The sequence below is a fragment of the Domibacillus indicus genome (assembly GCF_023715895.1).
GTDB lineage: Bacteria > Bacillota > Bacilli > Bacillales > Domibacillaceae > Domibacillus > Domibacillus indicus_A.
This window is the reverse complement of record NZ_JAMBOO010000014.1, coordinates 1-57671: the sequence shown is the minus strand read 5'-3', so window position 1 is coordinate 57671 and position 57671 is coordinate 1. Positions and strand designations below refer to the sequence as shown.

Genomic DNA, 57671 nt, shown 5'->3' with positions numbered 1-57671 from the left:
ATTATATGCGGAATGATACAGAAAAGAGGTGAAACAATGAATGCTTCAGCAAGAAAGCTTGGGGTTCAATCAGTGAACCGCAATACTCTTTCAAAACAGGTAGTAGAACGGATTGTACAGCTGCTCGTCAGCGGACAATTGAAAGCCGGTGACAAGCTTCCTCCTGAAATGGAACTCATGGAAGAACTGGAAGTGAGCAGGTCGGTATTGCGGGAAGCCCTTAGTGCCCTTGAAACGCTCGGTGTTATTACACGGAAAACACGCGAAGGAACTTTTTTTAATAATAAAATCGGTACCCACCCCTTCTCTGTTATGCTGGCCCTGGCAACCGATAACTTACCCGCTATCATTGAAGCGCGTATGGCACTGGAGTTAGGGCTTGTGACTATAGCAGCTGAGAAGATAACAGACGAACAGCTTGCAAGATTAAAAGCAACAATCGATGCGATTGCCAACAGTAATGATGATGACTATGGCAATGCGGACAAAGAATTTCATTTGATTATTGCCCTAAGCGCTAACAATCCAGTTCTTGAAGGAATGATTGACTCTCTTTTAATCACCCATAATAGAATTAATAGTTTAATTCAAATTAGAGAGCGTGAACGGACTTTAGAGTACCATAAAGCGATTTATGCGGCCCTTGAGGCGCGGAACCCTCAAGAAGCCTTTATCCATATGTATCAGCATCTTGATTTTGTCCGTAATAAAGTACTTCAGTACTCTCTTACACAAGAATAAAGCTTTTCATGATATCGACAGGCAAAAGGATGATTGAGGAAATGATATACCATTACTTTTTCTAATATGCAATCCAATATATAAGACTGTTAGAAAATGAGTTGATGCAAATGAAGCAAGGGATGTCTATCTTTTTAGCTCTTAGCTATATAATCATGACCTTTTCCCAACCCGTTTGGTTTCAATGGCTGGTCTCTTTCACGGTATTTACCTTTATTCTTATTTCGATCCCTTCATTAAAAGGAATGACAGCTAAATTAATGGGGGGACTCGCTGCATTGACCATTTTACTGCTCATTGGCCAGGAAAAATGGATAAATATAATCATAAGCGGCGCTCTTGTCAATTTAACTATTGTTGCAATCTTTGTTCTTACCCCTATCCTTGGGATTCCGTTCCGTACAGGGGGTTACATTGAGTCCTTACGATCCATCTTATATAAGAAAAGAAACAGTGCCTCGTTTTTCTATATAAGTATCGCTCTTTTAACCCACCTTCTTGGTGCCGTTATTAATGTAGGTGCAATTTCAATCAACTATTATTTATCAAGCGCCTCTAATGTAAAATCAAATCGACTGATTGCGAATGCGCTGAACAGGGGCTTTGCCGGAGCGGTTGCCTGGTCACCATATTTTGCGGCTATGGCACTTGTCATTAGCCAGCTGCATATAAAGTGGACTTCAATTGCTTTATATGCAATTGGGTTTTCTCTTCTTTCCTTTCTTGTCGGCTTTTTGCTGGAAGGAAAAGTGATAAAACGTGAAGAAGAGCGCTTAAGCGAGATAGAGACGGGAGAAGAAGCTGTTCCCATTCTTCCTGGAACGCGGCGTATATTGTTTGAACTTATCTCACTGCTGTTTGTGACAACCGGCACCGTTTTACTTATTGAACATTTTACGTTTGTTAACATGATTGTTTCGATCGGCTTTACCGCGTTGTTTTTCCCTGCGATTTGGTGTTGTTTCAAAGGAACCATCCCTCTTTACAAAGAGGAAGTAAAAAAACATATTATGATCACTTTGCCGAACTTAAATCAGGAAATTTCCTTATTTTTGCTGGCTGGCCTATTCAGTTCCGCTTTTGTTGCCTCAGAGTGGAGCGGAATGCTGGTTGGAGCGTTCAGCAGTATGTTCGGTCATTCTCCTGTCATGATGACAATCATACTGTCTATTATTATTGTTGGAACAGCGATGGGCGGCCTTCATCCAATTGTTGTCGTTACCATATTAATTACAAGTATTAAACCAAGTGATTTGAATTTTTCTATCCATTATTTTGCGATTGCCCTTCTCGGCAGCTGGAGCATTTCAAATGTTTTATCACCAGCGACCGCTGTTAATAATTTAATTGCTTACTCTTTAAGGGAAAAACTGATAAACATTGCAATCAGGTGGAATTGGATATACGGATTCATTATGGTGATTTTACTTCCGTTCTACTTATATCTCGCCGGGTTATGAAAATAAAGTGGAATACTTTTTTCTAGGAATATGCGTATTACCTTATGAACAGAGTGATAGATTAGCTAATTATAAAAGTGCTTACACGGAGGCGATTCTGATGAACACAAAAAGCATGCAAGCTGTTGAACCACTTTATATCAAAGTTAATGAAATAGACAATGTGGCCATTATTGTGAATACAGGAGGACTGGACAAAGGAACCCATTTTCCAAACGGCCTTGAATTGAAAGACAGAGTTCCTCAGGGGCACAAAGTAGCTTTAGCAGATATAAGTGAGAATGAACCTATTATTCGCTATGGTGAAGTGATCGGGCATGCGCTAAAACCAATCGAAAAAGGCAGCTGGGTTGAGGAATCATTAGTCAAAATGCCTCAATCTCCAAATCTCAGTGAATTACCGTTAGCAACGAACATACCGGAAACCCTGCCCCCTCTTGAAGGGTATACGTTTCAAGGATTTCGCAATGAAGATGGCAGTGTAGGAACGAAGAATATCTTAGGCATTACAACAAGTGTTCAATGTGTAGTAGGTGTGCTGGATTTTGTGGTAAATCGCATTAAAAAAGAGCTTCTCCCGAAGTATCCTAATGTTGATGATGTTGTTGCCCTAAACCACAATTATGGCTGCGGAGTGGCGATCAATGCCCCTGAAGCAGTTATTCCTATTCGCACGATTCAAAACCTGGCGAAACACCCGAATTTCGGGGGCGAAGCCTTGGTCGTGGGCCTGGGCTGCGAGAAACTTTCGCCAATGAGAATCAACCCAAACGGGAAAGAATCTGATATTATTTCCCTTCAGGATCAGCCAGGATTTGCGGGCATGGTTCAGTCCATTATGGAAATGGCTGAGGAACGATTGATAAAATTAAACCAAAGGCAGCGTGAAACATGTTCGGTTTCTGAACTGGTTATCGGCACGCAATGCGGGGGAAGTGATGCCTTCTCGGGTGTAACGGCTAATCCGGCAGTCGGCTATGCTGCGGATTTATTAGTTAGAGCAGGAGCAACGGTGTTATTTTCAGAAGTTACAGAAGTGCGCGATGCTATTCATCTGTTAACGCCGCGTGCTATCAATGAAGAAGTCGGGCAGGCTTTAATAAAAGAAATGGACTGGTATGATCAATATCTTGCTTTGGGTGATGCTGACCGAAGCGCCAATCCCTCTCCCGGAAACAAAAAAGGCGGACTCGCCAATGTTGTAGAAAAATCCCTAGGTTCTATTGCTAAATCAGGAAGAAGCTCTATATCAGGCGTACTGGCTCCTGGTGAAAAAGCGACAGAAAAAGGACTGATTTTTGCAGCTACACCCGCTAGTGACTTTGTTTGTGGAACGTTACAGCTGGCTTCGGGCATGCATCTTCAAGTGTTTACCACAGGAAGAGGAACACCTTATAGTCTGGCTATGGCCCCCGTCATCAAAGTATCTACACGAAATTCTTTAACTGAACAATGGAAAGATCTTATTGATATCAATGCTGGAACGATCGCTACCGGAGAAGCGACCATTGAAGAAGTTGGGTGGGAAATTTTCCGATTCATTTTAGATGTTGCAAGTGGACACAAGAAAACCTGGGCAGAGCATTGGGGTTTGCATAATGATTTAGCCCTATTCAACCCAGCTCCTATTACGTAATGATGCTAACTTTTAAAAAAACAAAACCCGCTGATATTTCAAGCATCAGTGGGTTTTGTTGTAAAAAAATAAAACACGGTTAAATATAATAAATATTTCGTTATAATTTTTTGTTCGGCGGTCTGCAGTATTGGCAGCCCGCTTTTTTCTAAAAAGAAGCAGCACTATGGCTCTTTGCTAAATTAGTTATTTTTCCCAATAAGCACTTGTATTTTTTTGATTTGTTCTATATTATATATCTAAATGATATATATCTTTTAGATAGGGTGAGTAATTTGAAAAGTTACAGTGATACTACTTACGCCATTTTAGGAATATTAACGACAGACTGTAAATCTGGTTATGCCATTAAGCAGTTTATTGATCAAAGCTTGAATCATTTCTGGAAAATTAGTTATGGCCAGATATATCCAACATTAAAATCCATTGTCGAAGAGGGATTTGCAGAAGTTCGGATTTCATCCACCCCGGGAAAGCCAGATAAAAATGAGTACTACCTCACTTCAAAAGGAAAAGAAACTTTAAAGAGCTGGTTAGAGAAGCCCATCCAACAATTGCCTGTTGAACGAAATGAACTATTACTTAAATTATTTTTTAGCCGCCATCAGCCTAAAGAAAGAACTCTATTGCTGCTGGAGAGTTATAAACGGGATTTAGAAACTCGTTATCAAACGTATGCAGCGATTGAACAGGCCATTGCCAATCATAAAGAGAAATCCGAGGATGCAATGTATTGGCTGTTTACATTAGACTATGGAAAAAGGATAGCGGAAGCTGCTGTTGCCTGGTGTGAAGATACTCTTAACAAGCTGTTAAATGAGGGGGGTTCCTGATGGGCAAGCATATTTATCCTGGTCGTTATACAACGGAGAATACAGAAGATATTGTCGTTTTTATCATTGGCATGCGAATTAACAAGCCCATCGCATTAAATAAGTGGCTGCCGGTATTTAACGCGATGCCTGGAATGATTCGGGAGCTTTATACAAACAAGGATGAATTGGGCTTCCTATCAATGGAAAGCTATTTTGGGCTTAGAACCACTTGTATGATTCAATATTGGCGTTCAATGGATGACTTACTCGCTTATGCTAAAAATGAAAAGCATTTAACAGCATGGGCCAACTTTAATAAAAAGGTCGGTAACAACCCCGCTGTGGGAATTTATCATGAAACCTATCAAGTAAAAAATGGAGATTATGAATCGATCTATGGAAATATGCCTCACTATGGTTTAGGAAAAGCATTAAATCATATGCCGATTACGACAAAACAAAACTCTGCCAGAAAACGGCTGAATTCCTACAAAATGCAGTAGTTCCTATAATGAATAGTAAAGAGCACCAACAGTAGTGTTAAGGTGCTCTTATGTTTCCTAAAATATAAAAATGAATCCTAGTATCCTGGAACTTTGCTTTTACACTTAGTACCTGATGCTGCATACTAACCGTTTTTTAAATATCGCTATTGCACTTTACTAAAGCTTTCCGTATATTCTTCATTCTCTAGGATCATATGTGCTGTTTCGTTTGGATGACTCAGTGGAAAATGATATGTATGGAACAAAATTGTTCCTTCGAAACTAGATAATCTCTGTAAAGTAACGGCATACCGATAAAAAAGCTTTTGCTCTTAAGAGCAAAAGCGACGTCTGCTGTTGTGCCTTATTCAAAAGAAACGCCTTACCAGCCAGCAGCTAGCTCTGAAAAAGCCTGCGCCATTTTGGTCAGCTCCTTATAGGATTCCTCGGTTTGAAGCTTCGCAGGATTCACAAGGGCGCTGCCCAGCCCGGCTGCTGCTGCGCCGGCTTTAAAGTAGTCCGCTATATTATCGAGAGTGATGCCGCCTGTTGGCATAAGCGGGATATGCGGCAGCGGCCCTTTTAAATCTTTAAAGTATCCGGCTCCCATTGCACCGGCTGGAAAAACTTTGATCAAATCAGCCCCATGTTCATACGCTGTTAAAATTTCAGTTGGCGTCAGTGCGCCTGGAATGCTGATTACACCGTAGCGCTTCGCCATTTTAATCGTTTCCACATTAACGGTCGGAGAGAAAATAAATTCCGCTCCCGCCATAATGACGGCACGGGCGGTTTCCGGGTCCAGCACCGTGCCGGCTCCAACAATGATATTGTCCCCAAATGTTTCTTTTACTCCTTCGATCACAGAACACACTTTAGGCGTATCGGCTGTGATTTCAAGCGAGACAATCCCGCCTTCTTGCAGCGCCTGTGCAATTGGTATCACTTGTTCCGGCTGGGCGCCACGAATCACTGCGACCAGCTTACCTTCTTTTAATCGTTCAAGCTGATTCATGTATGTTTCTCCTTTCTATCTCGTTACATCATCCGATCCGCCATTCATAAAAGAAAACAGGTCCGCTCGGTTAGGCAGCCCTTCGACATCTCCATTTACCATGGTCACCATCGCACCCATTGCATTGCCTCGCCTGGCCGCTTCCTCAACGGACAGTCCATCCAATAAAGCCGATAAAACGCCAGCGGCGAACGCGTCACCTGCACCGATCGGATCGATCACTCTCTCCACATAAAAGCCGGAAACATGCTCCACTGCTTTTCCTCTTTGTGATACAAGACATCCTTCTTTTCCGACTTTCATCAGGACAATGTCTGCACCGAGATCATGAAATGCTTCTACATAAGCGAATCTATCTTTTTTGCCAAATAAAAATTCGGCCTCCGCTTCACCTGGCAATACAATGTCGCTTTCTGCTATATACCGTTTGATCAGCCGGCGTGCTTCTTCTTCACTTTTCCAGATTTTCAGACGCACATTTGGATCAAACACAATCTTTACCCCGTTCGCTTTCGCCAGCCGAATCGCTTTGTCCATGACAGACTGGCACGATTCACCGAGAGCCGGTGTAATACCGGTTATATGCAGATAAGCGGCTCCTTTAATGGCTTCTGCCTTAATATGATCCGCCGTCAGCTGGCTGGCAGCGGAATCTTTCCGATAGTAATAAACGCGCGTATCATTCGGACGGCGGAATTCTTTAAAAAATACACCGGTTGGCGCCCGCTCATCGCGTGTAACATACGATACGTCCACACCTTCTCCACGAATAAAAATCTCCATTGCATCACCAAATTCGTCCTCACCTAATCGGCTGATCCAGCGCGCTTTATGGCCAAGACGGCTTAATCCGATGGCAACATTGGATTCCGCACCAGCAAACTTCATAGAAAAAGAATGAGCATGGCGCAGCTGGCCGTGCTCATTTGGTGAAAATAAGGTCATCGTTTCGCCCACGGTTACAACATCCATGTTCATCCTCTTCTTTCTCGTTTATGATCTTCCACGTACATGATTGGACAGCGTACCAATTTTTTCGATTGTTACGTCCATTTGGTCCCCGTCCTTCAGCCACACTTTCGGGCTGCGGCCCATTCCGACGCCCGGCGGTGTTCCAGTCGCGATTAAGTCTCCCGGCTTCAACGTCATAGATTGCGATAAAAAGGAAACGATTTGTGGAACCGTAAAAATCAAATTGCTCGTATTGGAATCCTGCATCGTTTCGCCATTCAATGTCAGTGAAATAGCTAGATCGTGTGGATTGCCGATTTCGTCACGCGTCACGACATACGGGCCCGTTGGCGCAAAGGTGTCCGCTGTTTTGCCGCGTGACCACTGTCCATCCGCAAACTGCAGGTCCCTGGCACTTATATCATTCATGATCGTATAGCCAAAAACGAATTCTTCTGCTTCTTCCTCTGAGACATGTTTTGCTTCTTTGCCGATTACGATAGCCAGCTCCGCTTCGAAATCTACTTCATTTGAATTAACGGGTATTTCTACAGCGGTATGATGGCCGGTTAACGCGTTTGCGTATTTCGAAAAAATAACCGGTGATTTCGGCGGTTCCATGCCTGTTTCATGGCAATGATCAATATAGTTCAAGCCGACACAAATGATTTTTTCCGGTGAGGCGATGGGGACGTCAATGTTAATATCCTCTAAAGAAAACGACGGCTGTCCTTCAAGGGAAGGAACTGTGCTCCCCCGCTGGATAAATGTTTTAATGCAGGGTGGATACGTTTCAGGATCGATCGCCGTTAAGCTGACGATGTGATCACCCCGGACAACGCCGAGGTGATGCTTTTCTTCTGCTGAAAACAGGGCTAATTTCATTTTTCCATTCCGCCTTTCTTACGTAAGCGCATAAGGCGTTTGTTCGCCTTTTAAAACTTGCACAATATTTTTCGCTGCTTTTTGGCGCAGTTCAATCATGGCTTCTTCTGAATACCAGGCACTGTGCGGTGTAATGATAACGTTATTCATTTGAAGGAGCGGACTTGTTTTACTGACCGGCTCTTCTTCTGTAACATCCAGCGCAGCGCCGGCGATGATGCCCTGCTCTAGCGCGTCAGCCAGGGCTTTTTCATCAATAATCGGGCCCCGGGCTGTATTGATAACCACAGCATTTTTCTTCATCTGGCTGAATCGTTCAGCGTTTAATAGATGATGTGTTTCTTTAATAAGCGGAACGTGAACAGACAAGTAATCTGACTCTTTGATGATTTCATCCAGTTCCATTTTTTGAACGCCCGCCGCTGCCATCTCTTCGGCTGACACAAACGGATCATAGGCAGCTGTTTGGAACCCGAGCGGCTTTACCTTTTCAATAAAGCGGCGCGGAATTCGGCCGAAACCGAGTACGCCAACGGTCTGTTTATCAAAACGGTGGATTGGCACACACGCTTTAAAATCCCAGTTTCCCTGCTTGACCTCATTGTTTAATAGGGTCACTTTTCGAGCCCATGACAGCAGCAAGGCGAGCGCATGATTCGATACCTCTTCCATTCCGTAATCCGGCACATTGGCTACGGTAATGTTTTTTGCCTGAGCAGCGTCGATATCGATTGTGTTGACGCCGACACCATACCGGGAAATGACTTTTGTTCGTTCAAGAGAATCGATCACACGTTTTGAAATAGGCGCGTATTGATTTAAAAGAGCATCTGCTTCTTTCGCGTGCTCAATCACGTCTTCTTCTGTTTTGCATTGTTTTTTGATAAATTCAATGTCGAGACCGCTTTCATTGAAAACCTGCTCTTCGTACTCAAGATGGGCAAATTCATAATCTGTCAACAATACTTTAAAAGTCATGTTATTCCGCTCCTTTTCTTAATTCATGGGTGCTTCTTTTACGATTTTGGCGATGCCAAGCCCCTCGGCTCCGAGCTTTGACGTTTTGGCATCTGGGCAGTACCGTTCAATCATTTGGATGCCGATTGATGCGCGGCGTACACGCTCCTGGGTAAGAGAAATATTCGTGCTTTCCCACTGCTTTCCTGACGGATACACGTCGGGATGGTTGCGCAAGCCGAATTTAATGTAAACCGGCGCGAGCACTCGGATGATTTCCGGAATTTCATAGTAGCGGAGGAATCCGCCGAAATTGTCCGGCACTTCCACATATAAATCAATAGGAATGTCAATAGCCTGGCGGATCGCTGCGAGCTTTGACAGCGTTAACCCGGTCGGCACGTTGTATGTATCTGCTCCGATGTCCTGCATTAGCCGCACTGACACAGGGTTAGCCGATCCCATTTGAACCGACACTTTCACCACAAAATCCTCCGGCAGCTGCCCTTGCTTTTTCATTTCTTTCGTCAGGAGCAAAAGCCCTTCATCGGCAACAAGCGCTCCACGAAGGCCGAGTGCCGCACCGCGCTTTAAGTCTTCCATCGCGTATACAAGCTGGTTTGCTCCTTCATGACGAAGTGCCTGCGCTTTTCCGGCGGCAGTAAGCGGCCCTGCACTAATATCCCATGTTCCGCGCGGACCGACAAACAGGCTTAATTCAATGCCGCGTTCCGCTGTCAGCTCGCACATTTCCTTGATTTCTTCATCGGTCTGCAGCATAATGCCGCTTCCCTGTGAAATGCGGTGAATGGTCAGGCCAAGACGGTCAATTTCCGCCAGCGTCGCTTTTAATGCTTCAGGCCCTTCCACACTTGGAAGCTCAATTCGATATTGTGCACCGTCCGGAAAAGTTTTGGTCGATGTCGGCAGCTCACCTGGATCAGACGAAGGATAACCTAAGCTCTCTAAAAATTCACGCGTTTCTTTCATAATTGAACCCCTTCTTTCTCATTTATTGTATTTAAAATAGCGGCTGTTTTTTCTGTTAAATCTGCTGGATACACATCAAACGGAGCGCGGTGTCCGGCCGGCTGATCAAACCAGCGCTGATGAACGGCTTCTTTCATGGCCGTAAAAAACGTCGGACAGACGGCATAGATGTCCATTAATTGAGACAGATGCTGATGCTGGCGCTCTGCTTCATGCAGCTCCCCCTGCTGATAAGCATTATATAAATCAACAGAGATCTCCGGCATAAAAACAGCGCTTCCATTAATGCTTCCATCTGCGCCGATCATTTGGCCTGGAAGCAGGTGATCATCAAAAGCGGTAAAAACGAGAAAATCAGGCCTAATTTTTTTCACAGAAGCAATGACCTGCCGGATATGACCAAAATCGCTGATCGTTTCTTTGATGCCGGCAATGTTTGGGTACGCTGCCGCAAGCTTTTGAATAAGCTCGATGGATAACGTTTGGCCGGTCAGCATCGGAATATTGTAAAGGAACACCGGCAGGCTCGTTTCAGATGCTAAAGCAGAGAAAAAGCGATACAGCTGCTCTTCCGACAGCTTCCAATAATACGGGCTGACCGCAAGCACACCGTCTGCTCCCTGCTCTTCGGCATAATGGGTCAGCTCAATCACTTCTTTTAATGCTGAGTGGCCGACACCGACCATGACCGGCACGCGTCCGTTAATGTGCTTGATCATTTCGCGCACATACAGCTTTCTCTCTTCAATCGTCAGAGAAGAAAACTCTCCAGAGCTTCCCATCAAAAGAAGTCCATCTACATTCCGTGACAAAAGCTCGTCCAAATAACGCTTATTCAAAGAAATATCTAAATTTCCCGCTTCATCAAACAGCGTGACAACCGGCGGTATAATGCCATGAAAAGTCATTTTGCTCCTCCTTTACCATTCCGCTATGCTGCCATCTTCATGGCGCCAGATCGGATTTTTCCAGTCGTGGCCGATTTTTGCCGCTTCTTTTACTTTTTCTTCATTAATATGAATGCCAAGACCCGGTTCATCTGAGATGCTCACATATCCGTCTTCATAATGAAAAACGTCCGGATTGGTTATATAGTCTAAGATGTCCATGCCCTCGTTGTAATGAATACCGAGGCTTTGCTCTTGAATAATAAAATTCGGCGTCGATGCGTCCAAATGAATAGAAGAGGCCAGTGTCATTGGACCAAGCGGACAATGCGGCGCAACCGCCACATCGTATGCTTCTGCCATCGCCGCAATTTTTTTACCTTCTAAAATACCGCCTGTATGGGATAAATCGGGCTGAATAATATCGACATACCCGTCCTGGAGCAGCTGCTTAAAGCCCCATCTCGTGTACATGCGCTCACCTGTCGCAATTGGGCATGTGGTATGAAGCGCAATGTCGCGAAGCGCTTCATTGTTTTCCGGCAGCACCGGCTCCTCAATAAACATAGGACGGTACGGCTCCAGCTCTTTCACAAGGGTTTTCGCCATTGTTTTATGAATACGGCCGTGAAAATCAACACCGATGCCAAAGTCTTTGCCAAGCGCTTCGCGAATTGACGCGACCCGCTCGATCACTTTTTCCACCTTAGAAAAACTGTCGATGTAATTCATTTCTTCGGAAGCATTCATTTTCACAGCCTGGAACCCTTGCTTTTGCTTTTCGATCGCCGCTGCCGCAACGTCTGCCGGCCGGTCGCCGCCAATCCATGAATAAACTTTAATTTTCTGACGGGCTTTTCCGCCCAGCATTTCATACACAGGGATGTTGTAATACTTCCCTTTAATATCCCAAAGCGCCTGCTCAATACCTGAGATCGCGCTCATTAAGATGGGGCCGCCCCGGTAAAAACCGCCCCGGTACATCGTCTGCCACAAATCTTCAATGTCATTCGGATTGCGGCCGACGAGCAGGCTGGAGAGTTCCTCCACCGCTGCTCTGACTGTTTCCGCACGTCCTTCTACGACAGGCTCACCCCAGCCTGAGATGCCTTCATCGGTTTCGATTTTTAAAAACAGCCATCTCGGCGGGACTTTGTATAATGAAAGCTTAGTAATTTTCATTGTGCACCTCATCCAACAGTAAATTGAAATGCTGTTTTCTTAAGAGCCTTTAATAAATACGGTTTTAATCGCGGTAAAGAATTCTTTGGCCGCTTCACCCTGCTCGCGTGACCCTGAGCTTGAAGCTTTCATGCCGCCGAACGGCGCCTGCAGCTCCACACCAGCGCTTTCTGCATTGATACGCACGAGGCCTGCCTCAATTTCATCAATAAATTCAAGGAGAGAGCTGATATTTGATGTGAAAATAGAAGCGCTCAATCCGTATTTCGTATCGTTCGCCATTTCAATGGCTTCTTCAAGATCAGCTGCTTTAATAAGGGCAATGACTGGTCCGAAGATCTCTTCCTGCGCAATCGTCATGTCTGATGTAACATTTTCAAAAATCGCCGGTGTTACGAAAAATCCATTATCATACTCACTACCGGTCAGCACTTCACCGCCGTGAATCAATGTAGCTCCTTCCTGCCGGCCTTTTTCAATGCTTTCTGTTACTGTATTAAACTGGCTTTCACTTGCGCACGGTCCCATCCAGATTCCTTCTTGCAGGCCGTTTCCAACGGTAATTTTTTCAGTGGCTGCCACAAGCTTTTCTTTGAACTCCTCATAGACCGCTTCTTCTACAATCACCCGGCTTGACGCTGTGCATTTCTGGCCGGAAGAACGGAACCCGCCGCTGATCACAGCTTCTACTGCCTGATCGATGTTCGCATCCTTCGTAATGATAACTGGGTTTTTTCCGCCCATTTCAAGCTGGAATTTAATACCGCGGGCAGCAGCTGATTTTGCCACGTTCTGGCCAACGTTTTCTGAACCTGTAAACGTGATGGCATTTAAAAGAGGATGGTCAATCAGCCCCTGCCCAATTACTGAACCCGAACCGGTAATAAAATTAAAAACACCTTCCGGCAATCCTGCCTCCATAAAGCACTCGGCAACTTTCGCTGCTGTTACGGCGCCTTCTGTCGCCGGCTTCCAGACAATTGTGTTTCCATAAACAAGAGCCGGGGCAAATTTCCAAATCGGAATGGCGACTGGGAAGTTCCAAGGTGTAATTACTCCAACCACACCGAGCGGCATACGCTTTGTAAACATAAGCGCATCTTTATCTGATGATGGAATAACATCTCCTTCTTTTCTCATTCCTTCGCCCGCATAATAACGCAAAATAGCTATACCGCGCGCTGTTTCTCCTTTTGCTTCTGGAAGGGTTTTGCCCATTTCACGTGTCATTGTTTCCGCAATATGATCCAGGTTTTCTTCTAAAATATTGGCAGCTTTAAATAAAAACTGTCCGCGTGCTGCCTGGCCGATCCGCCGCCATGCTTTTTTCGCCTGGTGTGCTGCTTCAACCGCTTTATTCAAATCCTCTTCTGTTGACTTTTGCACGAGTCCTACAACTTCTTTTGTTGCCGGATTTATGCTTTCAATCGTTTCATCAGAAGAACTGGCTGTCCATTCATTATTAATAAAGTTTTGATAGGTTTTCGTTTCAAATGTAGTGAGTGTCATCGTTTCGCTCTCCTTTAAGTTAAAATGTTGGTCCAATGCGCCAAATACCGAAATCATGCTGCTTCAGGATTTCTGACTTTGTCAGCTTTCCATTTGATACAGCTTGAATTTCATCCATAATCCGTGTCCCCACCTGGGCGACAGTTTCTTGTCCATCTACAATCGTGCCGGCATTTAAATCCATATTTTCATTCATTCGCTCAAACATAGGAGTATTGGTTGAAATTTTAATAACCGGAGCAATGGGCGAGCCGGTTGGGGTTCCGCGCCCGCTCGTAAACAAAACAATTTGGGCGCCGCCTGCTACCATCCCGGTCAGCTGCTCGATATCATGGCCCGGTGTATCCATCCAGACAAGCCCTTTTTTCGTTGGCTGCTCCGCATAGTCAATGACTTCCTCCAGCCTGGTGGTGCCTGACTTTGTTGAGGCACCCAGTGACTTTTCTTCTAAAGAGCTCAGGCCCCCTTCAATGTTGCCGGGACTTGGATTTCCTGTTCGAATGTCTACGCCCATCTCAATGGAGCGGTTTTCCATCATTTTAATGACGGCATACGCTTTTTTCGCTACCTGATCATTCGCTGCCCGTTTTGCAAGCAAGTGCTCCGCACCGATTAATTCTGTTGTCTCCGCGAGGATGGCCGTGCCGCCCTGCTCTACAATCATATCGCTCGTGCGCCCGACAGCCGGGTTCGCTGAAAGACCCGAGCATGCATCTGAGCCTCCGCATTCCGTTCCGATTATCAGCTCACTAAAATCGCACAGTTCACGCTGGACCATAGAGGCATCCTGTACCATCTTTACCGCAATTTTGGCGACTTCCGCAATCGTTTGAAGTGTGCCGCCATGCTCCTGGATCGAAACCGTTTGGACCGGCTTACCGCATTTTGCAATTTCATCGCCGATCCGGTGAGCCTGATGGGTTTCGCAGCCAAGTCCAAGCACAATGACACCGTATACATTTGGGTTCATGCCCATGCCCGCATACGTTCTAGCTGTTTGATCGTAGTCGGTTCCCACCTGTGCGCAGCCGTGCTGATGGATAAAAGTGACGGTTCCGCTGACGAGTTCCGTTACACGCTGAGCGGTCTGTGTTGCGCATGTAATCGTCGGTAAAATGAGTACATGATTGCGGACACCGATGCGTCCATCTGGACGCCGGTAACCCCAAAACTGCATTTTTTCAGTTGGCAATTTTGTCACCTCTTCCCCGTTTTCCTTCCAAGTTGTGTACGTGAACATGGGCGCCTGCCGGAATATCGGTCACGGCTGCTCCGATGACTTCCCCGTATTTGATAATGTCCTCCCCCTGCCGGATTGGTTTGACCGCAAATTTATGGCCAAACCGGATCGGCTCTGTAAGAGTCAGGGAGCGTTCTTCGCCATCCACCTTCACGGTTACCGCTGTATGGGCAGGGATCTCATCGAGCGCAACTGCCACACTGTCTTTGCTGCTCAAATATAACGTTTTGTATCCGCTCATGCCGACACCTCTTTAGTTTACTTGGACCGCTGTTTCACTTTGCTTCACCGGGTTGATCAAAACGCCGATACCTGGAATTTCAATTTCGATTTGATCCTGGTCCTGCAGCGTAAATTCATTTGGCGGCACCACACATGTGCCTGTCAAAAGAACCGTTCCATCGAATACCTCGTTATCACGCACTAAATATTGAACGAGTTCATCCAAGGTTCTCTTCAGCTGGTTTACGTGAGCAGAGCCTTCAAATACTTTCTCTTCGTTTCTGAAAATTCTGCAAATGATTTGCAGTTCATATGGATCTTTCACGGCTTCTTTTAATAAAATTGCCGGTCCGATCGAGCAGGAATTTTTCCACATTTTTGCTTGCGGCAAATAAAGCGGATTTTCTCCTTCTATGTCACGGCAGCTCATATCATTGCCGACCGTGTAGCCGAGCACATTTCCTTCTTTATCGAGTACCAGGCCCAGCTCCGGCTCTGGGATCTGCCAATTAGAATCTGAACGAAGGTACACTGGATCGTTCGGTCCGACTGTACGGGCAGCCGTTGATTTGAAAAAAATCTCCGGCCGCTCTGCATCATACACTTTGTCGTAAAACGTTTCGCGGTCAAGCTTTCCTTGTGTCGCTTCGTAATTGCGTGCTTCTTTGCTTTTTTTGTATGTGACACCCGATGCCCATACTTCCGGCGCATCGATTGGTGTGGTCAGAACGAGCGAATCGATTGCTTTTCCTTCTCCTGTTAGGCTCAACTGTTTTACAATATCAAATACGGTTTTATCATTTGAACGTGCAGTAGCCACAAGAGACATAAAGTCCGCGTATGGTAAATCTACTGCTTGATTTTCTTCCGTTACAACAGCCAGCTTCTTTTCGTTTCCATTCATATAGCGAATAATTCTCATTGTTATATCCTCCTATGTGATGAACCATCATCGTTTATATTTTTTGATACTCATAGCCAAGCGCTTGAGAAATTTTTGTGGTGCATTCTTTTAACATTGCCACATATTCCTCCTGCACATCCTCGTTCATTTTTGAAGAAGGCATCGACATTGAAATGGCGGCGATGACTTTTCCTGAGTAGTCTTTAATCGGAACTGCCATGCAAAATATTCCTGGCTCGTTTTCTTCATTGTCTACCGAATAACCAGCAATCCGGGCCTGCTCAATAACAGATAAAAATTCTTCTTTGGACCGGATCGATTTTTCCGTCGGCGTTGTGTACAGGTAGCCTTCAAGCAACTGGTTCAGCTCTTCGTCTGATTTTGTTGCAACCAGTGATTTACCGACCGCACTCGTATGAAGCGGAACCCTGCGCCCGACTCTTGAATACACGACGGTCACACCGCTGCCTTCTACTTTGTCAATATAAACACCTTCTTGCCCATCCAGTACCACAAGGTGAACGGTCAAGTTGGTTGTAGCTGACAGATCTTCTAAATGCTTTCTGGCAACGTTTCTTACATCCAGGTGTCCAACGACTAAGCTGCCTCGCTCAAAAAGCTTTAAACCCAGCGAGTACTTTCCTGTTTCTTCATCCTGCTTAATATAGCGCTGCACTTGAAGTGTTTTCAGCAGAGAATGAACCGTGCTTTTATGCAAATTCATTCTTTTGCTTATTTCTGTAATCGTTAATTCGCGATCGCGCTCGTCAAATAAATCCAATATTTTCAATGCTCTTTCCACTGACTGGATAATAGGCATGTTGCTCACTCCCGTTGTCGTTTGTTTTAGTTTAACGGATTTTTGACGAGCCCGCACATATTACTTCGCCGTAATGTTCTGTTCGAACAGCACAATATCTTTCTCGTAATCGTGAACTGCATCTTCCACTACTGCAAGAGGTACAACGCCGTTGGCGGCATCGGTATGGCCATACATTCGATTGCTGGCTGCGACCATTTTCTGTCTTACTTTCATGCGCTGTTTCCGCTCTGCCGCTAAGCTGGCCCGCTGCTGTTTTAGTTCTTCTTCAAATGAGTGGACAATTTCTCCTTGTAACAGCTTGTCCACCTGCACAAAGTCAATGCGTCTTCCACGAAGCTGCAGATGAACGATGTCACCTGTCTGCAAAAGGCCAATCCCGCCGCCTTCATATGCTTCAGGTGTCATATGCCCAATTGCCGCCCCATAAGTAACACCTGAGTAACGGCCGTCACTTATAATAGTAGCCAGTTTTTTCATGACGCGGCTTGCATTGATGTGCTGCATTGGCGTAAACATTTCCGGCATCCCGAATGCGACTGGTCCCTGCCCGGCAATGATAACGCTGATTTTTAAGATTCCTTCCTCTGCCATATAATCAAACAGCTCGTCATATGGCTTGTTTTGATGATCCTGCCAATTTTCTTTGCTGTTGTACTTTAAAGAAGCAATCAGCAGCTCATGGGCAAACAATCTCTGGTCACGAATGCTGGCCAGCAGAGCTGTATCCAATAGACTTTTATTTGCATCATCTTCATTTTCGTAATACAGCACAAATGCGAGCTTATCATCAAACAAATCAAGCTGCGGTGTGGACATCCCGCTGATTTTAACTACAGCACTTTCAAAGAAGTTGCCTTGCAGTACATCCACTCCACTGAAGCTGCGGCGCGGCGTGGACAAAATCACTGGATTTTCTTTTACATTGGCCGCCTGCAGGCTGCGGGTAATGACCAGCCGCTCCCGCCATGTTTTAGCGGCGACAGTCGGCACATCCTGATCCATCGGTACGCCATGCTCAAGCAATTCGTAAAACAGGGTTTCCATTCCTCTGCTTGTTCCGCTGCAGCACTGCGTGGCAAGTGAATAAATGTCGCGCCCTTCTGTCAGACTATAATCAAATAAGTCTGGAATCGGATGCTCGTGATGGATACGATCTACATCCCAAAGGCTGAATTTGTATCCTGCATACAGCATGCCTGCGACCATATGCATCATTAAGTTTGTCGAGCCGCCGGACGCGCTGTGAATCCGAATCGCATTTTTAATGTTGGCACCGACAATGTTGGCCACACCGTATTCTTCTTTATTAATCATGTGAGAAAAGCTGTCGAGCACGGAATTGATCTGGCGCTGGGTTGGCGGATCGGTTAGCAATTCTACCGCCGGATGAATGAGACCCAATCCTGCCACTAAGTGCCGCGAGCTGTTGCCTGTTCCGTTAAAAGCACAAACACCGCCCTGCCCATCACATGTTGCGACCGCGAGCCGCATTTCAAAATATTTATGCTGCTCTTTCGTTAAAATGCCCCGTTCGTACGCCCGCTCGAACACACCTTGAAATGCTGTGTTAGATGAGCATTGCAGAATATAAGCCATTGTATCGCGCAAATCGAGCGCTACGTCTGCTGCTCCTTCTTCTTCTGCTTTCCGGGCCAGCGCCTCCAATTCTTCAATTACATCATCCGGTATGGACCCGCCTTCCAATACATGAGCCGGTGCAAACGTTGCAAAAAACGGAGCCTCCCCGCGTTCACGGCGGACGCGGTCAACATGAGCCAGCGCACTGACGACGCCCAAGGGCTGCTTATCACATCCTTGAATGACGAATGCACCGTGATAGCTGTGGGCTTCAAGCTGATTGACAACCATCTGGGCAACCGCGTTGCGGCTTTGCAGTGAATAGCTCATCCCTTGATTGTTCTGTGCTGTTCCGTCACACATCACCGGAGTTGAAAAGTAAAATGGGACCCCGCCGTTTTGCCAGATACGGATTGCTGCCCTGGCGGACGTTTGATAATCCATAATATGGGCTGGATGATCGGAAGACCCGCCGATAATCGCGATGCGCGGGGCATTTTTTTCTAAACGCATATAAATTTCTTCCAGCGTCCAGTCCGGTTTTCCTCCTTCGTATGTAGAACCAAGCACCTGCTTTGACCGATCAAGCAGCCCGGCGACCGTAATTGGTTCGTTTGCTTTTCCCTGCACATTGTCCCGATACGGGTTAATGTCATTTTCAATCAATGGATATAAGTGGGTCATACGCGTGCTCCTCCTTTTTTAAAGTGAAAGCGGCTCTAACGATGAAATGATTTCTAGATTTGGGTTTTGTTCCGCTTCCTCAATCATGCTTTCTGAAATCCATATTTCACCGATTTCTAACGTATTTTGAATCCGGACAAGCCGCACTTTCGATAAATCAAAGGCATTGCAGGTTTTGATCGCTGCTTTCACCGCCAGCTCTTTCGTTGCTAACACCATCGGCAGCTTAATTACTTCAATAACAGTGCTGGTAAGAGCATTGGCATACCCTTTTTCCCAAGCAATTTGGTCAACGACTTCTTTCGTTGTCATATGGGCCATCCCGATGCCATTGGCATTGCCATGCGTTTTCTCCGTCAATCCGAGAACGACAGTCCGCGCTATATCGGGTCCGCCTGATGCATACGGCGTGGCAAAATTGCCCGTAATATTCGGATCCATTCCGTCACCTGAAATGTCTTTGCCAAGCTCATTTACTATGAGCACATCAAACTTATCGAAGTGAATTTTTGGCATAAGGGATTTGGCTTCCAGCAGCAAATCCGGCTCTGCTTTTTCCAAATCTTCTGCTGGTACTGCGACCATTTTGGCCGGCCTGTCGTAAGCATTTTCCAGTGTGGCTAAACCGAAAATGATCGGTGCTTTCGCCAAAGAGATTTTCGCCATTTCCGGAACATGTTCAGCCATGTATTTAAAGCTGTATGCATGTGCAGCTTCGGCTCCTTTTTGTTTGCCGAGACCGATGGTGATCATTTTCATTAAGCCGCTTTCCACAGGCCCGCGAAAAGCCGTATGTGGCTTGATCCTGTTGATCACGATAATCTTGTCTGCTTCAAAAGCAAGCTTGTCCATATAAACAGGAAGCCCGTTCGGCAATTCGCCGAGTTTTTCTACTTCCATTGAAGAATGTATCGGTGCCCCAACCGCTTCTTCCGTAACCCCCAGCTGAAGCAGCACATCAATTTGTCCTTCCGCTGTGGCTCCCCCATGGCTTCCCATTGCCGGTACGATAAATGGCTCCCCGCCTGCTTTTTTTACAGCCGCTGCCGTTTCTCTGACGAGTATAGGAAGATCCGCGACCCCTCTGCTGCCTACAGCAATGGCTACACGATCTCCTTTTGAAATCCTTGATAAAACATCCGCTTTCTTTATGGCTTCATGCACCTCACCCGCTGTATCAGCGAGTTCAGGTGCATGAAATTTCTGTTTTACTTTCACCATTTTTGGTAATTGGATGTCTCGTAAAAGCTCTGCAATAATATCCATTATTTGATCTCCTTACTGAAGCGCTGGATTAATTGCCGCGCACTTTTTCAACTTCGGCCATCATTTCTTCTACAAGATCAGCACCAAACTTTTGGGCATATTCGTCTGTTACCGGCTGAATGATTTCTTTCATTTTTTCCATTTCCTCTGGTGTTACCTCGTTGATTTTCATTCCTTCTTCTTTTAAAGTTTTTAGTGCTTTTTCATTTTCTTTTTGATTCAATTCACGCTGATACTTGCCCGCTTCTTGTGCTGCTTCGCTCATAATCTTTTGTTCTTCTTCCGACAAGCCATCCCAGAACTTTTTACTGACAAGGAAAACAAACGGTGTGTAAACGTGTTTTGTAATGCTCAAATAGTCTTGTACTTCATAATATTTTTGTGTTTGGATGGTTGCGAGCGGATTTTCCTGGCCGTCTACAGTGCCTGTTTCCAGCGCGGTAAACACTTCAGAGAAAGCCATCGGCGATGGATTCGCTCCTAATTTTGAAAAAGCATCTAAATGCACTTCATTTTGCATGGTGCGAATTTTGAGGCCTTTAAAATCAGCAGCTGTTTCCACTGGGTGTTTACTGTTTGTTAAATTCCGGAAGCCGTTTTCCCAGTAACCAAGACCAACCAGATCATGCTCCGGCAATTTATCTAAAAGCTTTTGGCCGACTGCACCGTCAAGAACTGCATACGCTTCTTCTTCACTGTTAAAAACAAATGGGAAGTCATAAATCCCAAATTCCTTGATCGTTCCGACAAGCGGTGAAGTGGATGGCACCGTTACCTCCTGCATGCCGGCCTGAAGTGCTTCCGTCATTTTTTGGTCATCACCGAGCGTAGCATCAAAAAAGTTTTGAACCTTCATTTTTCCGCCGCTGTTTTCTTCAACCAGTTCTTTGAACTTGACCATTCCCTGTCCCTGGGGGTGTTTTTCACTGTTTCCAATTCCTGCTTTAATCGTTCTTTCCTGAATGCCTTCCGTTGAAGCGCTTCCAGTTTTGGTGGCATTCCCTCCACCATCGCTACAGGCTCCGAGTAGTAAAACTCCCGGCAGTACAACGCCAGCAGCCAAACGTTTCAGCCAAGTATTCATCCTCATTCCTCCTAAACTATTGTTAATAAGTGTATTTAAGCCTAATTATTGTTTTCTTCCTCTTAAGATGTAAACCATTCAAGAGGGACTAATACTAATGAAGGGAACAGAATTAACAAAATTAAGATAATGACTTCTACAAGCAGGAAAGGCCAGATGCCTTTCATCAAATCTTCTAAACTAATTTTACTTATTCCGCACATGACATTTAAGACCGTTCCAACTGGCGGCGTAAGCAGTCCGATCGCGTTATTTAAAATAAACAGGACACCGAAGTAAACAGGATCAATGCCCGCTGCGTCAATAATCGGCATTAAAACAGGGGTTAAAATTAGAATCGTCGGCGTCATATCCATGGCGGTTCCAACTACGATCACCAGCAGGTTAATCATAATGAGCAGAAGGAGCGGTTTGTCCAGGAACGGCTCTAACATTCCAATGACTGCGCCAGGCAGGTTAGCCACCGTGATCAGCCAGGAGGAAACGAGTGCGGCTGCCACAAGAAACATGACGACACTGGTCATCTTGCCTGCATGAACAAATACGTTGAATAAGTCTTTCACTTTCAATTCACGGTATACAACAAGACCGACAAATAGTGCGTATACAGCGGCTACAACCGCCGCTTCCGTCGGTGTAAAAATTCCGAATTTCAATCCTGCAATAATAATAACCGGAAGGAATAAAGCCCAGATTCCGTGGCGAACAGCAGCAAGCATCTCCTTGGCGGATGCGCGGGGCTGCACTTCTACCTTATCCTTGCGGGCCACAACCGCCCATGTAACCACCAGGCCGAGAGCCATTAATAGGCCGGGCACAATTCCCGCCATAAACAGCTGGGTAATAGATACACCACTTGCCACACCGAAAATGATAAAACCAATACTTGGCGGCAGGACCGGGGCAATAATTCCCCCTGTAGCAATGAGTCCGCTCGAACGATTTACGTTATAGCCGGCTTTAGCCATAATCGGAATTAAGACGGCACCAAGAGCTGCTGTATCGGCTACAGCTGAACCAGAGATACTCGCAAATAATAAAGCCGCAATGATAGCTACATAGCCAAGGCCTCCGCGAATATGGCCAACCAGCGTCATCGCCATTTCAACGATCCGCCGCGACAGTCCTCCTTGATTCATTAACTCTCCCGCCAGCATAAAGAACGGAATCGCCATCAGAGGAAAGTTATCTGCGCCGCTGATGAGGTTCTGCGCGATAATCTGGCTGTCAAAAATACCAAGGGCGTACATTAAGATAACGCTGCTTACAAGCAAGGCAAAGGCAATCGGCATTCCTAATGCCATTGCACCGAGTAAAGATCCGACAAATACACCGATCATGCCTTTTTCTCCTCCTTGCTTATCATGATGTCGTCTGTCACAAATTCCTCTTCGTGAAGGGCAATCAATTCTTCTGAATCACTAATCTTAACTAAATCCTCATCTTTGATTTTGTTAAACACCACTTGATACAAGTTATAAATGGTCATGATTCCCATAGAAATACTGACTAAAATGCCTGTCCCATATACAAAAGCCAGCGGCAGGCCTGTAGCTGGCGCCTTGCTGTCAATGTTAATCATCGTCATCTTCCAGCTGCCGTCAAGGACAAGGTAAAGGACGAGTAATATCAGTAAATCACTGATCACGATGACGACTTTTTTCATCTTAGTAGGAAGCCGCTTAATCAGCATGTCCACACCTAAGTGTTCTTTGTTTTTAAAAGCGCCAATGGCACCGAGAAATGTCAGCCAAATAAAAAGGTAGCGTGACATTTCTTCTGACCAGGTAATACCTGAATTGAAAAGGTAGCGAAGAACTACGTTGCCGAATACGAGAACGACCATAACTGCTAATGAAACAGCCATGACAATGTTCAAAGTGTTTTCTAGATATCTCGATAGTTTATTCATCTTATTTCTTCACTCTCCTTATTAAAGCGCTTACTTATTCTGCTTTAATTTTTTCAACCAGCTCTTCTGCCCACTCATTTTCTTTGAAAGCATCATCGTATACAGGCTTCGCTGCTTCTTCCATTTCTTTTGCAAACTTTTCATCTGGTGTTGTGAATTTTATGCCATTTTCCTCAAGGAAGTTTTTATCTTCTTCATAGCTTTTTTCCAGCAAGTCAAACTCATATTCAGCAGCTTCTTTGGCAGCATTTTGAATAATATCCTGCTGTTCTTTTGTTAATCCATTAAAGAACTTGGTGTTAATGATATAAATATTTGGACTGAACATATGCTTCGATTCCAGTACATCTGTTTGAACTTCGTAGTATGCTGAATTTCTCAACGTAGCGATTGGATTGTCCTGAGCATCCACTACCTTTTGTTCAAGCGCTGTAAATACTTCAGAAATAGGTAATGGACTTACGTTTGCCCCAAGCGATTCACCTAATTTAATATAGTTTGGAATGTTCGGCATTCTGAGACGGAGGCCGTCAAAATCTTCCATGCTTTCGATCGTGCGGTTGCTTGAGAACATTCTAAATCCATTTGCACTCCAAGCAAGTGGAGTAACTCCATGTTTCGGTTCTAAATCAGCGGTTATTTCTTCACCGATCGGACCATTTAATACATTCTTTACATGCTCGAAGTCCCTAAATAGGAACGGCCATTCAGGAACACCCATCTTTGGAATATCTGCCTGCATAATTAAGCCTGGAATGCCCATTTCGATTGTTCCGTTTCGGACACCATCATAAAATTCTTTTTCAGCTCCTAGCGTACTGTTTGCGTAAATCTGAACTTTTAATTGACCTCCACTCTCTTCTTCTACCATCGTTTTAAATTTTTCTTTTAATGCGATATTTTGTGGATGGTCTTCTGCAAAGTAGTTAGCCACTTTAATCGTTTTTGTCTGCCCCCCTCCTGAAGCAGCTTCTTCGGAACCGTTACATCCAGCAAGAATCATTGCACTCGTCACAGAAGCAGCTAGCACACCAAGAAACGTTTTTTTCATTTTGTCCTCCCTGAATTGGCTTATTTTTTATTAATGGAACCTCTCGCTGCAAGTAGTTTTATAATATAAAACTACGTTCTCATATTTGATGAGAAAAGTTTTCTGCTTATTCCTTTCCTGCCAACTAAATTTGAAGCGCTTACATAGGGACTGTAAAAAATAACTTGAAAGAAAACAACTTCAAGTTTGTTTTACATTATAGAACAATGTTTTATAATTTATAACCTAAGCTGATTATAACTACCTCATTTAGTGGGTGTCAACATATTTTTAAACTATTTTGACAACTTGTTTTTCTGTTTAATCATGAAGGAATATATTTATCTTAAATTCCAGTCATGACTTCTCTTCTTTGCTTGCGATTGATCATTCTCTTCTTTGAAAACAAGGATATTCAGGTCCGTTTATTCTCTAAATGCTTCCAAACTTCCAAATACACATCCTTTAATGGCACATTCCATTTCACAGCAATCGCTTTACACTCTTCATACTCTGGAGCACGCTGCACAATGTCCCCATCCATAAGGCCATATTTAACTGTAACCAGTCCCCATTTCGTTTCCAGCTGGATAAACTGCCTTTCCAGACGGTGGACAGTAAGCGGATAATAACGAACGCCAAGAGTCGTTGTTTCACGAAATAAAATAGCTTCTATTTGGGGAGCCGCCTGGGCAGCACAAAGAACCTGAAGAAGCACACCAGGACGGTTTTTCTTCATGTAAATCGGTGTGTAAAATACATCGTTGGCGCCTGCTTCCAATAATACATCCATAACATAGCCAAGCCATTCTCCTGATATGTCATCTAAGTTAACTTCCATTTTGATCATACCGCTGTCTTTATGCTCTTCATTCGGCGGACGGTGACTGTTCATACTTGTTCATTCCTTTCCAATAACTACTCTCAACACATTTGGACGGTCTTTAAATGTTTTCGTGCCGGCGCCGTAACCGATTTTTTCAACCGTCATAGATGGCATTGTGCCAAATGAGTCAGCTAATACAGCCGCAATTGCTGCACCAGTCGGTGTTACAAGCTCGCCTTTAACCGCTGTCCGTGCAATAGGGACACCTCTTAAGATTTCCAGTGTTGCGGGTGCGGGAACCGGATATATTCCGTGATCAATGTGAATATGGCCGCTTCCAGTCGGGATCGGAGAACAATAAATCTTGGTGACGCCGAGCTGATCCATTAAAATGGCTGTCCCAACGATGTCGACGATGGAATCAACAGCGCCCACCTCATGAAAATGGACACGTTCAAGCGGCAGACCATGAATCTTTCCCTCCGCTTCGCCGATCTTTTTAAAAATGGACAGAGCTGTATCTGTAACCGCTTTATTGAATCCGGCTGCTTCAATCATTTCAGCGATTTGTTTATACGCACGGTGGTGATGGTCATGCGAATGACTATGGCTGTGGTCATGGTCATGATCATCATGTGAGTGACTATGGCTATGGCTATGACTGTGATCATGATGGTCATGTACATGGCTATGGCTATGGCTGTGGCCGTGATCATGATGGTCATGTGCATGGCTATGGCTGTGGCCGTGATCATGATAACCATTCTTTTCTTCTTGATTCAGCTCTACATCAAATTTAACAGCGGTAATGCCATTTTTGTTTACAGTTTTTTTTGAAAGTGTATATTCACCTTCCATGTTCAGTTTTTTTAGTTCTTCCTCCATTTGAGCAAAATCGGCGCCAGCATCTAAAAGAGCACCAATAACCATATCGCCGCTAATCCCTGAAAAACAGTCAAAGTATAATATTGTCATGTTGTTTCTCCTTTGTTGTTATATGCAAGACGGTGAATGAGCACCGCGTTGTAAGCCGCTCCAAAACCATTATCGATATTTACCACACTTACTCCGGATGCACAGGAATTTAGCATCGACAGCAGTGCAGATAATCCATTAAAGTTAGCTCCATATCCAATGCTGGTCGGTACAGCAATAATCGGATTTTCAACAAGGCCGCCCAGCACGCTTGGAAGTGCACCTTCCATGCCGGCCACACAGACCGAAACAGCTGCCTCGCGTATCTCGCTAATATGATCAAGCAGCCGGTGAAGCCCCGCCACGCCCACATCATAAAAACGGCGTACCGGTACACCGAGCGTCTCCGCTGTAACCGCTGCTTCTTCTGCGACTGGCAGGTCTGACGTACCCGCACATATAATAGCGATAAAACCTTCTCCAGATGGCTTCTTCGTTACGAAAGACAATGTTTGAGCGATTTCGTTATACGATAGATCCGGCAGTTCATTTAAAATAAACGCTGCTTTTTCCTCGGAAACACGCGTAGCAAGCACTTCATGACCGCGCCCCTTCAACGACTTGATAATCGCCAAAATCTGCTCAGCCGTTTTTCCTTCCCCAAAAATGATCTCCGGAACTCCCTGTCGTTTATGCCGGTGATGATCAATTTTTACAAAACCGAGATCTTCATAAGAAGCCAATTTTTCTTTTGCTTCGGCAGCGGTTAATGTTCCGCTTTCCACACGTGCTAAAATATCATCAATCACGTTTTCCACCTGCTTTTGATTATGTATTTTGTTCTGACCAAATCTATCTCTGCTGTTTAGATATCAAGCTTTATTACACGCTTTTCAGCCATTCCGTTTCTTCCTTTTTTAATGACTGATTCATACTGCCGCTCCTGTAGCCGGCGAGGTCAAGTGATACGTATTTATAGCCAAACTGTTTCAGACGTTTATCAATTGCCGCATGGTATTCAAGTATAAGGGCAAGATCGGCAGGCTCTACTTCAATCCGGGCTATTTCTCCATGCGTACGGACACGCACTTGGCGGATCGAAAGTGACTTTAAGTATGCTTCTGCTCTCTCTACTTTTGTTAATTTTTCTTTTGTGATCTCTTCCCCATAAGCAATCCTTGAAGACAAGCAGGCGAAAGACGGCTTATCCCAGGTTGGCAGATGAAACTGTTGTGACAAACGGCGAATTTCTTCCTTAAACAAATTGGCTTCCTGCAGCGGGCCGCGGATTCCTTTTTCTTTTGCTGCCTTCATGCCTGGTCGAAATTCATTCATATCATCAGCAATGACCCCATAAACAATGTTTTGAAAACCGTGATCCTCTAAAACCGGAATTAAGTGGTCAAACAAACTGCTTTTGCAAAAATAGCAGCGGCTTTGATTATTTTCTGTGTAGCCTGGAATGGCGAGCTCTGATGTTTCAATCACAAGATGAGGCGCGCCAATTTGTGCAGCAAGTGCTTGTGCTTCTTTTAATTCACTGGATGGATATGTTTCTGAATCTGCTGTAACTGCGAGCACATTTTCTTTGCCTAGCGTGTCGACGGCAGCTTTTAACAAGAAGGTGCTGTCCACACCACCTGAAAAAGCGACAACGACTGATTGCATTTCCTCAAGAATTTCTTGCAGCTTTTTGTATTTTTCTTCTGCCATCTTTGTTCATCCTTCCTCTTAAATTGTTATATTCTTACATATCTCATCTAAGCGAGCGTCCTCTTTACAAGACATGGTTACATCTCAAAGCTTCTTGATAGCGCTTACTTTTTTTGCAGGCAACTGACTTGACTACATTAACTGCCATCAAACTGCTTTCTTTTCGCTTATATTACAAAATAGTTCTCCATCCGTTCTTCTTTTTCCTTTAAAAATAATATTTTTCTACTAGCAGGCTGAGAATATTCTATTAATCTAATCTCTTGTATGATAACTTTTCCTTGCTGTTTCTTCGATTGGATTGTCAACACTAAACCAGACAACTTTTTTAAGAGACAAAAGTTTGTATTCTATGGTGGTTACTTAGTAGCCTATATGTTTCCTTAATCTGGATTGACGCTCCTATGTTGGACAAAATCGATTTAAAAAAACAAAAAAGGACAGCTTTTGCTGTCCTCACTTCTTGCCTGGCGGCGTCCTGCTCTCACAGAGGGAAACCCCCAACTACCATCGGCGCTGAAGAGCTTAACGGCCGTGTTCGGGATGGGAACGGGTGTGACCTCTTCGCTATTGCCACCAGACTATATAATGAAATGTCTTTTTCTTGGAACACTACGGAGAACTTTGGCTTTTTAAAGCCAAAGCTTCCGCAACTGCACAGGCTATTCCCTGGCTGTTTAACGAAGTACCCACTCTCAACCCTCATTGCCTTTTTGCTCACAATACCTGTGTATTTTCAATTATTCGTGACCCATGATTGAGTGATTTGGGCAAACTTTTCTGCAGCAGGAGAAAGCGCATAGCGGGTCGCAAGCCCGATGGAACGGTAGCTGTCTGTTTCTAAAGGAATCGCGCGAAGTTCCGGCAAAAGCGGGTCCAGCACCATTTCAGGCAAAATACTCACGCCTAAATGATGGGCCACCATAGACATAATGGCCCTCTCTTCCATTAATTCAAAACGAACAGCTGGCTGAATACTGTTTTCTTCAAATAAGCGCTTCACATCGTGATAACCGCCATACGCCGGCATAATAAACGGCTCCTTTTCCAGATCCTCAAAACGGACTGAAGCATGATGATAAAGACTGCTTTCATTGGAAACAATACATAACAGCCGATCTTTTTTCAGCGGGATTACATTAAACTGATCGGAGTGCTCCATATTGATAAATCCGCAATCAATCTCTCCGCTTAACAGCCACTGTTCAATTTCAAGATAATCCCCTTCTATTAACTCTATCCGGAGATAAGGGTAGCGGTTTTCCATGATTTTAAGAATATCCGGAAGCCAGTTCGCCGATACACTGGTGAACACGCCAATTTTTAATGTTCCTTTTATCAGCCCTGTTATGCCGGCTGCTTCTTGATGTACTTTTTCGTTAAAGTATAAAACTTTCCGAATCGTCACCAACATCTCTTCCCCTTCCCTGGTCAGGGTAACGCCGGATCGATTCCGATGTATTAAAGAAAAGCCAAATTCTGATTCAAGACCGGTTATAGCATGACTGACAGCTGATTGTGTTAGTCCTAAAACATCTGCCGCTTTGGTAAAGCTTTTCATCTCGGCCACTTTATTTAAAATTTCATATTTTACTAAGCTCATTTTCGTCTCCTTTCATTAAATTAATTCATGGAATTAATTATAAAGATTCATTTTACTAATGGTAAATCCCTTTGTATGTTAGTAAGAGAGGAACATAAAGGGGATGACTAAAATGAGTATTCAGCTAAAAGCGACTGTTATGATGATCGGAGTAAATATGTTCTGGGGCTTGTCCTATGTGTTTATGAAAATGGGGCTCGGTTCACTTGGCGCTTTTAATATTATTGCATTAAGGTGCTTAATCGCTTTTTTCATCGCCGGTATCTTATTCCGTAAGCAGGTTGTCAACATCAATATTAAAACGCTCACGTCTTCTTTTGTTTTAGGGGTGTTATTATTTTCTGTTTTTACTTTGGTAACTTTCGGCGTCAGCATGACCTCCGCTTCTAAAGCGGGGTTTCTTTTAAGCCTTACAGTTGTTTTTGTTCCCCTGCTGCATAGCTTACTGAAAAGAAGCCTGCCGTCATGGACAGTAGGAACAGGTGTGATGATCACCCTTACCGGCATTGGTGTACTCACATTAAAATCCTCTCTGACGATCCATTTAGGTGACCTTTTGTGTATCGGCTCTGCGCTTAGTTATGCAGTTCACATTCTTTTTACGGGCTGGGCAGCTAAAGAAGGAAATCCGATCACGCTCGGTGTCCTTCAATTAGGCTTCGCAGGCACTATTGCTTTGGTATGCAGCATGCTGTTTGAGCAGCCTTCTTTGCCGGCTACATCCGATGCATGGATTGCGATATTAGGACTGGGCATATTTTGCAGTGCTATCGGCTTTATATGCCAGGCTATTGCCCAGCAGCATACATCCCCTACCCACACCGGACTCATTTTTGCGACCGAGCCCATTTTTGCTGCTCTGTTCGCCGTTCTTTTTTGGGGAGAAAGTTTTACATCAAGAGATTTTGCCGGGTCATCCCTCATTCTCTGTGGTATTTTATTAGCCCAGCTTGATCAAAAGAGACTCTTTAACGCAAAATTTGCACACCGCTTTTTCTATAGACAAAGTGAAACCAAGTAGCTTTCCTTGAGAAAAACCCTGATTGTTTCACGTCAGGGTTTTTCCGTTTTTGGTCTAAAGGAGAAATATACTTCGATCTGCTATTTCCTCATTTTGTTATCCGCAACATAAACAATATGCAACATATATAGAAGGAGATTGGAGCCCAGTTTTTTGCCCGCTTTCTTTACCTTGTTTTGTTGGCGGCAGGATTGTTTTGTTTCCATCAAGCCTCCATGCTTACAGATAACCAAAATACATTCATTCCATTTTGCTTAACTAGTTTCCAACTAGGAATAAGCAGAAAAGTGCTCCTTTCTGTTTTCTGCGTTTATCAGCCAGGCCAACGACCTTCTAATCTATGTTAAAACGGGGAAAATGATAATATGATAGAACAATAAACCCGCTTCAGCTCTATATGTTGAAGCGGGTTTTCTGATAATATTATTTTACTCGTCAGCTTCTTCGCCCGGCCTGTTCGTTTGAATCGGAAGCGTATCCCAGAAGCTAGTATCCGCTGTTTCAATAGATCCATCTGCAATGGCTCTGACAGTCGCATCGAGCGTCGTAATCGTTTGCTTGATTAAATAGCCGTTGCTTTTTTGTCCAAGTGCATAGGATTCTATAGAGTGATCAGACATGCCGCGCATCTCAAAAAGAAGCGTAGAAATATCATATCGGACGGCAGCCCCGTTTCGCCCGATATTCACCCCATTACCGCCATTGTATTTGCCAATATGGCCCCATCCGGTTTCTTCAATAGCGTGGTACACGACAGAACCGAGTTTTTTAGAGTTCTCCAGCACTTCTGGCTTCACATCAGCATTTGTAGGATAAAGTATAGAGCCCGATACCAATTCGCCATTGGTCTCGCTTAATGTTCCTTGATGATGCAGGTCAATCATATAGTTAATGTTGTGCTTTTCAAACACATTTTGATATAAAGATTTCACTTCAATTTGCATCTCACCAATGGCTTTATCATGCTCACGATTTAAATCTATATTGTTCGCATTATACCGTGTTAAATGGCGATCTCCATCAGCCATATACTCATCAAGAGAGAAATTCACATCTCCCATGGCTCCATCCGCATTAAGCATTGGAATCACCAATATATTTACATGGTTTAAAACATCTTTTGTTTTGCTGGTACCCAGGTGTTTAATAAACTCTAAAGCTCCTTCTGTAGTCAGCTGCTCATTGCCGTGCTGCTGGGTTAAAAATAAAATGGTTGGATTCAAAGGATTCGAAATATATTTGGCCATATAAATATCCCGGCCTTTTACTGTCTGTCCGATGATTTCAAGCTCCATCGCTTCCTGCTTTGCGTCTTCTGTTTTTAAATACGCCGCCATGCTTTCATATGTATGCAGGTTAGACGTTTGGACGGAGCCATTACCAGCACTCGGGCCATTTCCTACTGCACTGACTGGAAGAGAAACAGCCGTTACAGCCCCCCACGCTATTAAACCGGACAAAGAAACAGATAAAACTTTCTTTTTCACATTCATTCCGTCATCCTCCATTCCATTTATCGTACTTCCCTATTCGACTTTATCACGTTATTTGCTTGCTTTTAATAGAGTTGAAGGACTATTCATTAGACTATTTTCGACGCTGTGAACCATGATATGTACATACATAATTATCTTTATTTTCCATAAGTATCTACTAATTCATATTTTTTGTTATTTTTATTTTCCTGTAAAAGGTAAAATTGACTAAATTCCTTCGCTAATAACTTTTAAAGGTAAAAAAATCGATAAAAAGGCAGGGCTTTTTCTGCTGATTAAAGGCGAATGATGCGTAATGACAAGAAAAAAAGGTGAGGTAACAGTAATGCTATGCACCTATTCGAGTCGTCAGAAAGGAAAAAACGTAATATAGATAAAAAACATATTATGAAAATATATCACTCTTCTTCTTATAAAAACCCTCATTAAACTTAAAAAGCAGCTTAAAACTGCTTGAATAAAACTGACCCTACTAATATAAAGTAGTGATTATCTATTGATAAAACCGATTTCAAACTAATGGGTATTTGAAAATACCTGAAAAAAATCAAGAGAGCCATTCGCGATCATCCTCCCGCTTTATCTCCTCGCCGGCTCGTTCCTTTTAAAAATTCATCACTAAAATGCCATAAAATTTCTTATCTACATTATGGTTTAGGAATCTGTCCGATAAACGTTTCAGCTTTGTTCAAACTATCAATCGGACTATCCGCTAATTGAAGAAATTGACTGTCTCCCTTTACATTTGGAAGAAGCATCTTTATCAAGGAAGCGAGCTGGGCTGGTTCATTAATTCTTTTTTCTCTTAATATAGCAGCCAGTCTTCTGTCTGTTTTCATTTCTTGGAGCAGCTGGTGAGGAGAAAACCCTCCTTTTTCAAAAGCATGATGAAAGTATTTAGTAATGATTTTCCGGTCACTGATTCTAATAATAAGCTTTTCGGCCAAGATAACCTGATCTTTCCCCCATTCGACCAGTTGACTCGATGTATCAATTGCTTGGTTGATTTCGCTTATCGAACCGATTTGCTTTGACAACTCCCGTTTGGAACAAATGCCGCTTTTATGATGAGCACGAATATATGAAATCATTTGCTTTTCCGTTTGATGATTTGCTTCGCTCATAAGATCCTCTCCTTTTTCTTACCTTACCCCCAAAGTTGATATATAAAAGCTGGCGATGCTGCTTCAGGCATTTTAAGATGGCGCATTCTTTATCGGCATTTTGATCCCCATAAAGAACCACTGCTTTCTTTTCCTCGTTGAAACATTTGTTCACAGCAAAAAAGCCGGAAATCCTGCAGAGATCATGCTGTTCTCTACCAGGTTTCCAAGCTTTTTAAAAAGTGTTTATGAGGTAGTGCAGGTCTGCCGTTTACCTCTGCTATCGATTCAGCCTACTCTTTTTGCAGAAAGTTCTTTACCCGGTCCACATACGGCTTTTTGTCGTAAGAAAAATATAAGTGGCTGGAAAGTTTAACGGGATCGCCAAAGAAAAACCGTTCATACAGCGTTTCGCGTGTACCAAACGAGCTCATCGTTAAATCCCAGGCCAGGCGAAATATTTTCACGCGGTCCTCCGCATTCGCAGCTTTAGCCTGCAGGTAGTGGTCCAGGTCTTTTCGGATATTAGACTGAAAGGCCTTTTCAGTTGGGAGAGTCATTAATCCGCTTGCGCCTAGCAGCTGAATGATTTCTGCAAACCGTGGATAAATGCGCGGGAAAAAATGGACGGCAATTTGAAGAGTTGTTTGATCCGGCCGCATAAAGCCCCACTCATCGATCTGTGCCTCGGCTTCTGACTTCATCACTAAAGCCTTCATCGTTTCTAAAGCAGTAATGATTTCAGACGCTTTGTCCTGAACGTGCTGATATTCTCCAATATGGATTGTTTCAATAATGGATTGAACAATCCCCAATACAAATTCTGTTTTTACAATCTGCCGGGAAGCTACTTGATGAAGTGTAAAAGGCAAAACGGAGCTGGATGGCATAAAGCTGTTAGACACTTCTATATTGTGATAGTAAAAAACACGTTCCCACGGAACCACTACATGATCAAACACTACAATCGTATCCATTTCTTCAAACCTTGAGCTAAGCGGATAGTTGAAAGCAGAGTCTCCTTCTACAAACGAGCCTCTGCAAATAAACGTAAGACCATCACTGTTGCTGGGGATCGAAAAAGCAAAGCTTTTGGCTTTTTCCTGAATGCCGCCTGCTGAGTAAACAACGATTTCATCGGTGATCCCGCCTTGTGTGGCCAGGAGACGCGCTCCTTTTATAATAATGCCTTCACTGTTTGTGCCTACAATTTTGGCCGCTATCGGTTCATCGGTGTTTTCAAAGTAAAACTTGCCCCGGTTTACCTGCGGATCGATAAATGTGTGAGTCATCGAAACGTCATTTTCGCGCGCATATTCATAAAACTTCAGCAAATGCTCCGGGAAGCAATGTTCTTTCCCTTTCAGCCAATTGGCCGAAGAAGCAAATCCCATCAGCATCGTATTCATATAATCCGGGCTTCTGCCCATCATGCCGTTGTTTGACAATGCCCACTGCTGGATCATCGCCCGCCTTTTCATTAACTCTTCCTTTGTTTTCGGCTGTAAGTACGACATCCCTACCGGAGCCCCGCTTAACGGTGACGGATATGTCATGGTCCCTTTAAGAGAGTTCTTATGCTGCAAGTCATACAGTGCGGCCTGACTTTTCATGACTCCTTTGAATGCCGGATGCTCCGAGATTTTGCCTGTTACCGGGACTCCATCGATCCAGACACATGTGTGCAGCCGATCAATCCGTTCAATATAACCATTGCCGGTAATAGCAGCCATAGACACACCCCTACCTATTTTGTCTTCGACAGGCGGAAGCCGTTCATTACTTTCTTTAGTCAAAGCATATGGATATGTCTTCTCAATTATTACTGCTGAGAGGCTGTACGATGCACTCATAAAAGCTATTTTTAGTTCTTCATTAAACCCATGTGCGGCAGCTCTTTAGCAGCTATACAGTCGAGCAAACGCCCTTCCTCAATTATGTATTCGCTTTAAAAACATTTCTTTTATTGAAACCTTTTTGTCGACTTGAGATGCTAACGATAAAGCCCTGCTTAACAAGCTCTCTTTCTGCCTTCTTAGCAATCTGCTTTATGTTGAACTGGACAAACCGAGCATCTTTTTCCTCCTGTTTTAAGCTTAACGTTTAAACAGCAGGTAGACCGAATGCGTAATGGCTTCTTCTGCCCTTCAATGGCTTCTTTTTCTTTAAAATAAGCAGCAAGCGGATTTGCCTCGTCTCCTCCAAAAAGAGAGGCCTGCTCTGGTGCCAGCAGCCACATAAAGTCTTTTTTTGCTCTTTTCGATACAGCAGACAATTCTTTTTCTTCCGCTACCGTTTCATAGAGCCAAAATATATATACTGCCAAGTTTTCTCGTAGAATAGCGGGAGAAATTCCGGTTGCTTTTTTGGCAGATTCAATCACCGCGTTCATATGATAAAGCGCTTCTTCAATCCGCCCGTGTTTTTGCCTGCAGACCGCTTCATCCAGGAAAAACTTTGGCCTCCAAGCATCTAAATGGCCATCATCAACCAGCCAAATGGCCTGGGGCGAAAAGAAAAAGGGCTTGCGGAAAAACGACCAGGAAGCAAGAACCCCAACTAGTAAAAATGCATAACGCTTAATGAAAATCGAAGCGGCGACTTTTGTGTTATCTGATCCAATACGGCCGGCTTCTTTTTTTAAAAAAGCGGAAAAAGCGGCTGGTTCAAGAAAAACAGAAAGCGGTACACCTTTTCCGCTTTTTGGTTTCTCAAATAAAAAACGACTTCTTGATTTCAACAGCTCTTTTTCTTTCGCTGTCCAGTTACTTTGCATAAGAAGGTGACCTTTCCAAAATAGAACGGCCTTTTCCATACGGAATACAAAGCGGTGTACCGAAAAGAGGGTCCGTTATGATTTGGCATTCCATTTGAAAAACATGTCTTACAAGTTCACTGTTCATAATGTTTTCGGGGGCGCCCTGCGCATAAACCCCTTTATCTTTAACGGCGATAATGTGATGTGCATAGCGGCAAGCCAGGTTTAAATCATGCAGCACCATCACAATCGTCCGCTGTTCAAGCTCATTTAATTCAAACAGCAGATCCAAAATGTCAATCTGATGGGTCATATCTAAGTAAGTAGTAGGTTCATCAAGCAGAATCGTCTCGGTGTTTTGAGCAAGGGTCATGGCAATCCAGGCTCTCTGCCTTTGTCCGCCGGACAGCTCATCAACAGGGCGGTCTTGCAAGTCAAGAAGGCCGGTTGACGCCAAAGCATTTTGAATGGCGGTTTCATCTTCAGAAGACCACTGCTTCAGCCATGTTTGGTGCGGATAGCGCCCCTGCTTGACTAGCTGCAGCACGGTCAGTCCCTGCGGGGCAGATGGCGACTGTGGCAGGATAGCCATTTTTTTGGCTACTTCCTTTGTCGGCATACTGGCAATCTCTTCTCCATCGAGCAGAATCGTTCCGGAAATCGGCTTTAGCAGCCTTGCTGCCGACCGAAGCAGCGTTGACTTGCCGCATCCATTGCCTCCTATTAAAACCGTAATTTTCCCTTTTGGTATCGCTAAATCAAGTTCGTCGATAATAATATTCTTCCCATATGACAATGTTAATTGCTCTGTTGTAATGCTCGTTTCAGCCATTTGTTTTCACTCCTTATAGCCGTTTTGACCGTAAAAGTAAATAAATAAAATAAGGGGCGCCAATTCCAGCCGTAAATACACCAGCAGGAACTTCTAACGGCAAGAAAAGGGTGCGGCCAACTAAATCTGCCAGTATAACTAAAATAGCACCTAATAAAGCCGAAGCAGCGAGCAAGGGACCAAACGATGAACCGACCAGCCTCCTTGCCATATGAGGAGCAATTAAACCGACAAAACCAATTCCTCCCGCGAACGCTACTGCACCGCCGACAAGCCCAGTCGCAAGTAAAATCAGCCAAAAACGCTGGCGCTCCACCTTTACTCCGGCATTTACGGCCAGCTCCTCCCCAAGCTCCTGTATATTAAGATGGCGTGCCGCCAAAAACGTAATGATCATGAGAGATACTGCATAAGGAGCCATAATGGAAACTTCTTTCCAGTTCACTCCATGAACCGTCCCTGTAATCCAGATGTTAGCCTGGCTTGCCTGATGAATGGGCCCTACGATCATCATCATCGTCGTAGCTGCCTGCATTAAAGCAGATACCCCGATGCCAATGAGCACCATGCGGACAGGTGAAACACCGTTTTTCCAGGACAATACGTAAACGAGCAGAGCGGCCAGCGCAGCCCCTAGAAAAGCAGCCAGCGGCAGCCACTGTATACTGACCGTTAAGGCATTGCTTTCATTGCTGAAAAGAGCCAAAAAGCTGACAACAGCTGCACTTGCCCCTGCCGTAAGACCAATAATGTCAGGAGATGCGAGTGGATTTCGCACCAGTCCCTGCAAAATAGCTCCCGCCATGGCCAACGACATTCCTGCCAGCATGGCTACAATCATTCTTGGCATTCGGAAAGAAAACACAACTAACTGATCCAGCTGTGTGCCGCCGCCTACAAATGTTTGAAGTACGCTCATAAAGCTGAGCCTGATATCACCTAAAGCTGCACTTACTGTAAAAACGGCTAAAAGTACAAAAAATAATAAGAGAATTTTTTTTGTGGCTACTAGATCCAGCAAAAAAGATATACGGCCTTGAGACAGCCGTGTTACTTGATATCGCTTCATTGAGCGCCAAACCCCTTTCTTGCAATGTAAATAAAGAATGGCACTCCAATCACAGCCGTCATAACACCAACCGGCACTTCCTGCGGCATGATAATATAGCGGGCGCTGATATCTGCTGCAAGCAGAAAAACAGCGCCAAGCAAGCCTGAAAAAGGCAGCAGCCAGCGATGATCGATTCCAATCCAGCTTCTTGCAATATGAGGAACCATGATTCCTACAAATCCAATGGGCCCGGCTACTGCAACTGTTCCGCCCGCAAGCAGTACAACGACCATGACAGATAAAAATTTCACAAGCACTAGGTTAAGACCAAGTCCTCTCGCGACATCATCACCCATCGCCAGAACATTCAACTTTTTGGCCAGTAAAAGAGTGAGTACCCATCCAGCTGCTAAATAAGGAAAAACGGCTTGCAGCACCTCAAGCTTCCGCCCCTGCACAGAGCCAGCAAGCCAAAAGAGCACTTGTTCAAGAGCTGAATCTTCTAAAACAAGAAGCCCCTGCGTGAACGAAGAAAACATGGCCGCAATAGCCGCACCTGCCAAAGTTAGTTTCATAGGGGTCATCCCTTCTCTGCCAGCTCCACTTATGCAGAAAACAAGAACAGCGGCCAGCCCTGCCCCCGCAAAAGCAACCCAGGAAAGAGTCTGCGTTCCGTTTAAGCCAAATATTGTTATAGCAGCGACAACAAAAAAGCTCGCCCCCGCGTTAATTCCAAGAATACCTGGCGCTGCCAGCGGGTTTTTGGTCACAGTCTGCATAATAGCTCCTGCCATAGCCAGACTTGCCCCTGCCGCTCCAGCAATGAGCGCCCTTGGAAGCCGGACGTTTTGAATCACTAAGTGATCGGTTGAACCGTTAAACTGTACAAATGCCTGATAGGCTTCCCTCCAGGAGGTATCTGTATAGCCGTATACAATACTTAACAGCATACATAGCGCTGCAGCTAACATACCACCTAGTAAAAGTAATAGATTTTTTGTTACATTCTCCATCCTCGTATCCTTCCTGCCGCCCATACATAACTTTTAAAAGCGATTCCAGTGATATTGTAAAGAAAAACAAGCCTTACCGTCAATGACTTTGAAAATCATTATCATTTGCTATTGACTTAAGGATAGGATGCCATTACTATAAACGTTGTAAATGGTAATGAAAATCATTTTCAAAGATTTTTTATAGGGGGATACATACGTATGAAGTGGAACAAATCTATTTTATCTTTGCTTTCGGTTCTATTGCTGCTCATCTTAGCAGCTTGTGGAAACAAAGAAGAAAAAACAGCGGGCGCTGAAGGAGAAAAGGAAGCACCGGCTGAAGAATCTTATACGATTGAACATGCAATGGGGACAACGGAGATTAAAGGAACACCTGAGCGAGTCGTGATCTTGACAAATGAAGGAACAGAAGCCCTGCTTGCGCTTGGCGTTAAACCGGTTGGCGCTGTTCAATCTTACGCTGGCGACCCATGGTATGACCATATTAAAGACCAGATGGAAGGCGTAGAAGTAGTGGGACAGGAAGATCCTGTGAATGTAGAAGCGATCGCAAAGCTTCAGCCAGATTTGATTATTGGCAATAAATTGCGCCAGGAAAAAATTTATGACCAGTTAAGTGCCATCGCACCGACTGTATTTTCAGAAACACTACGCGGAGAATGGAAAGAAAATTTTGAATTATATGCAAAATCAGTGAACAAAGAAGAAGAAGGCAAAGAAGTCATTGCAGCATATGACCAGCGGATTGCAGATTTAAAAGCAGACCTGGGCGACAAAGTGAAGAAGGAAATTTCTATGGTACGTTTCATGCCGGGTGATGTTCGTATTTATCATAAAGATTCTTTCTCCGGTGTTATTTTAGAACAGCTTGGGTTTGCCCGTCCGGCAGAACAGGACAAAGATGATTTTGCCGAGAAAAATGCAACAAAAGAACGCATTCCAGCCATGGATGGCGATGTTCTTTTCTACTTCACATTTGAAGATGGAAGCGGCGAAGCGACAGAACTTGAAAAAGAATGGATCAACGATCCTCTTTTCAAAAATCTTCAGGCAGTAAAAACCGGAAACGCTCATAAAGTAGATGATTCAATTTGGAACACAGCCGGCGGAGTTATTGCAGCAAATAAAATGCTGGATGACCTTTCTGAAATTATGAAAAGCAAATAAGAAAACAAACACTTTTTTCTTATAGTAAAATAATGCATACATGCATCTCTATGCGGGAAGAAAATCTTTTTTCTACTCATGGAACTGATCCTGTCTGAGAAACAGGCCAGTTCCATGCTCCAGCTGGAGATTTTTTTATGAATAAATGGCCTTCACCTTCTTTATTACCTGTTCTATGTTTAATAAAAAATAAATCTGGCTAAAATATAAATAACTAAAGAGGAGGTGTACAATCATGGCTAAAGACGTTCTATGTGAGGTAAATAACTGCAAGTATTGGGCATCGGGAAATAAATGTGCAGCAGAAGCAATTTATGTTGTCAGCCATAAGGGGAAAGAAGCATCTAATAGTGAAGAAACTGATTGCAAAACGTTTGTTCCAGAGCTGTAATTCTCTTTAAGGCAACCGTAATATAGGTTGCCATCTCTTAGCCCTTCTGTTGATAATAAATATCATTTTCATCTAGAATTTATTTTAAGAATACTCAAAAAAACTTCACTTTACCCCTCTTCCTTCACAACAATTTTTTCAGCATTGCTCCTTTTAAAGAAATTAAACACATCCAATTCTCTTTTTATTTCACTTTTACATACTCCATTTTTTTGTATATGAATTTTTCTTAAACCACGATACTTCCCTTCTTCTGCACCGTTACATTTTTGCCGCAGTACAGCCATGCTTTGAACTGACCGTTTATCACCAATAAAAAAAGCCAAGGCAGTCCCGTCCTTCCCTGGCTTCCCTGCTTTTATTAACACCTATTAAACAGGCCGCTCTTTTCGAAGCACCCGCATATTCAGAAAAACGAAGACAACAATGAACCCAGCAAGGACGATCAAATCGATTCCTGTTGTATCCATTCCTGCGCCTCGTGTCATAATGTTTTGCAGGGCGTGAGCCGCATACGTAAGCGGCATTAAGCGGTTAATGACCTCTACCCAGACGGGTGCATCAGATAAATCAAAAATTCCGCTGAAGAAGATCTGTGGTACGATTGCAAGTGGAATAAACTGAATAAGCTGAAACTCGGATTTTGCAAAGCTTGACAGCAGCAGGCCGAGCGACAAAGCGACGCTCGCAGTCAGTAAGTTCACAAGCAGCAGCAAACTGTAGCTTCCGGACTGGGTCACATCCAATACATTCACCATAAACAACTGAATCAGCAGCGTTTGAATGACGACAAACAGGAAAAAGCCGATGAAATATCCCCATACGATACTCGACCTCTTTAATGGTGTCGCGAATGTTCTCTCCAGTGTGCCCGATGAGCGCTCACGGAGAAAGCTTACCCCTGAAATAATGAACACAAACAAAAAGATAAAAAACCCCATTAAAGCGGGGGCCGTTTGATCAAAGAGCCCTGCATCTTCGTCGCCGTGTAAAAAATCAATTTGCGGCTTTCCAACAGCCGTAGGTGCGGACTCAGCCGGCACATTCGCTTCCTGGCCGAGCTGAACCTGCAGCTGCTTGATTTGTTCGAGCAGCTGCTTGTTTACCGTCTGCCCCTGCTCAACGGATTGTTTGGTTAAAGCAGATTGAATTACCTGGAGCGCCTGCGCATTTTTGGACACGTCGCCTCCTTCGATTAAAATATGAGGTGTTTCGTTTTCTAGATAAACAAGCGCATCGATTTCCAGCTCTTTCATCGCTTCTTCCGCTGCTTCGCGTGACGCATACGAGCGGGCAGGCGTTTCTTCTTTTAATATTTGTTCGAAAGACGCCGGCAGGCCAAATGTGCCGATCGTAACATTGTCTGAACTTGACCCTAAAATGGTAAACAATAAATAAAGAACAAACAAGGGAGCCAAAAACATCATCGCCATCGTCCGTTTATCTTTGAATACCTGGGCAACGACACGTTCTGCGACCACGAGTGCCTGCATTACACCCCCTCCTTTTGAATAAATACATTTTCAATCGACCCGAAGCGATTGGTCAGTTCCTGCGGAGTGCCTGCGTCAATCAGCCGTCCATCTTGGATAAGCAACAGACGGTCACATCTTTCTGCTTCATCCATAATGTGGGTCGTGACTAAAATCGTCACTCCCCTGGAGCGAAGTGCTTCAAACTCTTCCCAAAACGTTCGCTTCAACTTCGGATCAATCCCCACAGTTGGCTCATCGAGCAGCAAAATCTGCGGTTCATGAATGAGTGCAATAGCCAGACTCAGCCGGCGCTTCATCCCTCCTGAAAAAGAATGGATAGGCCGATCAGCATCTCTCGCCAAGTCCACAAAATGCAGAACATATTCCATTCGCTCTGCCAGCTTTTTCTTCCGGAGTCCATATAATTTACCGAAATACTTCAAGTTTCCTTTAGGAGTTAAATCGTCATACAAAGCATCCGATTGTGCCATATACCCAATCTGCTTCGATACCTTAAGGGTGGGCTGCTGTTCATTGAATACATGAACCGTTCCTTTCGTCGGAACCTGCATGCCAATCAGCGATTTAATTAACGTTGTTTTCCCCGAGCCGCTTGGTCCAATCAGCCCCACCATTTCTCCCCTCTCAATGGAAAAATCCACTTCTTTTAGAACATCCTTTTTTCCAAATGACTGAGAGTAGCCTCGAACCACAATCATCGTGATCCCCTCCTTTTATACAACAATTGTTGTATAAGAATCGCTATGTATTCTATCTTTATTATTAAGACTCTGTTTTAAATAATCAATTTGCAAAACAATCGATCTGTTGTTTATCGAACAAAAAAGACAAAATTGTCGTTTAAAAGGAGGGAGAAGAATGAAAAAAGTGGATTTGCGTGTTCGCCGTACACTTCAATCCATTGAAAAAGCATTTTTGGAGCTGTTAGCGAAAAAGCAATTTCAAGACATTACAATTCAAGATATTGCCGATGCCGCCATGATCAACCGAGCTACTTTTTATTCTCATTATGCCGATAAGTATGAGCTGCTTGACCGATTGATTGACGAGCGGTTAGCGGCTCTTCGAGACCACTTTTCTCCGCCAAGGCATGTACATGACGGAACCTTGTACCAGAAGCAATTTTTATTTGTAATAGAGTCTGTTTTTACCGCTGTTGGGCAAAATGCTGATTTTTTTACAACACTGCTGGCTCAAGAAGGTGAAGGCAATGTTAAGGAGCGTTTTGCTCAAACAGCAAACACTCTTTTTACGGAGCAGTTCCATGTTTTATTCGGATCAAATGCCGTTCATCTCGTTCCAAAAGAGATTTTTTTGCCATTTTTAATCTCGGCCGTCACCGGAACGATATTTTGGTGGATTTCAGCAGAGCAGCCCTACTCACCGGAAGAAATGGCAAAGTACTTGATTCAAATTGTGACAAAGGGGCCGGCTGCTGTGATGGGGCTTTCTATTGAGCAATAGACCCAGATGAACCTTTTACTTTTAGGTAAAAAAATTCCTGCATACCTAAAAAGAGACAAGCCTTTCGATTCGGAAAGGCTTGTCTCTTGGAAACACTTCATTTTTAATCATTTCACTTCTTCAGAAGAGCAGCTTTGCCGCAGGCTCACTTTCTCTCTGCTATTGGTAATTGGATTGCTGGCAGTCGGTAAGTAATCGACCCTATAAATCACTGCGCATTCATGGCACACTAGGCTGCCTAACCCCTGTGTAGTTTAGAAAAATGCCCTTAAAAACTGCATGATTTAGTGTTAACAATCCAGCTTTCTTTAGCTGAGTTAAGGGATTAGCTCAAAAGTGAGGGGGGTATAGAAGAATGAACGATTAAACGATAGGGAGTGTTTGTATTGCCTCATTCAACACATACATCATTTCAGAGTGGAACACATGAAGAAAATAGAACACTCGGCCAATATTTGTTCGACTGCTTAAAGGAAGAAGGAATTGACGAGATTTTTGGGGTGCCGGGAGACTATAATTTCTCCTTGCTGGATACGCTTGAGAAATATGAAGGGATTCAATTTATTAATGGAAGAAACGAGCTGAATGCGGGATATGCGGCTGACGGCTACGCCCGGATAAAAGGGATGGCTGCACTGATCACTACTTTTGGTGTTGGGGAGCTGAGCGCGTGCAATGCCGTCGCCGGTGCCTATAGTGAAAGTGTACCGATCATACATATCGTGGGTTCTCCCAAATCGACTGAACAGCAGGAGAAAAAACTGCTGCACCACACTTTAATGGATGGGGACTACGACGTGTTTCGGAAAGTATATGAAAATATCACGCGATCCTGACGCCGGAAAATGCGCAGATGGAAATTCCGGCCGCCATCCGTATCGCTAAACAACAAAAAAAGCCTGTGTATTTAGTTGTGGCCATTGACCTTGTGACGAAACCGATTGCACTGCATGAAAGCCAGAAGATGGAACAGCCAAAAACAAATAAACACTCATTACAGGAGGCTGTTTCTGCTGTTGAACTAATGCTGGAACAGGCGCAAAGTGCGGTCATGCTCGTTGACATGAAAACACTGCGTTACGGTTTGCAAGATTCCATCCAATACCTGGCCGAACAAATGAATATACCGGTCGCCTCATTGATGCAGGGAAAAAGCGGGTTTGATGAAAGCCATCCACAATATATTGGCATGTACGGCGGGGCCTTCGGGAGTGAAGAAGTGCGCGATATTGTGGAGGGGGCTGACTGCCTCATCATGGTGGGACACATCCAATCGGATGTTAATATGTCAAAATATACAGCAAAACTAAACCCTCTTAAAACGATAGATATTCAGCCTGAATCCGTTCAAGTGGGTGAAGCCCATTATTCAAATATCATGGCTGAGGACATACTGAGCGTGCTGCCGACCATTGGGTACCGCCAAAAGCAAGAATTTACAAAGCCAAGTTTTCCGTATGATCTGGCCAGCGGTGATCCAGACGAACCGATTGCCGCGTCATTCTATTATCCTCGAATCCAGCAGATGCTGAAGGAAAAGGATATTGTAGTTGTGGAAACAGGTACGCTCGCGTATGGCATGGCACAAATGAAACTGCCTAAAGGCGCGACCTATATTGCCCAGGGCGGGTGGCAAAGCATTGGATATGCGACGCCTGCTGCATTTGGGGCCTGTATAGCAGCAAAGAACCAGCGGGTTCTGCTTTTTACCGGTGACGGCTCCTTACAGCTGACTGTACAGGAAATTAGTTCGATGCTTGAGAATGGATGCACTCCGATCATTTTTGTTCTCAACAACAAAGGATATACGATTGAGAAATATTTAAATGTGAAAACCGAAAATCAGCAGTACAATCAAATTCCAAATTGGAAGTATACAAAACTGGTAGAGGTTTTTGGGCATGAGGCTTTCACGATGGAAGTCCGGACGAACGGCGAACTTGATCAAGCCATCAAGGAGGCACAAAACGCAAATAAACTTTGCATCATTGAAATGATCGCAGCGGAGACAATGGATGCACCCGCTTATCTTGACAATATGCATACGTATTTAGAGAAGCAAGAGCAGCAGAACTAAAACTGCTCTTTCGTTTCGGAAACCGTGCCGGCTTCCCCAAAATATAAGACTTGAATCCTTCATAAAAAAATGGCAGCTACGGAAAGTAGCTGCTTTTTATCGCATTAACGGCCAGAAGACTCCTTCAAATTGCTCCGCAATTAGTGGGAGATGAATGGCCGCTTTTTTGTGTTTGCTGCTTAGTAGTTGAAACGTATGTTTCCTTTTTGGTATACTGTATTTGTTAAATAATGGAGGTGAATCGAGATGATGTTGAATTACCGGTTCGAAATTTTTCCGACTGAAGAACAAAAAAGCACGCTTCACTCATGGGTCAACCTCTGCCGCCAGCAGTATAATTCCGCTCTTCTCGATAAACAAAGAGCCTACCAAAAGAATAAGAAAAACCTGGCTAAATCTGATCTCAGTACCCTGTTAACACTATCCAAGAAGCATCATCCATACCTTAAAAAAGTGCCTTCTCAGCCCCTTCAGGAAACACTGGACAGGCTGGGAAAAGCGTTTGATCAATTCTTCAAAAAAGAAGCCGGCTACCCTAAGATAAAAAAACATAAAGACTACCACTCGATTACATTTACACAGTTTGGCCTGAGTAAACAAAAAGATAAAAAAGGAAAAGTTCATACTGTCCGGCGGGCCGTTTCCTTCGGAAAAGGAGGAAAGCTCCTCATTTCTAAACTGGGCTTAGTGGATATCCGCCTCCACCGGAAACTGGATGGCAAAGTCAAACAGGTGATCATTAAGCGCCAAAACGAGCACTGGTTTGCTATTTTCTGTGTCGAAAGACAGGCAGACCCGCCGCAGGTTATCCATCAATCCTCTAAAACAGCCGGCGTTGATGTCGGCATCAAGAAATTTGCCGTTCTGTCGAACGGCGAAGAGATTCCAAACCCACGCTTTCTCCGTAAGGAGGAGAAAAAGCTCAAGCGTGCCCAGAAGAAACTTTCAAGAAAGAAAAAAGGCTCCTCACACTGGCAAAAACAAGTGGCTAGGCTACAGAAGCTTCATGCCAGGGTAGCGAACCAGCGGAAGGATTTCCTGCATAAAACAGCGTTCCGCCTGGCAAACACCTACAGTGTCGTTTGTGTAGAGGATTTGAACATCCGTAATCTGGTGAAAAACCGGAAAGTGTCCAAATCGATTCATGATGCTGGATGGGGAATGTTCCGCCAGTTTCTGGCGTACAAATGCGAGCGCAATGGCGGCCAGCTGGTCAAAGTGAAGCCGCATTTCACCACCCAGGACTGCTCGGGCTGCGGAAAAAGGGTAAAAAAATCCCTTTCTATCCGAACGCATGCCTGTCCGGACTGCGGTCTTGTGCTGGACCGCGACCATAATGCTGCCTTAAACATTGAAAAAGCTGGGCTGGTACAGATAGGACTCAGTCCGGCAATATAATTCCTTTACAACTGTAGGTCGAGGTCCCGCCCGAACAGTATAAAACAACGCCTGTGGAGATGATGTAAGACCCTGTTCGGAAGAACAGGGCAGATATCGATGAAGCAGGAAAATCAATGAAGTCAGAGTATGTTTTTTCATGTCTCTGGCAGAGATGCTCCATCAAATTGCGCAGCAATTAGTTGGAGAGGTTCACCGTTATTTCCTCTTTCCTTTTGGATCATAAACCGAAGAATCCTGCAACCTGTCCATGTATGTAATGTTTGTATAGGCTTCATTCCTTGTCCAAGTCTTAAACGCCCCATTTTGAAGCGAAATGAAACAAACAGCCAGCCGCCGGTTGCGTACCGGCAGCTGGCTGCTTAAAAGGTGTTTTGCATTTCCGTATCAAAATAAAGAAATGGAGCTTTTTCGTTACTTCATTAAAATGCCCTATTGTTGAGGAAGGAATGATTAGTGAACTGCTCCTGTACTTCATACAAATACGTTTTGATTTATTCCTGCTTCTCAGTATAGTGCTCCACAACATATGGTAAGGCACAGATCTCCGCTCCATGAACGCATTCACATAAGGGAGACAGGCATCCATTCATGGTTAATGTTATGCGGATATTTTGGTGCTTTCCTTCTTTTTCTTTCTACTCCAATACAAAACAAATAATAGAATAAACCATAAAGGAGTCATCAGTAAGGCCGGACGTGTTTCTTCGGCAATCAGCATAATAATAAGGATCATCGCGAACAATGCTAAAACAAGGTAATTCACAAATGGTGCGAATGGTGCTTTAAATGTTGATTTGGCCTGTAAGAGCGGTTGTGTTTTCTTATACCGTAAATGGCAAATGAGAATGACACTCCAAACCCAAATAAAGCAAATAGCGCTTATGGTTGTTACGATTCCAAAAGCTTGTTCCGGGATCAGTTTGCTTAAAAGAGCTCCCGCTGATACAACAAGTGTGGAGATCCATAACGCGTTACTTGGTACATGATTTTTATTTAGTTTGGCCAAATGTGCTGGACCCTGGTCCTGATTGCTTAAATTATAAAGGATCCGGCTCGTTGAAAACATTCCGCTGTTGCAAGCAGAAGCAGCTGAAGTTAACACGACAAAATTAATAATTCCCGCGGCAACAGGAATCCCGACTAAACTAAACGTTTTAACAAACGGGCTTTCCGCTGCATTTAGCTCCGTCCATGGGTTAATACATAACAGGACGATCAGTGCGCCCACATAGAAAAAGAGAATTCTTAAAGGAATTTTATTAATAGCCGATGGAATATTTTTTTGCGGATTAGATGTTTCCGCTGCCGATACACCGACTAATTCCACACCGACATAAGCAAATACAACCATTTGGAATGACAGCAAGAAACCTGACATTCCGTTTGGAAACCATCCTCCGTGTTCCCACAGATTTTGAACTGTAACGGTTCCTGCATCCGTCTGGAATCCCATCACGAGCAAGATAACCCCTATGCCAATTAATGCAAGAATCGTAATAACCTTTATTAAAGCAAACCAAAATTCCAACTCTCCAAAAAGCTTTACCGTTAATAGATTGAGTCCTAATAAAATGATTAAGCAGATAACCGCTGGTATCCATTGCGGGATATCAAACCAATATTGTATATATACACCAACAGCAATTACATCAGCCATCGCCGTCATAATCCAGCAAAACCAATAGGTCCATCCCGTAACAAACGATGCCCAAGGTCCAAGATAGTCTTCAGCAATGTCTGTTAAGGATTGATATCCTCCTTTTGATAACAGAAGTTCCCCCAGCGCCCTCATCACGAAAAAAAGCGCAATACCGACGATTAAATAAGCAAAGATGATAGAGGGACCCGCCATTTGTATCGCTTTACCGGACCCTAAAAATAATCCGGTACCAATCGTTCCGCCAATGGCAATCAGCTGAACATGCCGATTGGATAAATCTCTCTTTAATTCTTGTTGTGCCACATGTAACGCCTCCTTAAAAACAATAAAATCTTTAATGTGAAACAATGAGCAATAGAGTAAAACCTATAAAAAAAAGAGATTGGATGTCCTCCAATCTCATGGTCATAAGAATAACAAATAATATTTGCCACGCTGACAATGATCCGCATGACAAATAAATATTCAGTACTCTTCTGTCCTTTTGCCTGAGATTGTGAACCCTTCGGCGCCGTGGAATTCATCCGCGGTCTCTCCAGAAGCTGCTCCTGCTATAGTGTGATCCATAGCAATCATAGCCTGCTATTTATTCAATTTTTAAATAGGTATAACTATTTTCGAATAGTTTCTAATTTTAGTAGCAGTTAAACGTTTTGTCAATAACAAAAGTTTATTTTATTTGTTTATCTTTCCAGAAAGTGCGTGATTTCTTATCCATTCACTCTATTTGATTCCCACTTATAAATCAATGCGGCCGCCAAAGTTTACCTGCTCTTTTAAGGTTTCCCTCCGTCTCGCTCCTTTTTGGATAACCAAAGAAGGACACTAAACCGTATACGAATGCTTGCGTTTATTCAGTGTCCCTCATACGGGTGAGAAAACGAAATAGTAACCTCTTAAAATCCTTTATTACTCTTTATGTAAGAAAAACATTATTCCTTTTCTATACTAATAAATAGATTATTGTTTAAGGAGGTGGCACTGATGACCGTCCCTTGCTTTTCATAGTAGGTTGTTGCTCCAAAGCGCATTTCCTGGTTCCATCCCCAAAGTCTAATGATGATTGTGTAATAGAATGGAAGGCCATATGACTCAGATGCAGGACCCCAGCTGTATTCGGCATATCTCTCTTTCATATCCTGCTTTGTTAATTCAGCGCTTCTGGGTACAGGAAAGCTCGTCTTTACTTCGGAACCATGAAAAGACAGTAAAAGACCCGCCGCTAGAAATACTAGTATAGTACTAAATAAAAACTTCTTTTTATGCCTTACTACCAACATTTTTCTCTTTCCACCTCATTCACTTCACTTTGATGCATGACGATTTTCACTCCCTGTGTGAAGGCACCTCTCTGATTTCAGCTTTTTCATTACCAATCACCCACACATTGACTCCGAACATTACCATTATACCCAAATATGTCTTTGTTTTGGAAATCTTATTGGTGATATCTTTCATAGCCGAAAATACCCCTGGTCTTTAAAAATTTTTTCACTTTTTAGTGATAATGATTTTGAGTTATGCTGTTATTCATCACTTTATTTTTTTCAGGAAAGCTGATTTTAGAACATTTCATTTACTATCCTCAACATCAATCTGGAGTGTATAAAATGAAAAGAGAAGAAATACAAAAACTTAAAGAAATGTATAAGTCTACGCTGACTTTTGGTTTCCCTTATGAGGATATCTTGAAAATGGAGAAGGAATTTGAAAATCAAAATCCAGAAATAGAAAACTTCATAGAAGACTTTAATGATTTTTGTCTGCTGGTAGCTGGAAGCTACACTTACGTTCTTTCCAATAAAAGAATTCCTAAATCTCAACGTAAAAATGTAGAGAAGAGTTTTTTCTCTCAATATCCACAGTATCACTTTATCCAATCCGCGCTTTGCCAGTATGCCGACTTAAACCGAGAATTCCAAAGCTTCGAAAGGGCAAGAGTGCTGCTCGTTAAAATCATCGATTCATAAACATAATTTTTTATATAAAGGAGGGTATCTCTTGTGATGAAGATATATATCACGAAGGAAGGTTTGATTCAGAAGAAGAATATATCCTGTGCGATGACATTCAAGACGTTTCAAAACTATATATTGGACCTGCAGAATATAATCACTATGATGAAGAAACCCTCCAGTTTTTAAATAACTTTATTTGCTCACAGGGACTATTTCCTGTTTTTCTTACACTTGAACCGTACGAGGATACAGTAGAAAACATGGAGCATCTGTTCCAAGAAAAGGATATTTCATATTCGTTAAGATATGAAGGTTTAAAAAAGAAAAGCTTCCCCGTTTTCAAAATGGTCATCAAAGATCCTCCTTCACTGACGTTTGTTTTAGAAGAAACCTTTTGGATGGCTGCTTCTAATCAATTTTTTGCGCTTTCCTTCTCTGACAATGTGACTTATCAATTAGCGGTAAGAAAGGGCTTGTTCCGGAATAAGAAGCCTTATATGTTGCCCAGCTTTCAAATGAGGGATGCCTCTACTGTGATCAAAATTTGGCATGATGAACGGGGATTTAATCTTTATACAAATGATAGGCGCTATTCAATCATTAAAATGCTGACCAATCATTTGCCAAAAGGAACAATAGTAGAAAACCATTAGCAAAAGAAGAGAAACTTTCGCTTTACTGCTTAGTAGAAACAAAAACTGATAGCGTTCTAACCAACTGTTTAGGTCAACTGTAATCTAATTCAAGGCTAATACTACTTGTCTGTATGGACGTACTGTTGATGAGAGATGGATGAAAGAAACTTCTTAGGCCAAATACTTACAGAAACCTTTATGGTATTATTATCCAAAAAGGGGTTTTATTATGAATTTTCTAGAACAGTTCCTTCCGCTTCTTGTATCGCTACTCATTACTACCGTTACTATCATTGTTCCTATCGCTATTATTGTTTGGTTTCTTCTAAAAATACTTAAGAATCAAAAAGAACAATTGACTCTCTTGAAAGATATTTTGAAGAAACTAGACACTGAAAAGAAAACTAATGTTTAATCTATTTACTCAGTATTTTCGGTCAATTACTGCTTAAACTAAAAGTAGCATTTCTTACTCGTATAGACGAAATGTTAAGTAACAGGTTGAGTTGTTTTGCTTTTAATGTTTTAGGAACTGTTAAGCGATAATATTGATATTCCATCAAAAGAACAAATAAAGGAGCAAGTACACTCCTTTATTTGTTCTTTCTTTAACTAACGCACCCTATAGTTTAAGTACAATTCTTCACATTATAATTTTTCTCTTTTTTGTTTCTTGGACCTTTTGGTTACTAAGGACAAAACTAATAATTGCTGCAATGCTACAAACATATGGCAGGAAAGGATAACCCCAATTAGATATGACATAACCACCAATGATTGAACCAATGGTAATACCAATATACAAAGCCGTATTATTCCACGCCATAACAATTCCTCGTTCCTTGGGATATTCGACTGTTAATCGTGCTTGGTATGATGTAAATCCTGCATACCCAACCAAAGCCCATATGAACAGAAAGAAATAAATCCAATCCCCAGATGAGAAGAATATTCCTAAACAAACGAGTATAAGGGTTAATAAAATTAGCGTAGCTTTAGAAATCTTCTTTTCTCCAAACCTGTCTGTGAATTGTCCACTTATAAGACTTCCTAAAACAGCACCAATACCATAAAAAGTAACAGCTAATGCGATTTCTGATGATGTGAATCTATTTTCGGAATAAAGAGCCGCACCTAAGTAAACATAAAGAGCATACATTGAAATCGCCCAAAGAGTGGTAACACTTACCGAACCAAGTATTCTCAACAGATTTCCTTCTAATAAATTTCTTGTTACATTCCTTCCAGGAACATATTTCCACGTTTTGAAATTTACTATTACCAATAAAGTCCCTATAATAGCCATTACAACAAATACTGAACGCCAACCAAGAAAATGCTCTAGTAACGTACCGATTGGTGCTCCTGCCCAAAGAGCTGTTAAATGTCCTGAAACAACAATAGAAAGCCAAGTGCCTCTCCGATTTGATGGTGCAATATCCCCGATAATGGCATAAATCAAAGGAGTGACTGCAGCAACCGACAAACCAGCTAAAATACGACTAATGATTAACCAGGTAAAAGAAGGTGAAAAAGCAGTTAAGATATTAGAGAAGGAAAATAACAACAACCCAAATGTAATAAAAATCCCTCTTCCGTTTTTATCTGAAGCCCAACCAAAGAAAGGTGCTGCAATAGCATATGTTACAGCAAAAACAGTTACCATCCATCCTGTCATCGCTGAACTAACACTATACGCTTCCGAAATGAACGGTAGTAACGGAGATACTAGAAATAAATCTGTCCCCATTAGAAACAAAGTTATCCAACCAACACTTAAACTGACTCTCCCTTGCAAGCCCATTACACCCCCATTTACAGTTGTTATTATATGTATATTTTTTAGAGTCGTAATTGTTCAAGTAAGCTGCTCCGTTTGTTCAATAAGAAAAGGAGATGCCTCAGCTACCTCCGTTGTTAATTTAAAGCACCCATTAGTTGAATAACCGCGCCTTTTATCCCTATTATTTCCAGATACTTTTGTATCAGCAGGAACATCGTTTAACAACAGGCACCTACACATTTTCTATTCCTGCTTTTTCTCTTCTTCCTGTTTTTTCTCTTCTTCCTGCTTTTTCTCTTCTTCTTGTTTTTTCTCTTCTTCCTGCTTTTTCTCTTCTTCTTGTTTTTTCTCTTCTTCCTGCTTTTTCTCTTCTTCTTGTTTTTTCTCTTCTTGTTTTTTCTCTTCTTGTTTTTTCTCTTCTTCTTGTTTTTTCTCTTCTTGTTTTTTCTCTTCTTCCTGCTTTTTCTCTTCTTCTTGTTTTTTCTCTTCTTCCTGCTTTTTCTCTTCTTCCTGCTTTTTCTCTTCTTCCTGCTTTTTCTCTTCTTCCTGCTCTTTCTCTTCTTCCTGCTTTTTCTCTTCTTTCGACAGCTGTTTTTCTAGTGAAGCTAAATCAAATTCCTTTTGGGTAAATTCAGAACTAGACTCCGAGAAAATTTCTTTGAAAACTTTTGTGACAGTAGAGCCGCTGGATTCTAATAAATAGTGACTTTCATCTGTTTGATCATAGCCCATCCAAACTGCCCCAACAATTTCTGGAGTATACCCGACAAACCAATGATCTTTTGATCCTCCTTCATTAGCAAAAGGGAGCTCTGTTGTTCCTGTTTTACCGGCTACTTCCCAGCCTTTCACTTGAGCCAGCGTCCCTGTCCCTTCTTCAACAACACCTTTAAGCATAAAGGTGATCTTCTGAGCAACAGCAGGATCCGTGACTTTTACAGCATTACTGTTCCATTTTCCAATGATTTCACCATCTGCATCTTCAACTTTTTGAATAGAGTGTGCTTCTACCCTTACGCCTTGATTAGGGAATGCGGAAAATGCTTGAGCCATTAATAATGGTGATACCCCTTCGCTCATTCCTCCCAGTGCTAATCCCGGGTTATAATCCTCTTCCTTTAACTTAATACCGAAACGCTCAACTGCATTCGTACCGTACTTCAATCCCATTCTCTGTAATAACCATACGGGCGGAACATTATATGAATGAATCAAAGCTTCATACATTGAAACTTCTCCACGAAATTGCTTGTCATAGTTCAGTGGCTGATAACCGTCAATATTAATAGGTGAATCTTGTAATTTATCATATATTTCGTACCCTTGTTCTAGAGCAGGAGTATATACAGCTAGCGGTTTCATTGTAGATCCGGGTTGTCGTTTTAGTTGAGTTGCACGGTTAAACCCTCTAAATGTATGTTCCCCTCTGCCTCCAACAAGTGCATTAATGCCACCTGTGGAAGGGTTGATGAATATGGCTCCACTTTGAATTAACTGGTCTGGCTGCCCTTCAGGAAAAATCTCATCATTCTTGTAAACCTGTTCAACTGCATTTTGCATTGTAGGATTTAATTCCGTATAAATATGAAGTCCGCCCGAAAGAACTTCATTTTCTGTAAGGTCATATTTTTTTATCGCTTCCTCAATAATATGATCTACATAATAAGGGTATTTGCCTTTATAATCATCAATCTTTTTGCCCTCTAACACTATGGCCTGTTCCTTTGCCTTATCCAGATCAATTTGACTGATATATCCTTCTTTTTTCATTAATGCTAATACAAGATCTCTCCGCTCCACGGAATTGTCCCAATCTTTAAGTGGAGACAGGGCAGAAGGTGCTTTAATCAATCCTGCGAGCATAGCTGACTCACCTAACGTTAATTCGCTTACATCTTTGCCGAAGTACGTTTGGGCAGCACGTTGAACGCCCCAAGCTCCTTCCCCAAAATAAATCTGATTTAAGTACCGCTCCATAATTTCATCTTTAGAATAGGTTTGTTCAATTTTTTTGGTTAAAATCAGTTCTTTAACTTTTCGTTTATATGTACGTTCGTGTGTTAAAAAAGCATTTTTTGCTAGCTGCTGTGTTATGGTACTTCCACCCGCCACAATTTCACCGTGTGTTATGTTTGAAGTCAATGCCCGAACGATTCCTATAAAATTAATTCCTTCATGCTTGTAAAACCGCTGGTCTTCTGTTGCAATCACAGCGTGGATCAGTTCCTCTGGAATCTGTTTTATACTAACTCCTTCAATATTAGAAATGGCTATCTTACTAGCAACCTCTCCATTTTGATCATAAATAATAGTTGGCTGTGGTGCTGGATCTTCCAGTTTGCTCACATCGCTCGTCCAAATTAAAATATTAAATATAAGAAAACAGCATAAGACTGCTATTAAACCCGCTGCTAAAATCTTTACTTTCATCTTTTTATTTTTAAAATCACCCCAAATCCTCTTGGTTAATTCTTGTTGTTTCCTTCTTTCCATTCTTCCCAAGCTTTATTCCCACCTTCTAGTCTGATGATGTTTAACTACTTGCTGCATAAAGGTTATTGTTAAATGCGAATGATATGTAGTCAATAGGAAATAAGTAATCTACTTTGTTCCCAATGTATGTAAATGATTTAAGTTGTTATGCTTTTTATGTTTAGGTTTTTTCCAAACGATGATATTTGTATTTCAGCAAAAGAAAAAAAGAACCAGTTATGGTCCTTTGCTTTATTCCTTCTTCAACTAAATATGTTGTATTCGCAAACTTTGTTTTAGTTTGTTTTTCATTACTCATACTTGCTGCTCCATGACTTCTATTGCTTCTAATAAAGAGATTATATCGGCATGTATCATTTTCTTAATTTTTTTATTTTCACATCTGAGTTAATCCTCATATAGATAACGAATTTCATTTATAAAGATCAGTTCTTCTTCTCCCATATGTGTTGTCTCCCTCGCTGTTATTCAGCCCCCTTGCTCCCCGATACCCAGAAGGAGATCCGTTAAAACGTTTAAAAAATGTAATTTAAAAAGCTTTTTTTAACCGTTTTTAACAGTAAACTGTTTTAGGGGTAGGAGGGCACATGAGAAATTCACATCTATCAGACGATCAATTACTCGAAGCATATAACCAAGCAATAAAATTGAACTTAGATAAAGAATTCAGCAATATGCTTGAGGAAGAAATAGAGCGAAGAAAGCTTTTTAACAATGCAAAAACTCCCTGACTTTTAAAAGTCAGGGAGTTTTACTTTCATACAACATAATTGCTTTTATGTTGTATGAAAGTAAATTTTTGTTTATTGTTATTAAACTAAACTGCACCGATAGTTGAATAGTCTCTTCCGTTTCAATTTCTATAGTCAAGTCAATAATTCCTTTGAAAGAAATTTTAAGGGGGAGATGTATTTTGTTATTATCACAAGCATGGGAAACGTATGAATCGGATAAGCGAATACAAGGGTTCTCGCCACAAACATTAAAAGCATATCAACTTCAAGTTACCTTGCTTATTCGTCATTTGGGAGATATAGAAATCAATTCACTTACAACGGAACAACTAAAAGAATATTTATCTGAATCTAGCAAAACATTAAAACCATCATCATTAGCTCACCGTGTTCGTTCAATAAAATCGCTTCTTCGCTGGTCATATGAGGAAGGATATATCAGTATAAACCCTGCAGCTAAGATTAAAGAGCCAAAGGTAGGGAAACGAATTCCAAAGTTTTTAACAGAAAGGGAGATTGAACATCTTCGTGAAGTCTGTTATACACCTTTGGAAAAAAGTCTATTTGAGTTCATGTTTTCAACAGGTTGTAGGATTGGGGAGATCGTAACACTTGATAAGAATAACATAAATTGGTCTAACCATTCTGCCATAGTTAGGGGTAAAGGTGACAAGGAAAGAGAAGTTTATTTTAATATTCGATGCGATATTTGGCTTAAACGATATATAGAAAGTCGGAACGATAATGATGAAGCGATCTTTGTAACAGAAAGGCATCCTCATCGAATGAGCAAAGCACAAATGAGATATATCATTAAACGTATATCCAAACGAGCAGGTATTGACAAAGAAATCTATCCCCATCAACTGAGACACAGCTATGCAACTCATTTGTTAAATAATGGCGCCCCCATTGAAGTGATACAAAGCTTAATGGGGCATGAGAAAAGTGAAACAACTCGAATATATGCTGAGTTAAGTGGTCAACTTAGGAAGGAATTTTATCAGAAGTATTTCTAATAAACCAATAAGAGCAACGAGGTTCAAATAACCATCGTTGCTCCATTAAACTCTTGCCCCCGTTACTTTAAGAGGAAAACTTTACTTTTCAATTCTCACTAACGTTTTTTCAGGTATTTCAATCTGGTCAATATCGAAATTATTAATTTGTAAGGTTATTTCACCCTCTCGCTTTTCGTCTTCTTCGCCTACCCAACAACTATACAGCTCAAAATAATCGCTCTGTTTAAGATAACCATCCATTCTTTCACATAGTTCCAGTAGCTTATTTTTCGATTCTGCACACGTTTTTTGATTCATATATTCCGTAATCTCAATTCCCCAATGACTTGATACTTCGTAAACATAGGGAGTAGTAAACTGATATTTCTTTACATCTTGTAAGTTTTCCTCACCCGCAAAACATCCTCCAATATATAAAGACTCATCTGAATATTCATCATCGGTAATCGGTAATTCTATATTGCAGCCAATATAACTAGCTAAACTCATTTCCACTCACCTCTTTTTAATCCTTATTTAACTATTCTGCCCGTTCGTATTATAAGGTCAGCCAGTTTTAAACTGTACCCTATAGAGTAGACACTAAAAAAGTCTGCCTTATGGGGTACTTTTATATATAATGAATCAAAATGGGGAAATCGGAGAATAAACAAATGCCAAAAAAGTTCTTTAATGAAATGGAAATGAAAAAACTATCCAATAATCCTTATGTCAAGTCTATAAGTTCAAAGAGTATTACGTACACGGATGAGTTTAAAAGGATTTTTATAGCTGAAAATGAGAATGGAAAATTACCAAGA

The 57671-nt window shown here is 42.8% G+C and carries 51 protein-coding genes, 1 rRNA gene, 2 pseudogenes and 1 riboswitch; of the genes and pseudogenes, 15 read left to right on the top strand and 39 right to left on the bottom strand.

Annotated features, from left to right (window positions below; genetic code table 11):
* The first annotated feature begins 36 nt into the window (after positions 1-36).
* From M3221_RS17160 to M3221_RS17140, 5 genes are all read left to right on the top strand, one after another.
* Positions 37-741, top strand: coding sequence for a FadR/GntR family transcriptional regulator (locus M3221_RS17160; RefSeq protein ID WP_251272948.1), 705 nt, complete (start codon positions 37-39; stop codon positions 739-741).
* Positions 742-851: 110 nt separating this feature from the next.
* The gene (locus M3221_RS17155) at positions 852-2201 is read left to right on the top strand and encodes a hypothetical protein (RefSeq protein WP_251272947.1); all 1350 of its coding nucleotides are present in this window, start codon (positions 852-854) and stop codon (positions 2199-2201) included.
* 100 nt (positions 2202-2301) lie between these two features.
* The gene (garD, locus tag M3221_RS17150; RefSeq protein ID WP_285881030.1) at positions 2302-3837 is read left to right on the top strand and encodes a galactarate dehydratase; all 1536 of its coding nucleotides are present in this window, start codon (positions 2302-2304) and stop codon (positions 3835-3837) included.
* 275 nt (positions 3838-4112) lie between these two features.
* Positions 4113-4670 (top strand): PadR family transcriptional regulator, encoded by a 558-nt coding sequence (locus M3221_RS17145; RefSeq protein ID WP_251272946.1) that lies wholly within the window; start codon positions 4113-4115, stop codon positions 4668-4670.
* Positions 4670-5155 carry a DUF4188 domain-containing protein gene (locus M3221_RS17140; RefSeq protein ID WP_251272945.1) on the top strand — a complete coding sequence of 162 codons (486 nt, stop codon included), beginning with the start codon at positions 4670-4672 and terminating at the stop codon, positions 5153-5155. Before M3221_RS17145 ends, M3221_RS17140 begins: the two co-directional genes overlap by 1 nt.
* 364 nt (positions 5156-5519) lie before the next feature.
* On the opposite strand, the gene M3221_RS17135 is transcribed toward M3221_RS17140, so the two are convergent.
* The 23 genes and pseudogenes from M3221_RS17135 to M3221_RS17025 form a co-directional block, all read right to left on the bottom strand.
* Positions 5520-6152, bottom strand: a complete 633-nt coding sequence (locus M3221_RS17135; RefSeq protein ID WP_251272944.1) for a bifunctional 4-hydroxy-2-oxoglutarate aldolase/2-dehydro-3-deoxy-phosphogluconate aldolase — start codon at positions 6150-6152, stop codon at positions 5520-5522.
* Between the two features lie 15 nt (positions 6153-6167).
* Positions 6168-7124 carry a sugar kinase gene (locus M3221_RS17130; RefSeq protein ID WP_251272943.1) on the bottom strand — a complete coding sequence of 319 codons (957 nt, stop codon included), beginning with the start codon at positions 7122-7124 and terminating at the stop codon, positions 6168-6170.
* Positions 7125-7145: 21 nt separating this feature from the next.
* Positions 7146-7988: a fumarylacetoacetate hydrolase family protein gene (locus M3221_RS17125; protein ID WP_251272942.1), complete on the bottom strand. Its 843-nt coding sequence runs from the start codon at positions 7986-7988 to the stop codon at positions 7146-7148.
* Between the two features lie 18 nt (positions 7989-8006).
* Positions 8007-8966 (bottom strand): C-terminal binding protein, encoded by a 960-nt coding sequence (locus M3221_RS17120; RefSeq protein WP_251272941.1) that lies wholly within the window; start codon positions 8964-8966, stop codon positions 8007-8009.
* A gap of 18 nt (positions 8967-8984) precedes the next feature.
* Positions 8985-9935, bottom strand: coding sequence for a U32 family peptidase (locus tag M3221_RS17115; protein ID WP_251272940.1), 951 nt, complete (start codon positions 9933-9935; stop codon positions 8985-8987).
* On the bottom strand, positions 9932-10843 hold the full coding sequence (locus tag M3221_RS17110; RefSeq protein WP_251272939.1) for a dihydrodipicolinate synthase family protein: 912 nt from the start codon (positions 10841-10843) through the stop codon (positions 9932-9934). Before M3221_RS17110 ends, M3221_RS17115 begins: the two co-directional genes overlap by 4 nt.
* Positions 10844-10855: 12 nt before the next feature.
* On the bottom strand, positions 10856-12004 hold the full coding sequence (dgoD, locus tag M3221_RS17105) for a galactonate dehydratase (RefSeq protein ID WP_251272938.1): 1149 nt from the start codon (positions 12002-12004) through the stop codon (positions 10856-10858).
* Positions 12005-12043: 39 nt separating this feature from the next.
* A complete protein-coding gene (gene gucD, locus M3221_RS17100; protein ID WP_251272937.1) occupies positions 12044-13513 on the bottom strand; it encodes an alpha-ketoglutaric semialdehyde dehydrogenase GucD in 1470 nt (489 codons plus the stop codon).
* 19 nt (positions 13514-13532) lie between these two features.
* Complete coding sequence (locus M3221_RS17095) at positions 13533-14690, bottom strand: UxaA family hydrolase (protein ID WP_251272976.1); 1158 nt, start codon at positions 14688-14690, stop codon at positions 13533-13535.
* 4 nt (positions 14691-14694) lie between these two features.
* On the bottom strand, positions 14695-14994 hold the full coding sequence (locus M3221_RS17090; protein ID WP_251272936.1) for a UxaA family hydrolase: 300 nt from the start codon (positions 14992-14994) through the stop codon (positions 14695-14697).
* Between the two features lie 12 nt (positions 14995-15006).
* Positions 15007-15897 (bottom strand): fumarylacetoacetate hydrolase family protein, encoded by an 891-nt coding sequence (locus M3221_RS17085; RefSeq protein ID WP_251272935.1) that lies wholly within the window; start codon positions 15895-15897, stop codon positions 15007-15009.
* 34 nt (positions 15898-15931) lie between these two features.
* Positions 15932-16699, bottom strand: a complete 768-nt coding sequence (locus tag M3221_RS17080) for an IclR family transcriptional regulator (protein WP_251272934.1) — start codon at positions 16697-16699, stop codon at positions 15932-15934.
* Positions 16700-16759: 60 nt separating this feature from the next.
* The gene (locus M3221_RS17075) at positions 16760-18964 is read right to left on the bottom strand and encodes a dihydroxy-acid dehydratase domain-containing protein (RefSeq protein ID WP_251272933.1); all 2205 of its coding nucleotides are present in this window, start codon (positions 18962-18964) and stop codon (positions 16760-16762) included.
* A gap of 18 nt (positions 18965-18982) precedes the next feature.
* Positions 18983-20230 carry a nickel pincer cofactor-dependent isomerase, group 22 gene (locus M3221_RS17070; RefSeq protein WP_251272932.1) on the bottom strand — a complete coding sequence of 416 codons (1248 nt, stop codon included), beginning with the start codon at positions 20228-20230 and terminating at the stop codon, positions 18983-18985.
* Positions 20231-20258: 28 nt separating this feature from the next.
* Complete coding sequence (locus M3221_RS17065) at positions 20259-21320, bottom strand: TRAP transporter substrate-binding protein (RefSeq protein ID WP_251272931.1); 1062 nt, start codon at positions 21318-21320, stop codon at positions 20259-20261.
* Between the two features lie 56 nt (positions 21321-21376).
* The gene (locus tag M3221_RS17060) at positions 21377-22654 is read right to left on the bottom strand and encodes a TRAP transporter large permease subunit (RefSeq protein WP_251272930.1); all 1278 of its coding nucleotides are present in this window, start codon (positions 22652-22654) and stop codon (positions 21377-21379) included.
* Positions 22651-23226 carry a TRAP transporter small permease gene (locus tag M3221_RS17055; RefSeq protein ID WP_251272929.1) on the bottom strand — a complete coding sequence of 192 codons (576 nt, stop codon included), beginning with the start codon at positions 23224-23226 and terminating at the stop codon, positions 22651-22653. Before M3221_RS17055 ends, M3221_RS17060 begins: the two co-directional genes overlap by 4 nt.
* 34 nt (positions 23227-23260) lie before the next feature.
* Positions 23261-24277 (bottom strand): TRAP transporter substrate-binding protein, encoded by a 1017-nt coding sequence (locus M3221_RS17050; protein WP_251272928.1) that lies wholly within the window; start codon positions 24275-24277, stop codon positions 23261-23263.
* 394 nt (positions 24278-24671) lie between these two features.
* Positions 24672-26012, bottom strand: a pseudogene (larC, locus tag M3221_RS17045) (nickel pincer cofactor biosynthesis protein LarC).
* A gap of 41 nt (positions 26013-26053) precedes the next feature.
* Positions 26054-26806 carry a nickel pincer cofactor biosynthesis protein LarB gene (gene larB / locus M3221_RS17040; RefSeq protein ID WP_251272927.1) on the bottom strand — a complete coding sequence of 251 codons (753 nt, stop codon included), beginning with the start codon at positions 26804-26806 and terminating at the stop codon, positions 26054-26056.
* 73 nt (positions 26807-26879) lie between these two features.
* Positions 26880-27710 carry an ATP-dependent sacrificial sulfur transferase LarE gene (gene larE, locus M3221_RS17035; protein WP_251272926.1) on the bottom strand — a complete coding sequence of 277 codons (831 nt, stop codon included), beginning with the start codon at positions 27708-27710 and terminating at the stop codon, positions 26880-26882.
* A 465-nt stretch (positions 27711-28175) separates the two neighbouring features.
* Positions 28176-28291, bottom strand: a 5S ribosomal RNA gene (gene rrf / locus M3221_RS17030).
* A 155-nt stretch (positions 28292-28446) separates the two neighbouring features.
* Positions 28447-29313, bottom strand: coding sequence for a LysR family transcriptional regulator (locus M3221_RS17025; protein ID WP_251272925.1), 867 nt, complete (start codon positions 29311-29313; stop codon positions 28447-28449).
* Between the two features lie 112 nt (positions 29314-29425).
* Between M3221_RS17025 and M3221_RS17020 the strand changes: the two genes are divergently transcribed.
* Entirely contained in the window at positions 29426-30334 is a 909-nt protein-coding gene (locus M3221_RS17020) for a DMT family transporter (RefSeq protein ID WP_251272924.1), read from the top strand.
* A gap of 428 nt (positions 30335-30762) precedes the next feature.
* Here M3221_RS17020 and M3221_RS17015 read toward each other — a convergent pair whose 3' ends face one another.
* The 7 genes from M3221_RS17015 to M3221_RS16985 form a co-directional block, all read right to left on the bottom strand.
* Positions 30763-31827, bottom strand: coding sequence for a M14 family zinc carboxypeptidase (locus tag M3221_RS17015; RefSeq protein ID WP_251272923.1), 1065 nt, complete (start codon positions 31825-31827; stop codon positions 30763-30765).
* 650 nt (positions 31828-32477) lie between these two features.
* Positions 32478-32954 carry a hypothetical protein gene (locus M3221_RS17010; protein ID WP_251272922.1) on the bottom strand — a complete coding sequence of 159 codons (477 nt, stop codon included), beginning with the start codon at positions 32952-32954 and terminating at the stop codon, positions 32478-32480.
* 272 nt (positions 32955-33226) lie between these two features.
* Positions 33227-34666 (bottom strand): 4-hydroxyphenylacetate 3-monooxygenase, oxygenase component, encoded by a 1440-nt coding sequence (gene hpaB / locus M3221_RS17005; RefSeq protein WP_251272921.1) that lies wholly within the window; start codon positions 34664-34666, stop codon positions 33227-33229.
* Between the two features lie 302 nt (positions 34667-34968).
* Positions 34969-35709, bottom strand: a complete 741-nt coding sequence (locus tag M3221_RS17000; protein WP_251272920.1) for a hypothetical protein — start codon at positions 35707-35709, stop codon at positions 34969-34971.
* The gene (locus M3221_RS16995; protein WP_251272919.1) at positions 35699-36523 is read right to left on the bottom strand and encodes an ABC transporter ATP-binding protein; all 825 of its coding nucleotides are present in this window, start codon (positions 36521-36523) and stop codon (positions 35699-35701) included. The genes M3221_RS17000 and M3221_RS16995 overlap by 11 nt, the downstream gene beginning before the upstream one ends.
* A gap of 13 nt (positions 36524-36536) precedes the next feature.
* Positions 36537-37592, bottom strand: a complete 1056-nt coding sequence (locus M3221_RS16990; RefSeq protein ID WP_251272918.1) for a FecCD family ABC transporter permease — start codon at positions 37590-37592, stop codon at positions 36537-36539.
* Complete coding sequence (locus M3221_RS16985; RefSeq protein ID WP_251272917.1) at positions 37589-38587, bottom strand: FecCD family ABC transporter permease; 999 nt, start codon at positions 38585-38587, stop codon at positions 37589-37591. Before M3221_RS16985 ends, M3221_RS16990 begins: the two co-directional genes overlap by 4 nt.
* A gap of 201 nt (positions 38588-38788) precedes the next feature.
* Between M3221_RS16985 and M3221_RS16980 the strand changes: the two genes are divergently transcribed.
* Together M3221_RS16980 and M3221_RS16975 are read left to right on the top strand one after the other, a co-directional pair.
* Positions 38789-39757, top strand: coding sequence for an ABC transporter substrate-binding protein (locus tag M3221_RS16980; RefSeq protein WP_251272916.1), 969 nt, complete (start codon positions 38789-38791; stop codon positions 39755-39757).
* 235 nt (positions 39758-39992) lie between these two features.
* The gene (locus M3221_RS16975; RefSeq protein WP_251272915.1) at positions 39993-40148 is read left to right on the top strand and encodes a DUF1540 domain-containing protein; all 156 of its coding nucleotides are present in this window, start codon (positions 39993-39995) and stop codon (positions 40146-40148) included.
* 110 nt (positions 40149-40258) lie between these two features.
* Here the strand turns inward: M3221_RS16975 and M3221_RS16970 are convergent, their stop codons facing one another.
* From M3221_RS16970 to M3221_RS16960, 3 genes are read right to left on the bottom strand one after another with little or no spacing between them, the layout of a single operon-like run.
* The gene (locus M3221_RS16970; protein ID WP_251272914.1) at positions 40259-40474 is read right to left on the bottom strand and encodes a hypothetical protein; all 216 of its coding nucleotides are present in this window, start codon (positions 40472-40474) and stop codon (positions 40259-40261) included.
* 45 nt (positions 40475-40519) lie between these two features.
* A complete protein-coding gene (locus M3221_RS16965; protein WP_251272913.1) occupies positions 40520-41641 on the bottom strand; it encodes an ABC transporter permease in 1122 nt (373 codons plus the stop codon).
* Positions 41641-42342: an ABC transporter ATP-binding protein gene (locus M3221_RS16960; RefSeq protein WP_251272912.1), complete on the bottom strand. Its 702-nt coding sequence runs from the start codon at positions 42340-42342 to the stop codon at positions 41641-41643. The genes M3221_RS16965 and M3221_RS16960 overlap by 1 nt, the downstream gene beginning before the upstream one ends.
* Positions 42343-42502: 160 nt before the next feature.
* Here M3221_RS16960 and M3221_RS16955 point away from each other — a divergent pair, with 160 nt between their 5' ends.
* From M3221_RS16955 to M3221_RS16945, 3 genes and pseudogenes are all read left to right on the top strand, one after another.
* Positions 42503-43108 (top strand): TetR/AcrR family transcriptional regulator C-terminal domain-containing protein, encoded by a 606-nt coding sequence (locus M3221_RS16955; protein WP_251272911.1) that lies wholly within the window; start codon positions 42503-42505, stop codon positions 43106-43108.
* A gap of 386 nt (positions 43109-43494) precedes the next feature.
* Positions 43495-45185 (top strand): annotated as a pseudogene (locus M3221_RS16950) (alpha-keto acid decarboxylase family protein).
* Between the two features lie 246 nt (positions 45186-45431).
* Positions 45432-46583 (top strand): RNA-guided endonuclease InsQ/TnpB family protein, encoded by a 1152-nt coding sequence (locus tag M3221_RS16945; RefSeq protein WP_251272910.1) that lies wholly within the window; start codon positions 45432-45434, stop codon positions 46581-46583.
* Between the two features lie 601 nt (positions 46584-47184).
* Here the strand turns inward: M3221_RS16945 and M3221_RS16940 are convergent.
* Positions 47185-48549: an amino acid permease gene (locus M3221_RS16940; RefSeq protein WP_251272909.1), complete on the bottom strand. Its 1365-nt coding sequence runs from the start codon at positions 48547-48549 to the stop codon at positions 47185-47187.
* Between the two features lie 163 nt (positions 48550-48712).
* A riboswitch (glycine riboswitch) is annotated at positions 48713-48795 on the bottom strand.
* A gap of 383 nt (positions 48796-49178) precedes the next feature.
* Complete coding sequence (locus tag M3221_RS16935; RefSeq protein WP_251272908.1) at positions 49179-49526, bottom strand: hypothetical protein; 348 nt, start codon at positions 49524-49526, stop codon at positions 49179-49181.
* Between the two features lie 330 nt (positions 49527-49856).
* Here M3221_RS16935 and M3221_RS16930 point away from each other — a divergent pair, with 330 nt between their 5' ends.
* Both M3221_RS16930 and M3221_RS16925 read left to right on the top strand, forming a co-directional pair.
* On the top strand, positions 49857-50216 hold the full coding sequence (locus M3221_RS16930) for a YxiJ family protein (protein WP_251272907.1): 360 nt from the start codon (positions 49857-49859) through the stop codon (positions 50214-50216).
* A 248-nt stretch (positions 50217-50464) separates the two neighbouring features.
* Positions 50465-50857 (top strand): hypothetical protein, encoded by a 393-nt coding sequence (locus tag M3221_RS16925; protein ID WP_251272906.1) that lies wholly within the window; start codon positions 50465-50467, stop codon positions 50855-50857.
* A gap of 625 nt (positions 50858-51482) precedes the next feature.
* Here the strand turns inward: M3221_RS16925 and M3221_RS16920 are convergent.
* The 3 genes from M3221_RS16920 to M3221_RS16910 all read right to left on the bottom strand — a co-directional run bounded on the left by M3221_RS16920 (position 51483) and on the right by M3221_RS16910 (position 55413).
* Positions 51483-52643, bottom strand: a complete 1161-nt coding sequence (locus M3221_RS16920; RefSeq protein ID WP_251272905.1) for an MFS transporter — start codon at positions 52641-52643, stop codon at positions 51483-51485.
* A 222-nt stretch (positions 52644-52865) separates the two neighbouring features.
* The gene (locus tag M3221_RS16915; RefSeq protein ID WP_251272975.1) at positions 52866-55115 is read right to left on the bottom strand and encodes a transglycosylase domain-containing protein; all 2250 of its coding nucleotides are present in this window, start codon (positions 55113-55115) and stop codon (positions 52866-52868) included.
* Positions 55116-55275: 160 nt separating this feature from the next.
* Positions 55276-55413: a hypothetical protein gene (locus tag M3221_RS16910; RefSeq protein ID WP_251272904.1), complete on the bottom strand. Its 138-nt coding sequence runs from the start codon at positions 55411-55413 to the stop codon at positions 55276-55278.
* Between the two features lie 289 nt (positions 55414-55702).
* On the opposite strand from M3221_RS16910, the gene sda reads away from it, so the two are divergent.
* Both sda and M3221_RS16900 read left to right on the top strand, forming a co-directional pair.
* Positions 55703-55846 (top strand): sporulation histidine kinase inhibitor Sda, encoded by a 144-nt coding sequence (gene sda, locus M3221_RS16905; protein WP_251272903.1) that lies wholly within the window; start codon positions 55703-55705, stop codon positions 55844-55846.
* 182 nt (positions 55847-56028) lie between these two features.
* Positions 56029-56868: a tyrosine-type recombinase/integrase gene (locus M3221_RS16900; protein ID WP_251272902.1), complete on the top strand. Its 840-nt coding sequence runs from the start codon at positions 56029-56031 to the stop codon at positions 56866-56868.
* Positions 56869-56949: 81 nt separating this feature from the next.
* On the opposite strand, the gene M3221_RS16895 is transcribed toward M3221_RS16900, so the two are convergent.
* On the bottom strand, positions 56950-57360 hold the full coding sequence (locus tag M3221_RS16895) for a hypothetical protein (RefSeq protein WP_251272901.1): 411 nt from the start codon (positions 57358-57360) through the stop codon (positions 56950-56952).
* Positions 57361-57671 lie beyond the last annotated feature (311 nt).

Coding starts and splice junctions, on each gene's coding strand:
- larE (WP_251272926.1), bottom strand. CDS start 27,710: ATGGCAGAAGAAAAATACAAAAAGCTGCAAGAAATTCTTGAGGAAATG.
- M3221_RS17025 (WP_251272925.1), bottom strand. CDS start 29,313: ATGAGCTTAGTAAAATATGAAATTTTAAATAAAGTGGCCGAGATGAAA.
- M3221_RS17070 (WP_251272932.1), bottom strand. CDS start 20,230: ATGGATATTATTGCAGAGCTTTTACGAGACATCCAATTACCAAAAATG.
- hpaB (WP_251272921.1), bottom strand. CDS start 34,666: ATGGCTGCTATTACCGGCAATGGTTATATTGAACGGATTGATCGGCTG.
- M3221_RS17135 (WP_251272944.1), bottom strand. CDS start 6,152: ATGAATCAGCTTGAACGATTAAAAGAAGGTAAGCTGGTCGCAGTGATT.
- M3221_RS16990 (WP_251272918.1), bottom strand. CDS start 37,592: ATGAAGCGATATCAAGTAACACGGCTGTCTCAAGGCCGTATATCTTTT.
- garD (WP_285881030.1), top strand. CDS start 2,302: ATGAACACAAAAAGCATGCAAGCTGTTGAACCACTTTATATCAAAGTT.
- M3221_RS16975 (WP_251272915.1), top strand. CDS start 39,993: ATGGCTAAAGACGTTCTATGTGAGGTAAATAACTGCAAGTATTGGGCA.
- M3221_RS17065 (WP_251272931.1), bottom strand. CDS start 21,320: ATGAGGATGAATACTTGGCTGAAACGTTTGGCTGCTGGCGTTGTACTG.
- M3221_RS17020 (WP_251272924.1), top strand. CDS start 29,426: ATGAGTATTCAGCTAAAAGCGACTGTTATGATGATCGGAGTAAATATG.
- M3221_RS16910 (WP_251272904.1), bottom strand. CDS start 55,413: ATGAGTAATGAAAAACAAACTAAAACAAAGTTTGCGAATACAACATAT.
- M3221_RS16965 (WP_251272913.1), bottom strand. CDS start 41,641: ATGCAGGCACTCGTGGTCGCAGAACGTGTCGTTGCCCAGGTATTCAAA.
- M3221_RS16925 (WP_251272906.1), top strand. CDS start 50,465: ATGGAGCATCTGTTCCAAGAAAAGGATATTTCATATTCGTTAAGATAT.
- dgoD (WP_251272938.1), bottom strand. CDS start 12,004: ATGAAAATTACTAAGCTTTCATTATACAAAGTCCCGCCGAGATGGCTG.
- M3221_RS17050 (WP_251272928.1), bottom strand. CDS start 24,277: ATGAAAAAAACGTTTCTTGGTGTGCTAGCTGCTTCTGTGACGAGTGCA.
- M3221_RS17110 (WP_251272939.1), bottom strand. CDS start 10,843: ATGACTTTTCATGGCATTATACCGCCGGTTGTCACGCTGTTTGATGAA.
- M3221_RS17060 (WP_251272930.1), bottom strand. CDS start 22,654: ATGATCGGTGTATTTGTCGGATCTTTACTCGGTGCAATGGCATTAGGA.
- M3221_RS16960 (WP_251272912.1), bottom strand. CDS start 42,342: ATGATTGTGGTTCGAGGCTACTCTCAGTCATTTGGAAAAAAGGATGTT.
- M3221_RS17115 (WP_251272940.1), bottom strand. CDS start 9,935: ATGAAAGAAACGCGTGAATTTTTAGAGAGCTTAGGTTATCCTTCGTCT.
- M3221_RS17125 (WP_251272942.1), bottom strand. CDS start 7,988: ATGAAATTAGCCCTGTTTTCAGCAGAAGAAAAGCATCACCTCGGCGTT.
- M3221_RS17055 (WP_251272929.1), bottom strand. CDS start 23,226: ATGAATAAACTATCGAGATATCTAGAAAACACTTTGAACATTGTCATG.
- M3221_RS17160 (WP_251272948.1), top strand. CDS start 37: ATGAATGCTTCAGCAAGAAAGCTTGGGGTTCAATCAGTGAACCGCAAT.
- M3221_RS17085 (WP_251272935.1), bottom strand. CDS start 15,897: ATGAGAATTATTCGCTATATGAATGGAAACGAAAAGAAGCTGGCTGTT.
- M3221_RS16915 (WP_251272975.1), bottom strand. CDS start 55,115: ATGGAAAGAAGGAAACAACAAGAATTAACCAAGAGGATTTGGGGTGAT.
- M3221_RS16920 (WP_251272905.1), bottom strand. CDS start 52,643: ATGGGCTTGCAAGGGAGAGTCAGTTTAAGTGTTGGTTGGATAACTTTG.
- M3221_RS17155 (WP_251272947.1), top strand. CDS start 852: ATGAAGCAAGGGATGTCTATCTTTTTAGCTCTTAGCTATATAATCATG.
- M3221_RS16995 (WP_251272919.1), bottom strand. CDS start 36,523: ATGGCTGAAACGAGCATTACAACAGAGCAATTAACATTGTCATATGGG.
- M3221_RS17010 (WP_251272922.1), bottom strand. CDS start 32,954: ATGAGCGAAGCAAATCATCAAACGGAAAAGCAAATGATTTCATATATT.
- M3221_RS17130 (WP_251272943.1), bottom strand. CDS start 7,124: ATGGATGTTGTAACCGTGGGCGAAACGATGACCTTATTTTCACCAAAT.
- M3221_RS17120 (WP_251272941.1), bottom strand. CDS start 8,966: ATGACTTTTAAAGTATTGTTGACAGATTATGAATTTGCCCATCTTGAG.
- M3221_RS16945 (WP_251272910.1), top strand. CDS start 45,432: ATGATGTTGAATTACCGGTTCGAAATTTTTCCGACTGAAGAACAAAAA.
- M3221_RS17140 (WP_251272945.1), top strand. CDS start 4,670: ATGGGCAAGCATATTTATCCTGGTCGTTATACAACGGAGAATACAGAA.
- gucD (WP_251272937.1), bottom strand. CDS start 13,513: ATGACACTCACTACATTTGAAACGAAAACCTATCAAAACTTTATTAAT.
- M3221_RS17075 (WP_251272933.1), bottom strand. CDS start 18,964: ATGACCCACTTATATCCATTGATTGAAAATGACATTAACCCGTATCGG.
- M3221_RS17080 (WP_251272934.1), bottom strand. CDS start 16,699: ATGCCTATTATCCAGTCAGTGGAAAGAGCATTGAAAATATTGGATTTA.
- M3221_RS17090 (WP_251272936.1), bottom strand. CDS start 14,994: ATGAGCGGATACAAAACGTTATATTTGAGCAGCAAAGACAGTGTGGCA.
- M3221_RS17015 (WP_251272923.1), bottom strand. CDS start 31,827: ATGAATGTGAAAAAGAAAGTTTTATCTGTTTCTTTGTCCGGTTTAATA.
- M3221_RS16985 (WP_251272917.1), bottom strand. CDS start 38,587: ATGGAGAATGTAACAAAAAATCTATTACTTTTACTAGGTGGTATGTTA.
- sda (WP_251272903.1), top strand. CDS start 55,703: ATGAGAAATTCACATCTATCAGACGATCAATTACTCGAAGCATATAAC.
- M3221_RS16980 (WP_251272916.1), top strand. CDS start 38,789: ATGAAGTGGAACAAATCTATTTTATCTTTGCTTTCGGTTCTATTGCTG.
- M3221_RS17000 (WP_251272920.1), bottom strand. CDS start 35,709: ATGCAAAGTAACTGGACAGCGAAAGAAAAAGAGCTGTTGAAATCAAGA.
- M3221_RS16935 (WP_251272908.1), bottom strand. CDS start 49,526: ATGTTGGTAGTAAGGCATAAAAAGAAGTTTTTATTTAGTACTATACTA.
- M3221_RS16955 (WP_251272911.1), top strand. CDS start 42,503: ATGAAAAAAGTGGATTTGCGTGTTCGCCGTACACTTCAATCCATTGAA.
- M3221_RS16895 (WP_251272901.1), bottom strand. CDS start 57,360: ATGAGTTTAGCTAGTTATATTGGCTGCAATATAGAATTACCGATTACC.
- M3221_RS17095 (WP_251272976.1), bottom strand. CDS start 14,690: ATGCAGTTTTGGGGTTACCGGCGTCCAGATGGACGCATCGGTGTCCGC.
- M3221_RS16930 (WP_251272907.1), top strand. CDS start 49,857: ATGAAAAGAGAAGAAATACAAAAACTTAAAGAAATGTATAAGTCTACG.